Raw genomic sequence first — 57,000 nt, forward strand, 5'->3', positions numbered from 1 at the left:
TCTGCCGCACCGCGCGCGCCGTGCTGGACCAGGCCGACGACGCCGACGACGCCCCGACCGAGGACCTGCTGACCCAGCGCCTGCAGACCCACGAGAAGTACGCCTGGATGCTGCGCTCGCTGCTGCAGTAAGCGCTTAGGCCTTTGCTCCCTGTGGGAGCGACGTAAGTCGCGATCCGGACGCCCGCGCTGCAGCGGTCCCGGGGCGATCGCGGCTTACGCCGCTCCCACAGGGGTGGTTTTTGCGGGTCGGCTAGCCTCGTCGACCCTGTCCGGCTGCCGTCGCAGCGCGTCGCGCCGGAGAGCGCCCCGCCGCCGGCTGCGGCGACTTCCTACAGCGCGCCGCGCCTCCCGCTTAGCGGCCATAACGCCGGCGCTCGTTACACTAGCGCCATGCCAGACCACGCCCTCGACCTGCTGCGCCGGACTTTCGGCCATCCCGACTTCCGCGGCGAGCAGGCGCAGATCGTCCAGCACGTGAGCGACGGCGGCGACGCCCTGGTGCTGATGCCCACCGGCGGCGGCAAATCGCTGTGCTATCAGCTGCCCTCGCTGCTGCGCGACGGCTGCGGCATCGTGGTCTCGCCGCTGATCGCGCTGATGCAGGACCAGGTCGAAGCCCTGCGCCAGCTCGGCGTGCAGGCGGCCTTCCTCAATTCCACCCTGGACGCCGCGGCCGCGGCCGAAGTCGAGCGCCAGCTGCTGGCCGGCGAGCTCGACCTGCTCTACATCGCCCCCGAGCGCCTGCTGACCGGACGCTGCCTGGCCCTGCTCGACCGCGCCCCGATCGCCCTGTTCGCGATCGACGAGGCCCACTGCGTCTCGCAATGGGGCCACGACTTCCGGCCGGAGTACCGCGAACTCACGATCCTGCACGAGCGCTGGCCCGACATCCCGCGCATCGCCCTGACCGCGACCGCCGATGCCCCGACCCAGCGCGAGATCGCCGAGCGCCTGAAGCTGGAGGACGCGCGCCGCTTCGTCAGCTCCTTCGACCGCCCCAACCTGCGCTACCGCGTGGTCCACAAGGACAACGGCACCCGCCAGCTGCTGGACTTCCTGTCCGCCCACCGCGGCGACAGCGGCATCGTCTACGCCTTCTCGCGCCGGCGCGTGGACGCGGTGGCCGCGCAGCTGGTCGAAGCCGGCATCCGCGCCCTGCCCTATCACGCCGGCATGGACGCGGCCACGCGCGCCGCCAACCAGCGCCGCTTCCTGCAGGAGGACGGCGTGGTGATGGTCGCCACCATCGCCTTCGGCATGGGCATCGACAAACCCGACGTGCGCTTCGTCGCCCACATCGACCTGCCCAAGTCGATCGAGGGCTACTACCAGGAAACCGGCCGCGCCGGCCGCGACGGCGAACCCGCCGAGGCCTGGCTCTGCTACGGCCTGGGCGATGTGGTCAACCTGCGCCAGCTGATCCAGCAGGGCGAGGCCGGCGAGGAGCGCAAGCGTCTGGAGCTGCGCAAGCTCGACGCCCTGCTCGGCTACTGCGAATCCACCCAGTGCCGGCGCCAGTCGCTGCTGGGCTGGTTCGGCGAACCGCATCCGGGCGCCTGCGGCAATTGCGACAACTGCCTGGATCCGCCGCAAAGCTGGGACGGCACCCAGGCCGCGCGCAAGGCCCTGTCCTGCGTCTACCGCACCGGCCAGCGCTTCGGCGCCGGCCACGTGATCGACGTGCTGCGCGGCGTCGAAACCGAGAAGGCGCTCAAGTTCGGCCACGACCGCCTCAGCACCTGGGGCATCGGCGCCGACCTGGACGCGCGCCAGTGGAGCAGCGTGTTCCGGCAACTGGTCGCCGGCGGCCTGCTCGAAGCCGACATCGAACGCCATGGCGCACTGCGCCTGACCGCCGACAGCGGCCCGGTGCTGCGCGGCGAGCGCGATCTGCGTTTCCGCACCGAACAGCCCAAGACCGCGCGCAGCCGCAAGACCCGCGGCGGCGCCGCCGCGGCGCCGATGATCGATCTCGATCCGGCCTCGCTGGCGCGCTTCAATGCGCTGCGCGAATGGCGCTCGACGACCGCGCGCGAACAGAACGTGCCGGCCTACGTGATCTTCCACGACGCCACCCTGCGCGCGATCGCCGAAGCCGCCCCGGACGACCTCGACGACCTGTCGGGCATCCCCGGCATCGGCGCCAGCAAGCTCGACCGCTACGGCGAGGCGGTGCTGCAGCATCTGCTCGACCACGCCTGAACCGCGATCCTGCCTCAGGTGAGCGACACAATCCGCAACCCCGCTTCAGACAGGAACAACCCAAGCCCCGCCCCCGCTTTGGGGTAGGAGCGGCGTAAGCCGCGATAGCGCCAACTCGCGAACCAGCACAAGCCCACCTCAGTCGCTGCCGCCGAACAGCCGCAGGGCCGATGACACCCCAACCGACGCTGGCTAGGGATGCGGTCGCAGCGATACGAGGCAACGCGATCGCGGCTTACGCCGCTCCCACAGGAAGCCGGCCAGCGTCAGGTCGCCGCCCTGCGCCGCCATCGAACACGCTCGCGCGGCCATCGCCATCGCGATTACCGCCCCACCGCCTCCCTATCGTGCCCGCCATCGCCTCGCCGTATGCTTGCGCAAACCTCACGGAACGCGGCCCATGCGCGAGCTATACCCCGAGATCGAGCCCTACCGCACGCAACGCCTGGCGATCGACGATCTGCACGAACTGCATATCGAGGAATGCGGCAATCCCGACGGGCTGCCGGTGATCTTCCTGCACGGCGGTCCCGGCGCCGGCGTCTCGCCCTACCACCGCCGTTTCTTCGATCCGGCGCGTTATCGCATCGTGCTGTTCGACCAGCGCGGCGCCGGCAAGTCCACGCCGCATGCGGAACTGCGCGACAACACCACCTGGCACCTGGTCGCCGACATCGAGACGATCCGCGAGCATTTCGGCATCGATCGCTGGGTGGTGTTCGGCGGTTCCTGGGGCTCGACCCTGGCCCTGGCCTACGCCCAGACCCATCCCGAACGCGTGCTCGGCCTGGTGTTGCGCGGGATCTTCCTGGGCCGTCCGCACGAACTGCGCTGGTTCAACGAACTCGACGGCGGTGCGCGCTGGATCTTCCCCGAGCGCTGGGAGCGCTATCTCGACCACATCCCGCGCGACGAGCACGACAATCTGACCGAGGCCTACTGGCGCCGGCTCGACAGCGACGATCCGGCCGTGCGCCAGGCCGCGGCCGAGGCCTGGGGCTACTGGGAAGGCGGCAGCACCACCTTGATCCACGACCCCTACGAAGCCGGCAATTTCGACGAACCGCGGGTCGCGATCAGCGTCGCCCGCGCCGAGGCGCACTACTTCCGCAAGGACGTGTTCCTGGAGCCGGATCAGCTGCTGCGCGACATCGGCCGCATTCGCCATATCCCGGCGACCATCGTGCATGGGCGCTACGACATCATCTGCCCGGCCAAGAACGCCTACGACCTGTCCCAGGCTTGGCCGGAAGCCGAACTGCGCATCGTCCTGGCCGGCCACAGCGCGGCCGATCCGGCGATCGTCGACGTGCTGGTGTCGGCGACCGACGCGCTGGCCGACCGCTTCGGCTGAACGCGACAGCGCGGCCGCATTCCCCGGACCTTCGCTCGCAAGGAGCACGCATGCGCATTCCCCTGGCAACGCTGGTAACGCTGGACGAGGACGAACTGTCCGAGGCCTTGATCTGGATCGACTGGCGTTCGTTCGAGTCCGAGGTCGTCAGCGGTTTCTCGGACGAGCTAGACGAGGCCGATGCGATCGGCATGCTCGACGAGGACGATCCGCGGGAGCTGGTCCACCGCGGCCAGACCTACCTGATCCCGCTGACCGAAAGCGGCCGCGACCGCTACGTCATGATCGCCTCCATCGCCGAGATCCTCAAAGACCGCTACACCGTGTTCGTGCACAGCGATTCCTATGGCGGCGCGGACACCCACGGTTTCCTGGTGCTGACCAACGCGGAAGCCGCGCAGGCCCGGCAGCATCATTCCGATTGGCTGGAGCGGAGCTTCGAACCGCTGCCGCTGGCCATCGACGGCTTCAGCGGCAAGGCCATTCCCTACTTCGGCTTCGTGCCGCCGCCCGAGTCGAACGACGCACCCGCGGACAAGAAGCCGTTCTGGAAATTCTGGTGAATCGCCGGACGGGCCGCGTCGACGCCGCAGGCTCGTAACGGCCACATTCTCATAAGACCGACTGCGCACGAAGCGACGCGCCGGCGGCGCGCCGCGACGCATGCCTTCACTCCTGCGCGGGAGCGAACTTCACCGTTTCGTACAGCTTGGCCATGCCGGCGCTTGCGGCGCTTTCGTTCGCGGCCACGGTCTGTGCGTAAAGCAGGCAGACCCAGCCTTCGCCGCAGGGCTTGAGCGCGTACAGGTCGACGCGCTTCGCATACGGCGAGTCGGCGCCGAACACGTTGTGGTTGTAGCGCGAGACCAGCGCCGGGAAACGGCCGCCCAACTTGTAGTCGGCGTGCTTGGGCTGGCTGTAGTTCTTGGAGCCGTCGATCTGGCGCTCGACCAGGAATTCGGCCGCGCCCTGCAGCGAAGGCGCGATGTCCTCGGGATAGACCTGGAGCGTGATGTCCAGCCCCAGGGTCTCGAAGTCGGGCTTGTCGGCCTCGATCCCCAGCGCGCGCCCGCCGCCTTCGTCCATGGCGGTGTTCTCGGTGACCGTCCAGTTGCCCGGCAGCGAAACGCTGATGCCGTCCTGGGCGTACTTCTTGGCATGGGCGACATCCGGCGCGGCGATGGCGGGCGTGGCGATTTTCTCCGCGCGCACCGGCATGACGGTCGCGGCAGCGGCGAACAGCAGAAGACTGAGCGAAGTACGGAGCATGGGAATCCTTTCGACGGGGGATGAACGCCGTATTCGGCGCACGCCAAGATAGTGGCTGGCAAGACCGGCGACAATCCACCCAACGCGATTCGCGCGTATCGCGAGTTTCGGACGCACCCGCATCGGCATGCATGGCGACGGCGGCGTGGGCGCGAAAACCGGGCCCTGCCCGGCGCGCGTCCGCATCCGGTGCGCGGATCCCTACGCACTACCGAAGCATGCCGAACGGCCCAGGCCTTGCCGCCGCTGCCTGCGCCACAATGCCGCTCCCGCTTACCGGCGCCCGAACCGCATGACCGACATCGTCCTGCCCGTACTCGGACTGGCCGTCGTGGACAGCGTCAATCCTTCCGCCCTGGCCGTCGCGCTGTGGTGGATGGCGCGCCCCGGCGCGGCGCCGCGCCTGCTGGCCTACATCGCCGGCATCGCCCTGACTTACGCGGCCTTGGGCATCGCGCTGATGCTGGGCCTGGGCGTCGCGGTCGAGCGCTACGGCAAGGCCTTCGATCATCCGCTGGTGCTCGCGCTGCAACTCGCGCTCGGCCTGGGCATGCTCGGCTACGCCATCTTCGCCCCCAAGCAGTCGAAAACCGTGCCGGAACAGCCGCAGCCGCGCGTCGGCGGTCTGCTCGGCATGGCCCTGCTCGGGGCGACGGTCACCGCGATCGAGCTGGTCACCGCGCTGCCGTACTTCGCCGCCGTGGCGCTGATGACCTCGGCCAAGCTCGCGCTATGGCAATGGCTGCCGCTGCTGCTGGTCTACAACGCGATCTTCGTCGCACCGCCCTTGCTGCTGCTGGGCCTGTACCTGTTCGCGGGCCGGCGCCTGCAAGGCCGGTTCGAGCGTTGGCGCGAGTCGCTGCAACGCGGCGCGCGCGAAACCCTGCTGTGGATCGTGGCGATCGCCGGATTGGCCCTGGCCGGCGATGCGGCCGGGCGTTTCATGGGCAAGCGCGCCGACCTCGCGGACATCTTCGACGACCCGTCGTCGGCTGCGGCGCCTCATGCCGAGCGCGGCGACTAGCCGCTGCGACGCCTCTGCGGGCCTACGCGCAGTGAAATGCGCCTCTGCGCACGAAGTCTCCGTCGACAGCCCGAACCGATGGGCGAGGCCCTGGAAGCTCACGCCCGCTCAAGCGCAGCGTCGGACAGGCAATAAAAAACGCCTGGGAGCGATCCCAGGCGTCGTATTTGGTGGGCCGTGTAGGATTCGAACCTACGACCAAAAGATTAAAAGTCTTCTGCTCTACCGACTGAGCTAACGGCCCGGAACATCGCCGGCAGCGCGCCGGAGTCGGACATTCTAACAAGCCGTCCGCGCCGAGTCAGGCCCCCGCTGAGCGGGGCCGGACGCGGCGGTTCAGACGTAGCGCGTCGGATCGGCCACGCCGGCGGCGGCGAAGCCCTCGGCACGCAGGCGGCAGGCGTCGCAGTGGCGGCAGGCACGGCCTTCGTCGTCGGCCTGATAGCAGGACACGGTTTCGGCGAAATCCACGCCCAGGCGCATGCCCTCGCGCACGATGTCGGCCTTGCTCAGGTACTGCAGCGGCGCGCGCACCCGCAGGCCCGCGCCCTCGACGCCGGCCTTGGTGGCCAGGTTGGCCAGGCGCTCGAAGGCCTCGACGAACTCCGGGCGGCAGTCGGGATAGCCCGAATAGTCGACCGCGTTGACGCCGCAGTAGATGTCGGCGGCGCCCAGCACTTCGGCCCAGCCCAGCGCCACCGACAGCATGATGGTGTTGCGCGCCGGGACGTAGGTGACCGGGATGTCGTCCTTGGCCGCGTCCACGCCGACCGGATGATGGTCGGTGTCCAGCGGCACGGAGATCGTTTCGTCGGTCAGCGCCGAGCCGCCGATGCTGCGCAGGTCGACGTTGACGGTCTTGTGCGCGACCGCCCCCAGCGAGCGCGCCACGTGCGCGGCGGCATCGAGCTCGGAAGTATGGCGCTGGCCGTAACGCACGCTCAGCGCATGCACGGCATAGCCCTGCTCGCGCGCGATGGCGATGACGACGGCGGAGTCCATGCCACCGGAAACGAGGACGACGGCTTTTTTCATGGCGATTCGGGATTCGGGATTGGGAATGGGTTAGAGCGGGCGACGGGAAGCGCGCAGGATCCGGCGGGGTCGGAAGCCGCTGTCGCGAATCCCGAATTTCCGATCCCGAATCCCGGCCGTCAACGCCCGGGCTCGTCGTTCCAGAGGATCTTGTGCAACTGCAGCTGGAATCGCACCGGCAGGCGGTCGGCGACGATCCAGTCGGCCAGGTCGCTGGGTTTGATCTGGCCGAAGCTGGGCGAGAACAGCACGTCGCAGACCTCGGTCAGGCGGTGCTCGGCGACCACGGCCTTGGCCCAGTCGTAGTCCTCGCGGCTGCAGATCACCAGCTTGACTTGGTCGCGCGCGGTCAGCAGGGCCAGATTGCTCCACAGGTTGCGATGCGCTTCCTTGGAATCCGGAGTCTTGATGTCGAGCACGCGCGACACGCGCGGATCGACCTCGGCGATGTCGATCGCGCCGGAAGTTTCCAGCGAGACCTCGTAGCCGGCGTCGCACAGCCGGCTCAGCAAGCCGATGCAGCGCTTCTGCGCCAGCGGCTCGCCGCCGGTGACGCAGACGTGGCGCGCGCCGTGGCTGGCGACCTGCGCCAGGATGTCGTCGATCTGCCACCACTCGCCGCCGTGGAAGGCGTAGGCGGTGTCGCAGTACTGGCAGCGCAGCGGGCAGCCGGTCAGGCGCACGAACACGGTCGGCCAGCCGATGCTGCGGGCTTCGCCCTGCAGGGACAGGAAGATTTCGGTCAGCCGCAGGCGTTCGGGCGACGCCAGGGCCGCGTCGGTCGAGACGGCATTCATAGGCATAGTTTATCGGAGCCGGCCGGCATGGGCTGGAACGGGGCTGGAATGCAGCGGTGCGCGGGCCCGCCTGCGGGCAGGCCCGGGGTCGACGGGGATCGGGGCGACGAAAACCGGCTTGGCGTGGTCGCGGCTTGCGCCGGCCCTACGGGGAGCGGCTTAGCGCAGGCGGCCGAGCTGCAGCGCGTTGAGGCGGTCGGACGCGGCGCGGGCGGCGTCGGTGCCCGGAAAACGCGAGACCACTTCGCCCAGGGTGCGCTCGGCCGCGTCGACCTGGCGCAGGCCCTGCTGGGACAGGCCCATCTTGAGCAGCGCGCCCGGGGCCTTGTCGTGGGTCGGGTAACGCTCGTACAGGGCCTGGAACTGGACCAGGGCGAGCTGGTAGTTCTGGGTCACGTAATAGCTTTCGCCCAGCCAATACAGCGCGTTGGGGGTGTAGGTGCCGTTCGGGTAGGTCTCGATGAAGGCCTGGAACATGCGCGCCGAGTCGGCATACAGACCGGCCTTGAGCGCGTTGAAGGCGACATCGTAGGCGCTGCGCTCGTCGGCGCTCTGGGCCACGGTGCCGGCGTCGCCGTAGACCGTCGGGGGACGGTCCTGGGCGGCGGCATGCGGCGGCGGCGCGGCGGCGGGCTTGGGCGCAGCGGCGGCCGGAGCCGGCGCGGCGGCAGGCGCGCTGCCTTCGAGCTGGTTCAGGCGCCCGTCCAGATCCAAGTACTGGTTCTTGCTCGACTGCTGCAGCTGCTGATTCTGCTGCTGCAATTCCTCGACCTGCGAACGCAGCGCCTGGACTTCCGACTTGAGCTGGGTGACCTGGTTGAGCAGGTCGACGTTGGCCTGATTGTTGGCCGCGCGCTGCTCCAGCACCGCGACGCGGTCGGCCAGGCTGGCGCGCTGGGCGTACGCGGGGGCGGGGGCCGCGAGGGCCGCCGCTCCGCAGACGATCGAAGCCGCTAGGGTCTTTGCGAACGTGCGCATCGATCGTGGGTCCGATTACTTGGAGGTGTACACGATCTCGACGCGACGGTTCTTGGCCCAGCAGTCCTCGTTGGAGTCGGTGCAGACCGGGCGCTCTTCGCCGTAGGAGGTCACGGTGATCTGGCTGCCCGAACCGCCGTTGGCCTGGATCGCCGAGGACACCGCATTGCCGCGGCGCTCGCCGAGGCCGAGGTTGTACTCGCGGCTGCCGCGCTCATCGGCGTTGCCTTCCAGGGTCATGCGCGAGGACGGACGGTCGCGCAGGTACTTGGCGTGGCAGCCGACGATGGCCTGGAATTCCGGCTTCAGGCTGTCCTGGTCCAGATCGAAGTAGACCACGCGCTGACGCAGGCAGGCGTCGGTGTCCAGATCGTTCGGACCGTAGGCGCCCGAGGCGGTCGGACCCATGTCGGTCGACGGCTGAGTGGTGCCGACGTTGCTGCCGGTGTCGGTCGGCGGAACTTCCTTGACCTTCTTCGAGCAGGCGACGGCGACGGTGCAAAGCAGTGCGGCGAGCACGACCTTGCCGACGGTGGCAGGAGCGATCTTGTTCATGGTTTTTCCTCGTCAGTGGAACGTGGGGGCAGGACTAGCGGGACAGCCGGTGCCGGGGGATGCGGATACGTGATGCGGGATTGGCCTGGACGCGCGATCAACGCGGCGTGCGGTACGGACCCCATGCCGGTTCGCGTACGTCGCCGTCGTCCAGGACCACGCGCTCGCGCACGCGGGCGTCGGCGGAGACCGAATACAGCACGCCCCGGCGGCCTTCGCGCGCAGCATAAATGATCATCGCGCCGTTCGGAGCGAAGGTCGGGGACTCGTCCAGCGAACCCGGCGACAGGGTGCTCCAGCGCGGCGAACCCAGGCTGGAGTCCATCATGGCGATGCGATACGTGTTGCCGGCGCCCTGGGCGACCGCGATCTTCTTGCCGTCCGGGGACACGCTGGGGGTGGCGTTGTAGCTGCCCTGGAAGGTGACGCGGGTGGCGCCGCCGCCGCTGGAGGAGACCTGGTAGATCTGCGGGCGGCCGCCGCGGTCGGAGGTGAAGTAGATCTTGCTGCCGTCGGCGCTCCAGGTCGGCTCGGTGTCGATGCCGAAATGGTTGGTCAGCTGGGTCAGCGCGCGGCTGCCCAGGTCCATGGTGTAGATCTCGGGGTTGCCGCTGCGCGACAGGGTCAGGGCCAGGCGGCGGCCGTCCGGCGAGAACGAGGGCGCGCCGTTGATGCCGCGGAACTTGGCCACCAGCTCGCGGCTGCCGGAGCTGATGTTCTGGATGTAGATCGAGGAATTGCCGCCTTCGAAGCTGACGTAGGCCAGGCGGTTGCCGTCGGGGCTCCAGGACGGCGACAGCAGCGGCTCGGGCGAGCGCACCACCGGCTGCGGGTTGAAGCCGTCGGAGTCGGCGATCTTGAGCACATAGTCGGCGCTGCGGCCGGTGCCGTTGGCGGTGACGTAGGCGATACGGGTGAAGAACGCGCCGCGCACACCGAGGATGCGCTCGTAGATCTTGTCGGCGATCTGGTGGGCGGCGTCGCGCACGGCGTTGGTGCGCGCGGTGTAGGCGAAGCCGTCCAGACGCTGCTGCTTGGCGACGTCGAACAGTTCGTATTCGATGCGGTAGCTGCCGGCGCCGCCGTCGAGGACGCGGCCGACCACGATGTAGTCCTGGTTGATCGCGCGCCAGGTCGGGTAGTTGATCTCGCTGCCGCGGCTGGGCTTGTCGGCGATCTGCTCGACCGGCAGGCCGCGGAACTGGCCGGAGCGGTTGAGGTCGTCGCGGATCACCTTGGCGATGTCGGTCTGCGGCGCCGAGCCGGAGCCCTGGTACGGCATCGGCACCACCACGATCGGCAGGGCTGCGGCCTTGCCGCCGACGATATCGACTTCCAGCCCCTGGGCGGCGGCGGAGAACGGAAGCAGCAGCGCGAGCAGCGCGGCCAGCCAGGACAGGGGTCGGTTCATCGGCACTCCATTACGGGTGAAAACGGGCACAGGTACGGCACGGACACTGTTCAGCTTGCGATTCTTAACAGTTTGGAGGTGAACGCCGCCTCAAAGCTGAACGAATTCAGGCTGAAGCGGCATTCCTGCACCCGGTCACTGATCCTGGGCGGTGAAATTGAAGTTGAGCTGGCGGTTGAAGACCTTCTCGAAGCCGGCGTAGGGCAAGGGCTGGGCCTTGAGCACGGCGGCCTCGATCGAGCGCCGCGCCTGCTCGTCGTAGGAGCACGGCGACGATACCTGTACGTCGATGACGGTGCCGCCTTGGAGCTGGCGGATGACCAGTCGGCATTTGGCGCCCAGCGGCACGCTCTCGGGCCGGGTCCACTTGGCCAGGATCGCGGCCTGCAACGCGGCCTGGTAGGCCGCCATCAGGCCTGGATCGCCCTGGCCGCCGGCGCCCGGGGTCGGTTGGGCGGCGTTGGCGTCGGCCTGGCTGCTCGAGGCGCTGCGGGCCTGGGCGTCGGCCAGCTGCTTGAGCTTCTGTTCGGCCAGGCTGGCCTCGCGCGCCGCGGCGGCGCGCTTGCGGCGGATGTCTTCGAGTTGCTTCTGGCGCTCCAGTTCCATCGCGGTCAGGCGCTGCTGGCGCTGGGCCTCGTCCTGGCGCTCCTGCTCGGTCAGGTCGACCTGTTCCTGGCGCTGCTTGGCTTCCTGCAGCTTCTTTTCGTCGGCGGGGTTCGGGGTCGGCGTATCGACCACCTGCTCCTGGCTGCGGTCGTCCGGGACCGGGATGAAATCCTGCGGCGCCTGCTGCACCGGCGTCGGCGAATCCTGCGGCCGCGGCTCGGGCTCGGGCTGCGGCAATGGCAGGCTGTCCTCTATTTCCGGCTCGGGCTGAGGCAGCGGTTCGGAGATCGGCTCGGGCCGGTTGCGCAGCGTGCGCTGCATCGCCGCCGACAGGTCGGACACGTCGGTCAATTCCGACGCCATCGGCGAACCGCCGCCGGCCGGCGCGCCTTCGAACTTCCACAGCGCGCCGAGCAGGATCGCCAGGATCAGCAGCCCGTGCAGCAGCAGGGCCAGACCGACGGCTTGCGCGGTGTCGGCGCTGGTTTCCCTCATCGGGCCGCGCCCTTCTGCGGCTGGCTCATCAGACCGACCTTCTCGACCCCGGCGCCCTGCAGGATCTCCATCGCCTCCATCACCGGCTGATAGTTGGAGCGGCCGTCGCCGGCGATGTAGACCTGCAGTTTTTCCTTGCCGTTCTGCGCGACCAGGGCGGTCATGCGGGCGCGCAGCATGTCGCGGGTCACCGCTTCGTTGCTGCCGGCCTTGACCGCGAGGAAGTAGTTGCCCTTGGCGTCGATCTGGACCACGACCGGATCGTTCTTGGTCTCGATCGACTTGGCGTTGGACCTGGGCAGGTCGACGTCGACGCCCAGGGTCAGCAGGGGCGCCGTGACCATGAAGATGATCAGCAGCACCAGCATCACGTCGATGTAGGGCACGACGTTGATCTCGGCCTTGAGTTTGCGCTTGCGATGGCGGCGCGCGGTTATGCCGGACATGGCCTTCCTCTCAATTCTTTACGACGCCTTCCGCCGCGGCGGAAGGCATAGGAGCGCGCTGGCGCTCGGATGCGGACGCGTGCGAGTGGCTCGCATCAGCCTTCGTCGAGGTGGGACTGCCGCTGCAGGATCGAGGAGAACTCCTCGGAGAACGCGTCGTAGCGCACCGACAGGCGCTCCACGCCGGTGGCGAAACGGTTGTAGGCCCAGACCGCCGGGATCGCCACGAACAGGCCCATCGCGGTCGCCAGCAGCGCTTCGGAAATGCCCGGCGCGACATCGGCGATGCCGACCTGCTTGGTGGTCGAGATCAGCGAATGCATGGTGACCATGATGCCGAACACGGTGCCGACCAGGCCGATGTAGGGCGAGGTCGAGCCGATGTTGGCGAGCAGTTCGAGGTTGTGCTCCAGGCCGTCGAGTTCGCGCGAACCGGTCGCGCGCATCGCGCGCTGGGCGCCTTCGAGCTGGGCGCGGGCATCGACGCCGCGACGCTGGCGGATGCGGTTGAACTCGCGGAAGCCGGCTTCGAAGATCGCCTCCAGGCCGCCGACGCCGCGGCCGCGTTCGGTGGTGCCGGCGTAGAGCTTGCTCAGCTCGGCGCCGGACCAGAAGCGTTCCTCGAAGTGGTCGGCCTCGTTCCTGGCGCGCCGGATCACCTTCCATTTGCGGAAGATGATGATCCAGGACGTGACCGACGCCAGTACCAGCAGGGCCATGATCAACTGCACCGGGATACTGGCCTTGAGCACCAGGTCCAGCAGGCTGAAGTCGGCGCTCGCGGCGGCCTGCGTCACCGCGCTGGCGGCCTCTTCCGGCAGGGCTTCCACGGTCGTGGCCAGAAGCGCGATCAACGATGACGTCATGCTTGTTTCTCCGTAGCCCGCAGCACGGGCCTGATGGTTACGTTGGTTCTTGCGGCGCCGGGGTCACCAGCGCTTTCAGCGGCTCGTACAGCGCCGCCGGAATCGGGCGCGGGCGGAAGTCCTGCGGGTCCAGCGCGGCCAAGCGCACCGTCGCCGTGAACAGACGCTCGTCGCCACGGTGGATGGCCTGCGCGAACACCAGGCTGGCGCGGCGGCACTCGCGCAGCTCCGCCGACACCGACAAGGCGTCGTCGAGGCGCGCGGGCTTGAGGAAGTCGATCTGCATCGCGCGGACCGCGAACACCAGCTCGAACTCCAGCCGCAGCCGCTCCTGGCCGTAACCCTGGGCACGCACCCATTCGCTGCGCGCGCGTTCCAGGAACGCCAGGTATTGCGCGTGGTAGACCACGCCACCGGCGTCGGTATCTTCCCAATAGACGCGTGTCGGCCAACTGAACGCCGGTGCAATCACTCGTTCAACCCTCTTCGAAAAGCCCGCTGGCATTGGCTTTCGGCTTCAGGCCGATGTGCCGGTAGGCCTTGGCGGTGGCCATGCGGCCACGCGCGCTGCGGACCAGGTAGCCCTGCTGGATCAGGAAGGGCTCGATCACGTCCTCGAGCGTGCCGCGCTCCTCGCTGAGCGCGGCGGCCAGCGATTCGACCCCGACCGGGCCGCCGTCGAAGGACTCGATGATGGTCTGCAGCAGGCGCCGGTCGAGCTCGTCGAAGCCCTGCGGATCGACCTTGAGCATGGCCATGGCCGCGTCCGCGGTCTGGCTGTCGATGCGGCCGCCGGCGCGGACCTGAGCGTAGTCGCGCACCCGGCGCAGCAGGCGATTGGCGATGCGTGGGGTGCCGCGCGAGCGCTTGGCGATCTCGGCCGCGCCCTCGGGCACGCAATCGATTCCCAGGATCTGGGCCGAGCGGCGCACGATCTTGGTCAGTTCCTCGGCGCTGTAGAACTCCAGGCGCTGGACGATGCCGAAGCGATCGCGCAGCGGTGCGGTCAGCAGGCCGGCGCGGGTGGTGGCGCCGATCAGGGTGAACGGCGGCAGGTCGAGCTTGATCGAGCGCGCCGCGGGGCCCTCGCCGATCATGATGTCGATCTGGTAGTCCTCCATCGCCGGGTACAGCACTTCCTCGACCACGGGCGAGAGGCGGTGGATCTCGTCGACGAACAGCACGTCGTGCGGTTGCAGGTTGGTCAGCAGCGCGGCCAGGTCGCCGGCCTTCTCGATCACCGGGCCGGAGGTCTGGCGCAGGTTGACGCCCAGCTCGTTGGCGATCACGTGGCTCAGGGTGGTCTTGCCCAGGCCGGGCGGCCCGAAGATCAGGACGTGATCCAGTGCCTCGCCGCGGCCCTTGGCGGCCTCGATGTAGATCTTGAGCTGCTCGCGAACCGGCTGCTGGCCCAGGTATTCGTCCAGGCGCTTGGGCCGGATCGAAGCCTCCAGGGCCTCGTCCTCGCGGTTCGCGCCGGGGGCGATGATGCGGTTTTCGGTCATGCGGCTATGTTCGCATGGGCGGGGGCGGCTCTGGGGCGACACCGGTGGCGGTTGGCGCCGGGAAGGCGGCTGGCTGCGGCGGATGGATGCGGCTGGGTCCTCTTCTTCTCGCGCTTGCGGCGCCCGAAGGGTGCGCAAGGCTGAGAAGGTGCCCGCAGGGCGGATGAGGGCGTACGGAACGCGGCTGACGGCGCGAGACCGTGACCTCGTGTGCCCTCACCCCAGCCCTCTCCCGCTTGCGGGAGAGGGACTGAAGCCGGATCAGATTTCGACCTGCGCGCCCAGCTCGACCAAGCGGTTGCCGGGGATGCGGAAGAAGCCGGTCGCCGGCGCGGCGTTGCGGTGCATGAAGGCGAACAGGCGATCGCGCCAGATCGGCATGCCGCGGTGGCGGCTGGCGACCACGGTCTCGCGGCTGGCGAAATAAGTGGTGTCCATCGGATCGAAATAGATGCCGCCGGCGTCGCAGGAACGCATCAGCGCCAGCGGCACGTCGGGCATTTCCATGAAGCCGAAGCGGATCAGCACGCGGTAGAAATCGTCGCCGATGGCTTCGATCTTGAGCCGCTTCTCGCGCGGCGCATGCGGCACGTTCAGGGTTTCCACGGTCAGGAACACGTTGCGCTCGTGCAGCACTTTGTTGTGCTTGAGGTTGTGCAGCAGCGCATGCGGGACCACGCCCTTGTCGGCGGTCATGAACACCGCGGTGCCCGGCACCCGGATCGGCGGCGCCAGCATCAGGCCGGGCAGGAAGCTGTCGAGCTGGATGCCCTCCTTGCGCACCTCGTCGTGCAGCAGCTCGCGGCCGCGGCGCCAGGTGCGCATCACCGTGAACACGGTCAGGCCCAGCACCACCGGGAACCAGGCGCCGTCGAAGAACTTGGCGCCGTTGGCGACCACGAAACCGACGTCGACGATGAAGAACACCACGCACAGCGGCAGCACCCAGGTGCGCCAGCGCGGCCACAGCGCGCGCGCGACCAGCGCCAGCAGCAGGGTGTCGATCAGCATCGTCGCCGACACCGAGATGCCGTAGGCCGTGGCCAGTGCGGTCGAGCTGCGGAAGGCCAGCACCACCGTGATCACCGCGATCGCCAGGATCCAGTTGATATAGGGCACGTAGATCTGGCCGATGGTGTCGTGCGAGGTGTGCTTGATCTGCATGCGCGGGATGTAGCCCAGCTGCATGGCCTGGCGCGCGATCGAATAGGCGCCGGTGATGACCGCCTGCGAGGCGATCACCGCGGCCATCGTAGCCAGCACGATCATCGGGTACAGCGCCCACGCCGGCACCGCCTCGAAGAACGGGTTGCGCACCGCGGCCGGGTGTTCGAGCACGAGCGCGCCCTGGCCCAGGTAATTCAGCATCAGGCAGGGCAGCACCATGATGTACCAGGCGTAGCGGATCGGGCGGGCGCCGAAGTGGCCCATGTCGGCGTACAAGGCTTCGCCGCCGGTCACCGCCAGCACCACCACGCCCAGGATCAGCACCGAGTGCAGGCCGTGGTCGATGAAGAAGCGCGCGCCCCACATCGGGTTCAACGCCTTGAGCACTTCCGGGGCGTCGACGATGTTGTGCACGCCGATCGCGGCCAGGGCCAGGAACCACAGCACGGTGATCGGGCCGAACACGCGGCCGACCTTCTCGGTGCCGAAGCGCTGGGCCAGGAACACCATCACCAGGATCACCACCGTGATCGGGACGATGAACCGGTGCAGGCCGGGCGCGGCCACTTCCAGGCCCTCGACCGCGCCGAGCACCGAGATCGCCGGGGTGATCACGCTGTCGCCGAAGAACAACGAAGCGCCGAAGATGCCGAGGATGCCGACGACGTACGCCGAGCGCCCGCCCTTGGCCAGGGTGCGCTGGGCCAGGGTCATGAGCGCCATGATGCCGCCCTCGCCTTCGTTGTCGGCGCGCATGATGATGGTCACGTACTTGATGGTGACCACGATCATCAGCGCCCAGAACACCAGCGACAGGATGCCCAGCACGGTGTCGTGGAACGCCGCCGGAGTGATGTGCGGCCCGATCAGTCCGAAGTGCGGCGAAAACGCCTCTTTCAGCGTGTACAGCGGGCTGGTGCCGATGTCGCCGAAGACGACGCCGATCGCACCGACGACCAGCCCGGCCAGGCCCTTGCCGCCATGGCCGTGACCATGGCCCTGGGCGTCGTGGGCGTTCTTGCGCGGCTGCGCGTCGACAGAAGGAACGGTGGAAGCCATGGTGCGTGTGCTCCGGGCGGGTACGCCGCCGTGGGCTCAGCGAAGCGCGGACTTTAGCGCTTTGCGGATGATGGCGGCGGCGTCGTCGCCGGCGGCGGTGGCATCGCGCGCCATGCGCGCGGCCTCGACGGGTTTGTAACCCAGTTGCTGCAGGGCGACGGTGGCCTCGCTCTGCGGATCGGCGGGCACGCCGTTGCCGCCGAGGACGGCGCCGGAGCCGACGAAATCCGCGGCGCGGTCGCGCAGCTCGACCACCATGCGTTCGGCGGTCTTCTTGCCGATGCCGGGGATGCGGGTCAGCGCGGTCACGTCGCCGGCCTGGACCAGGCGCGCGAACTCTTCGACCGGCACGCCCGACAGCACCGCCAGGGCGATCTTGGCGCCGATGCCGCTGACTTTCTGGACGTCGCGGAACAGGCGCCGCTCGGTCTCGCGCAGGAAGCCGTACAGCGAAACGCTGTCTTCCTTCTGCGCGTAATGGGTGAACAGCGCGACCTCGCGCCCCAGTTCGGGCAGGTCGTAGAAGGTGCTCATCGGCGCCTCCAGCTCGTAGCCGACGCCGTTGACGTCCACTACCAGCCAGGGAGGCTGCTTGTGCACGATGATGCCTTTGAGACGTCCGATCACGGACCCGCTCCCTTGGGATGACGAAGCGGCGCGCTCATGCGCCGCGCCTGCGCAATTGCGCCGTGGTCAGGCCGATGCGCGCGCTGGTCGCACTCATATGCGCATGCGTCAGGGCGACCGCAAGGGCATCGGCGGCGTCGGCCTGCAGCTTCATTTCCGGCAGATTCAGCAACAGCCGCACCATGTGCTGGACCTGCTGCTTGTCGGCCGCACCGCGGCCCACCAGCGATTGCTTGATCACCCGCGGCGCGTACTCGCTGATCGGAATGCGCCGCCGCACGACGGTCGCCAGCGCGGCGCCGCGGGCGTGGCCCAGCTTCAGCGCCGAGGTCGCGGACTTGTCCATGAACACGGTCTCGATCGCGACCTGCTGCGGCTGCCATTGGTCCAGCGCCGCTTCCAGGCCTTCGCACAGCAGCCCGAGCCGCGACGGGAAATCCTCGGCGTCGAGCAGCTTGAGCGCCTGCGCGTGCACATAGGTGCAACGGCCGTCGGCCGCAACGTCGATGACGCCCAGGCCGGTCCGTTGCGAACCGGGGTCGATGCCGAGGATGCGGATCACGCAGGCAGTCTACGCGTAGGCGTCGGCGCCGAGATCGGCGTTGGAGTAGACGTTCTGGACGTCGTCCAGGTCTTCGAGCCAGTTGAGCATCTTCACCACCTGCTGCGCGGTCTCGCCGCTGACGGCGATTTCGTTCTCGGCGCGGTAGGTGATCTCGGCCTGGCTCGGGGCCAGACCGGCCGCTTCCATCGCGGCCTTGACCGACGCGAACGCGTCCGGCGCGGTCAGCACGTCGATCGAGCCGTCGTCCGGGTAGACCACGACATCGTCGGCGCCGGCTTCGATGGCGGCTTCGGTGACCTGGTCTTCGTCGGTGCCGGCGGGAAACCACAGCACGCCGCGCTTCTGGAACAGGAATGCGACCGAACCGTCGGTGCCGAGGTTGCCGCCGAACTTGCCGAAGGCATGACGCACGTCGGCGACGGTGCGGACCTTGTTGTCGGTCAGGCAGTCGACGATCACCGCGACTCCGCCCGGGGCGTAACCCTCGTAGCGGATTTCCTCGTATTCCACGCCTTCCAGCGCGCCGGTGGCCTTCTTGACCGCGCGTTCGATCACGTCCTTGGACATGTTGGCCGAAAGCCCTTTGTCGATCGCCGTGCGCAGGCTGGGATTGCCGCCAGGATCGCCGCCGCCGCGGCGCGCGGCCACGCTGATCTCGCGGATGATCTTGGTGAAGATCTTGCCGCGACGCGCATCTTCGGCGTTCTTGCGCGCTTCGATCGACGGACCTCTACCCATGGCGTTACCGGCTCAATCTGTGAACAAGCCGGCGATTTTACTCGATCGGGCGCCGCCGCCGGGGCCGGACCGTCACAACCCGGCCCTCACCGCCCGCCCGGCCTGGTCTCAGGCGCGCAGGCGCCCGTGGCGGAAGAAGGCGGCGGCCATCTGGGCCGCCTGCGCCGAAAACAGCAGGCCGCTGTGACTGGCGGGGATCACCGCATGGTCGCGCAGGCCGTCCAGGCGGGTCTCGGCGACCGCCACGGTGCCGTCGCTGTCCTGGCCGAGATCGCCGAAATAGCGCCCCAGCCCGTGCGGGGTCGAACCGGCGATCACCGCCACCTCGGCCCGGCCACGCCAGGGTGGGCAGCCGTGCAGCAGCAGCTCGGCGCTGCGGCCCAGCGCGGCCGCGGTCCAGGCGTGCCGGGCCAGCCCACCGGCGGCGGCGCTGCCGCACAGCGGCGAGCCCAGGCAGACCACCCGGGACACCGGCAGTTCGGGCTGGGCGGCCAAGGCGCTCAGGGCGATCAGGCCGCCCAGGCTGTGGGCCAGGATGTGGGTCGGTTCGGCCAGGCGTTCGAGCAGCCCCGGCAGGGCCGCGTCCGGCCCGCCGCCGGCGCCGGCGTAGGCATAGGTGCTGCTTTCGTAGCCGGCCTCGGCCAGGCGCGCGCCCAGCCAGCGCATCGACAGCGCCGGCATCCAGATGCCGTGGACCATCAGGACTCTGCGCGTCGCATCCGCCGTCGTCGCTCGCTCCATCGCCGCTCCGTCGTTCGCCATGAATGCGATATCGGGCCTGGGGCGATGCTAACCAAGTCTCCGTCCGGTATAGGGGCGGGCCTGAGCCGCGACCGCGCCACTCGGGCCTGCACAGGTTCGTGAGCAGAGCGTTCGCGGCTCACGGCGCGCCCTAAGCCGAAAGACACACGAAAGATGCAAAGCGCGTGGAACAAGCGTGACCCCGCTAGCGGAACCGTTGTCCCACCCACGGGACACGCCGGATTGTGATGCCGCGCCCCTCCCGGCCCTGCGCGCAGCGTCCACCATCGCCGCGCCCCCACTCACGGAGTTCACATGGACCTGCGACCCGTAGCACCCGCCGCCCTCGCCGTCGCGATCGCGCTGACCGCTCTGCTCGCGCCCGCGCGCGCCGGCGAACTGCTCCCCGCCCAAAGCAACGACGACCTGTCCAACCCGCACCGCGGCTTCCTGCTCTGGGGCACCACGGTCGGCGCCGACGGCGGCCTGCCCGACAACTATTACGGCGCCTCGATCTACCAGATCTACCTGCCCTGGCGCGAAGTCGAGACCGCCGACGAGCAGTACGACTGGGCCGGCTTCGAACAACGCCACCTCGCGCCGATCCTGGCCGAGGATCCGAACGCGACCTTCGTGCTGCGCCCGGTCGCCGACTACCCCGACAGCGTCGGCAACAACATTCATTACTACTACGACGGCGAGCAGCCCGAGCGCGACTATCCCAAGTTCCTCGGCCAGGCCCCACTCAACATCCCCGGCCATGCCTACAGCAACTGCGGCGGCGACGGCCCCGGCGTGGCGCCGGACTACAACACGCCGGCGATGCGCGAGCAGTTGCAGCAGTTCGTGCGCGCGTTCGCGCGCCGCTACGACGGCGACCCGCGCATCACCGCCGTGCATGTCGGCCTGCTCGGCTTCTGGGGCGAGTGGCACACCTCCGGCTGCCCCAGTTACGAGCCCGATGCGACCACCCGCGCCTTGGTGCGCGACGCCTACACCAACAACTTCGCGCAGACGCCGGTGCACACGCGCTACGCGCGCGCCAGCGATGTCGGCGGTGCCGGCTTCGGCTTCAGCGAAGACTTCTTCCCGTCCTACACCGCGATGTGCAACGCCTATTCGCCCATGCTCAAGCGCTGCGACGACACCGGTTGGTGGAACCTGGAATGGGGCTATCGCAACGAAGTGCCGGCCGCGCGCCAGAACTGGCAGCTCAATCCGATCGGCGGCGAAAGCCCGTACGCGGACCAGAAGAAGTTGTGGACCGACCGCCCCGCCGACATCGTCAAGCTGGTGCGCGACTACCACTTCACCTGGCTGGGCCCGGCCGGCCAGCACGAGAACACCGGCACCGCGGCGTTTCGGGCCAAGGTGCTGAGCATCAAGCGCGCGCTGGGCTACGAGTTCACCGTGCGGCGCGCGGCCTGGGCCGATCAGGTCGCGGCCGGTGCGAGCCTGCCGCTGAGCCTGAGCATCGAGAACACCGGCGTAGCGCCGCTGTACCAGGTCTATCAGGCCGAACTGCATTGGCTGGACGCGGGCGGCGTGGTGCGGGCCAAGTCGGCGCTCGACTATCCGCTCACCGGCCTGCTGCCGGGATCGCCGCAGAGCCGCGAGCTACAGGCCAGCGTACCGGCAGCGCTGGCTCCGGGGCGCTACACGCTCAAGCTCGCGCTCGCCGACAGCTGGCCGGGCCGCCGCGGCATCGCGCCGCAGAATGCCGGGCGCGACGGCACGGGGCGCCTGACCTTGGGTGCGGTGGACGTGGTAGCGGCGCGCTGAGCCACGGACCGCGGCGTATCTACTGTGGGAGCGGCGTAAGCCGCGATGGGCGAGGTTCGGCTACCGGCGCAAGCCCCGACTCACGCGATCGCGACTCACGTCGCTCCCACAGAAAGCGGCAACGCGGCAAGCCTCGCAGCACCCGCCTCGGGGTAGGAGCGGCGTGAGCCGCGACCGCACCGCCACCGCCACCGGCGCAACAACCCTCGCGCGTGGCACAACACGGCGTTGTGGGAGCGGCGTAAGCCGCGATGCGCCATGCGAGCAGCGACGCAAGCCCCGACTCACGCGATCGCGACTCACGTCGCTCCCACAGAAAGCGGCAAGCTTCGCAGCACCCGCCTTGGGGTAGGAGCGGCGTGAGCCGCGACCGCACCGCCACCGCCACCACCACCGGCGCAACAAACCCTCGCGCGTGCCACAACACGGCGTTGTGGGAGCGGCGTAAGCCGCGATGCGCCATGCGAGCAGCGACGCAAGCCCCGGCTCACGCGATCGCGACTCACGTCGCTCCCACAGAAAGCGGCAGCGCGGCAAGCCTCGCAGCACCCGCCTTGGGGTAGGAGCGGCGTGAGCCGCGACCGCACCGCCACCGCCACCGGCGCAACAACCCTCGCGCGTGCCACAACACGGTGTTGTGGAAGCGGCGTAAGCCGCGATGCGCCATGCGAGCAGCGACGCAAGCCCCGACTCACGCGATCGCGACTCACGTCGCTCCCACAGGAAGCGGCAACGCGGCAAGCCTCGCAGCACCCGCCTCGGGGTAGGAGCGGCGTGAGCCGCGACCGCACGGTGGGAGCGGCGCCTACCTGGCTCAGGCCGCCGCGCGGCGCAGGATGTATTCGTGGTCGCGGGTCTGGCCCACGACGAACTCGTAATCGCCGACGTGGACGAAGCCATGGCGCGCGTAGAAGCGCTGCGCCCCGTGGTTTTCCGACCACACCCCGATCCACAGCGTGCGCGGGCCGTCGCGCAGCAGCCAGTCCATCACCGTCTGAAACAAACGGCCGCCCCAGCCGCCGTTCTGCGCCTCGCGCAGCACGTACAAACGCTTGAGCTCGCCATCGCCCGAGGCCACCTCCGCATGCGGCAGACCGCAAGGCCCAGCGGCCGCGTGGCCAATCGCCGTGCCGTCGCGTTCGAGCAGCCAGACCGCATAGTCCGGATGGGCGAGGATGACGGCTTGCTTCTCGACCGCGTAAGCGTCGGCCAGGAAGGCCTGTAGATCGTCCGGCGGATACAGGTGCCCGAAGGTCTCGATGAAGGTGCGCGCGGCCAGATCGGACAACAACGCCGCGTCGGCGACGGTGGCGCGGCGGATGCGGTAGTCGTCGCTCATGGTCCAGCCTGCCCTCTCGCTTTCTGCTTCGTGTAGGAGCGGCGTCAGCCGCGACCGCGCCACCGCGCTTGCCGGCGTTCAACGATCACCAGGCGCAAAACGTCCGCCCGCGCGATCGCTGCGGCGCCGCCGGCCGCTGGAGCGTTCGCGGCTTGCGCCGCGCCTACCCCAGCCCCGGATCCAACGCTCAGGCCGGATCCTTCGGCCGCACCATCACGTGCACTTCGGCCAGCTGCGCGTCCGGAATCGGCGACGGCGCACCGGTCATCAGGCACTGCGCGGTGGTGGTCTTGGGGAAGGCGATCACGTCGCGGATCGACTCGGTGCCGGCCATCAGAGCGGCGATGCGGTCGATGCCGAAGGCGATGCCGCCGTGCGGCGGCGCGCCGTACTTGAGCGCGTCGAGCAGGAAGCCGAACTTGGCTTCGGCCTCTTCCGCACCGATGCCGAGCAGATCGAACACCGCCGACTGCATCTGCGGGCGATGGATGCGGATCGAACCGCCGCCGATTTCGTTGCCGTTGAGGACCATGTCGTAGCCGCGCGACACCGCGGTCTTGGCGTTGGCGCGCAGATCGGCGATGTCGTCCACCGCGGGAGCGGTGAAGGGGTGATGCAGGGCGACGTAGCGCTGCGCTTCCTCGTCCCACTCGAACATCGGGAAATCGGTGACCCACAGCGGCTTCCAGCCTTCGCCGACCAGGCCCAGGTCCTTGCCCAGCTTCAGGCGCAGCGCGCCCATGAAGTCGCTGGCGGTCTTGTAATCGGCGGCGCCGAAGAAGATTGCGTCGCCGCTGGTAGCGCCCGAGGCTTCGATAATCTTGGCCAGGGTCGCGTCGTCGAAGAACTTGGCGATCGGCGAGTTGATGCCTTCGCGGCCCTTGGACGCGTCCTCGACCTTCATCCAGGCCAGGCCCTTGGCGCCGTACTTGGCCGCGTGGGCACCGGCCTCGTCGATCTGCTTGCGCGACCAGCCCGCGGCGCCCGGCGCGCGCAGCGCGATCACGCGGCCGTCGGCGTGGTTGGCCCAATCGGTGAATACCTTGAATTCGCAGTGCTTGACCAGCTCGGCGATGTCGACGAATTCCAGGTCGATGCGCAGGTCGGGCTTGTCCGAACCGTAGCGGCGCATCGCCTCGGCGTAGGTCATGCGCGGGAACTGCGCGTCCAGCTCGACGTCGATGGACTCCTTGAACACGACGCGGATCATGTCCTCGACCGTGTCCTGCACGTCGCGCTCGGAGACCCAGGCGAACTCCATGTCGAGCTGGGTGAACTCGAGCTGGCGGTCCGCGCGCAGGGCTTCGTCGCGGAAGCAGCGCGCGATCTGGTAGTAGCGGTCGAAGCCGGCCACCATCAGGATCTGCTTGAACAGCTGCGGCGACTGCGGCAATGCGTAGAACTCGCCCGGGTGCATGCGCGCCGGGACCAGGAAGTCGCGCGCGCCTTCGGGCGTGGCCTTGGTCAGGATCGGGGTTTCGATGTCCTGGAAGCCGCGCGCGTCCAGCCAGCGGCGCAGCGACTGCACCAGGCGGATGCGAGTGCGCATCATCTTCTGCATCTCGGGACGGCGCAGGTCGAGGTAACGATAGGTCAGGCGGGTTTCCTCGCCGGCGTTCTCGTGGGCGTGAAACGGCAGCGGCTCGGCCTTGTTCAGCACCTCGATGGTCGCGGCCAGGATCTCGACCTTGCCGCTGCGGATCTTGTCGTTGGCGGCCTGGCGCGCGCGCACCGTGCCGGTCACGCGCACGCAGCTCTCCACGCTCAGGTCGCCGGCGGTCTTGAACAGCTCGACCATGTCGGAATCGACCACGATCTGGACCACGCCCTCGTGATCGCGCAAATCGGTGAACACCACGTGGCTCTGGACGCGGTTGGTGTTGACCCAGCCGCACAAGGTGACGGTCTGGCCGATCAGCGCCTCGTCGACGAGGCCGCAGAAGTGGGTACGCATGGAAACTCCGGGATCGAAACGGCGGCCGGCGGCAGGGCCGGCACGGTGGGGGCGCCGGGCGGGCCGGCGCGCGTCCGGGCCTGGGCCAGGAACACGCTATCTTAACGGCTCCGGCCGGTTACTTGTCCGGCCGCGCAGCCTGCGGCTGGATTTCATCTACCTCCGATCCACATCCGCTCCACCCGGATTGCCCTGCACCACCGGCCGCGGCCCGGTCTGCCGCGTGTCCCACCCGGCTAGGGGAATGGCCATGCTGAAACTGCTCAAACCGCTGTCGCTGGCGCTGTGCCTGGCGGCCCTGGCCGCTCCCGTCCTGGTCCAGGCCCAGCCGCAGACGCGCGCCTACGCGCCTGAAAACCTGCGCAGCCTGTCCTACAACGACCAGGTACGGGTGATCAGCCTGGAATACTCCGAGCAGTCCAACGGCCGGCGCATCCCGGACGACCAGCTGCGCTTCTATATCGACCAGGTCAACCGCTCCAACTGGACCTTCAGCCGGATCAAGGCCGACATCTCCCAGTCCCTGGCCGGCGGCGGCGGAGTCGGTCCGCAACCCGGCGGCACGATCCGCTGCGAAAGCAACGACGGCCGCGTGCGCACCTGCCGCACCGGCTGGCCCGGCTATTCGCGCCTGATCAAGCAACTGTCCAAGACGCCCTGCACCGAAGGCAGCACCTGGCAGTCCCGCGACGGCAATATCTACGTCAGCGGCGGCTGCCGCGGCGAGTTCGGCCCCGGCCCGGGCCCGCAGCCCCCGGTCGGCCAGACCGTGCGCTGCGAAAGCACCGACAATCGTCCGCAGACCTGTTCGGTGCCCTGGTACGGGCGCACCCGGCTGTCGCGCCAGCTGTCCAGCTCGGCCTGCATCGAGGGCCGCACCTGGCAATCGCAGAACGGCCAGGTCTGGGTCACCCAGGGCTGCCGCGCCGATTTCATCGGCGACGCCCAGGTGCAGCCGCCGCCGCAGCCGGGCCGTCGGGTCACTTGCTCCAGCGTCGACAACCGGACCACGACCTGCGCCCTGCCGGTCGGCAACGCCATGCCGCGCCTGCTGCGGCAGATCTCCAAGCAGCCCTGCATCCAGGGCCGCACCTGGGGCATCGAGTCGCGCAATGCGATCTGGGTCAACCAGGGCTGCCGCGGCGAGTTCGGCAACTGACCGCCGTCGCGACGGGCGCCGCTACGGCGCTCGTCGCGAGGCGCCCGTCTAGATCGGCCCTGCGATCGCAGGTCCGGCGCCCAGGATCGGGCGCCCGGGATCAATCGCCGGAAGCGGCGGTTTTGGCGGCCGGCTTGGGCTCGCTCTTGGCCGGCTCGGCCTTGGGCGCGGCCGGCTTGGCCGCCCCCGAATCGCCGGCCCCGCTCGAACCGCCGGCATCGGCCAGGTTGCGCTTCTTGTCGCCGTCCTTCTTGAAGTCGGTCTCGTACCAGCCGCCGCCGGCCAGGCGGAACTGCGGCGCGGTGAGCTGACGGCTCACCGCCTCCGCGCCGCAGGACGGGCAGACGCTGGGATCGGCGTCGGACAGCTTTTGCAAACGGTCGAAGGTATGCCCGCAGGCGCTGCACTGGAAGGCGTAGATAGGCATGGAAATGCAGGGTTCTTGACGACGTAGGCAGACAGTGTGGGGCCGGACGCCGCCGATGCAAGCGCCGGACCGGCAGGCCCGATACCGCCGGCGCGGCTGGACCGAGTTGGCTAGAATCGGGCTCGCCCCAAGGCCCCGCTGCGCGCGCGGCCGTCGCAACCAGGAACCGCATGACCCGAAATCTCTGGCTGGGGCTGGTTGTCGCCCTCACCGCCGCCGCCTTGGCCGCCACTTTCGTGTTCGAACCCGGCATCCCGCGCAAACCCGCCGGGCCGCAGGCCACGCCGCTGGGCTGGGCTGGGCAATTGCAGCTGCGCGCCGGCGACGGCGTGCTCGGCTTGCGCGACGGCCTTGCGGCGCAGGCGCGTTTCGCCGACCCCTACGGCCTGGCCCTGGGCCGCGACGGCACCCTGTACGTGGCCGACGCTGGCGACAGCAACCGCATCCGCGCGATCCGCGCCGACGGCCGCGTGGTCAGCCTGGCCGGATCGAGCGAGGGCTTCCGCGACGGCATCGGCGCCGCCGCGGCCTTCAATACGCCCTCGGGCGTGGCCCTGGACGCGGCGGGCAATCTCTACATCGCCGACACCGGCAATCACGCGATCCGCAAGCTCAGCCCACAGGGCGTGGTCAGCACCCTGGCCGGCGACGGCAGCGCCGGCTACCTCGACGGTCCCGCCGCGCAGGCCCGCTTCAACGGCCCCACTGGCGTGGCCGTGGATGCGCAGGGTCGGGTCTACGTCGCCGACACCTACAACGACCGCATCCGCGTGATCGGCAACGACGGCCAGGTGCGCACGCTCGCCGGCGGCGAGCGGCCCGGTTACCAGGACGGTCCCGCCGCGCTGGCGCGCTTCGACACGCCGACCGCGCTGGCGCTGGACCGGCACGGCCGCGTGCTGGTCGCCGACTTGCGCAACAACGCGATCCGCCGGATCGGGCTCGACGGCGCGGTCAGCACCGTGCTGCGGGGCTTGCAGGAGGACCCGCCGGACGCGATGCGGCGGCCGCTGAGCCTGGCAGTCACCCACGACGGCGTGATCTACGTCGGCGAGATGGCGCGCGGCCGCGTGCTCCAGATCGGCCTGGATCGCAGTCTGCGCACCATCACCGGCGCGACCACCGAACAGCGCCTCGCGCGCCCGTCCGCGCTGGCACTGGCGCCCGACGGCGCGCTCTACGTCGCCGATGCGCAGGGCTATCGCGTGCACCGGATCGCGCCGGTCGCGGCCGGCAGCGCGGCGACGCTCGCCGCGGTCGGACCCTCGCCGCAGAATCCGCTGCCGCGCAGCGAAGGCCGTTGGCCGCTGGCGCCGCAGGACGGCTGGCACGAAGTGGTCGGCACAATGGCCGAAGTGCGCGGCGACGGCAACGGCGAGGCCCGCCACCATCTGCACGACGGCCTCGACATCGCCGGCGACGTCGGCCAGCGCGTGCTCGCGATCGCCGACGCCAAGCTCAGCAGCCCCAACGGAACCTGGGGCATGGGCGCGCTCGGCGAAGGCATGTCCCTCGACACGCTGAGCTACATCCACATGCGCGTCGGCCGCGATCCGCAAGGCAATTCGCTCGACCCCAGCCGCTTCCATCCGGTCCTCGGCGACGACGGCAAACCCGAGCGCATCCGCGTTCTGCGCGGCACCCGCTTCCGCGTCGGCGACGCGCTGGGCACGATCAATCCGATGGCGCACGTGCACCTGGTGGTCGGCGCCAGCGGCTACCAGCGCAACGCGATCACCCTGGGCTTCGTCGGCTACACCGACAAGCACGCGCCGCAGATCGAGCGCGTGGCCCTGCTCGACGACGCGGCCCAGCCGCTGGAGCAGCGCGAGCAGAACCGCGTGCTGGTGTCGCGCGGATTGCCGGGGGTGCAGATCGTGGTCGATGCCTGGGACCAGGTCGATCGCAATCAGGCGCGACGCCGGCTCGGCCTGTATTCGCTGGGCTACCAATGGCTGGACGCGGCCGGCGCCCCGCTGCCGGGCTACGAAAGCCCACGCACCAACCTGCAGTTCGACCGCATGCCGTCGGAAGACGAAGCGGTCCAGGTCGTCTACGCCGACGGCAGCGGCGTCACCGTGCACGGCAGCGCGATCACGCGCTTCCGCTATGTGCTGACCAACACCGCGCGCGACGGCAGGCTCGTGCCCGGCCTGTGGACGCCGACCGACCTGCCGCCGGGCGACTACACCTTGCGCATTACCGCGAAGGATTACAGCGGCAATGTCGCGGCGGCGAAGCGCGATCTGGATGTGCGGCTGCAGTGATGGAGCCGGTCGAGGCCGGCTGCTCGCTGCTCGCTGCTCGCTGCTCGCTGCTCGCTGCTCGCTGCTCGCTGCTCGCTGCTCGCTGCTCGCGCCGATTGTTGAGTAGCGCATCGCGGCTTACGCCGCTCCTACAGGAAGCGGCGGCGCTGAGGCTGTCTGTGGGAGCGGCGTGAGCCGCGATCGGACTGGCGCGCGCTGGCGAAACTCAAGCCGCGTCGTACAGCGCCAGCCACTCCGCCTCAGCCTGGGCCAGTTCCGCCGCCACCGCGTCGCGCTTGCGCGCTAGTTCGGCCGCGTTGTCGCCGCCGCCGGCGTACTTGGTCGGGTCGGCCAGATCCATGTCCAGGGTATGCAGCTTGGATTCCAACTCGGCCACGCGCGCTTCGGCCTGGGCCAGCTTGTGCGGATTGACCTTGGCGCGCGGCTTGGTCGGCGCCGCGGCCGGCACCACGGTCGATGCGGCGGCGGCGATGGCCTTGGCCGCGGCCTTGCCGTCGTTGCTGCTGTCGCGGGTGCGCAGCCATACCGCATAGGCGTCGAGGTCGCCGTCGAAAGGCTGGGCGACCCCGTCGGCGACACGCCAGAAGGTTTCGCAGACCAGGCCGATCAGGTGGCGGTCGTGCGAGACCAGCACGATCGCGCCGGCGAAGTCGCTGAGCGCCTCGGCCAGGGCCTCGCGCATGTCCAGGTCCAAGTGGTTGGTCGGTTCGTCCAGCAACAGCACGTTCGGCCGGCGCCAGGCGATCATCGCCAGGGCCAGGCGCGCGCGTTCGCCGCCGGAGAACGAATCGACCTTTTCGAACGCGCGGTCGCCGGGGAAATTCCACTTGCCGAGGAAATCGCGCAGCTGCTGGGTGGCGACGCCGGGCGCGATATCGGCCAAGTGGTCGATCGCGGTGGTGCCCTCGCGCAGCGATTCGACCGTGTGCTGGGCGAAGTAGCCGATGCGCAGGTCCGGGTGGCCGCCGCGCTCGCCGCTGAGCAGCTCCAGTTCGCCGACCAGGGACTTGACCAGGGTCGACTTGCCGGCGCCGTTCGGGCCCAGCAACGCGACCCGGTCGCCGGCTTCGAGGATGAAGCCGACCTGGTTGAGCACGGTATGCGAGCCGTAGCCGCAGTCGGCGTGCATCAGGCGCAGCAGCGCGTGCGGCAGCTTCACCGGCTCGGGGAAATCGATGCGCAGCGCGCGTTCGGCGCGCACCGCCTCGGTGCCGGCCATCTTGGCCAGACGCTTGACCCGCGACTGCGCCTGCTTGGCCTTGGCCGCGCTGGCGCTGAAGCGGTCGATGAAGCTCTGCAGGTGGGCGCGCTCGGCCTGGGCCTTCTCGTGGGTGATCTGCTGCAGGCGCAGGTGCTCGGCGCGCTGGCGCTCGAACGCGGTGTAGTCGCCGGTGTAGAGCTTGGCCTTGCCGTCGTGCAGATGCAGGGTGTGGGTGGTGACCTCGTCCAGGAACTCGCGGTCGTGCGAGATCAGCATCAAGGTGCCCGGGTACTTGAGCAGCCACTGTTCCAGCCACAGCACCGCGTCGAGATCGAGATGGTTGGTAGGTTCGTCCAGCAGCAGCAGGTCCGACGGCGTCATCAGCGCGCGCGCCAGGTTCAGGCGCACGCGCCAGCCGCCGGAGAATTCCTTGACCGCGCGTTCGTGGGTGTCGGGCGAAAAGCCCAGGCCGTGCAGCAGCTTGCCGGCGCGCGCGGTGGCGTCGTAGCCGTTGAGCTCTTCCAGGCGATGGTGGGCCTCGGCCACGGCTTCCCAGTCCTCGCGCTCGACCGCGGCGCGCTCGGCCATCAGCACCGAATACACGGTGGCGTCGCCGGACAGGACGAAGTCCAGCGCCGGGTCGTCCAGGGCCGGGGTTTCCTGGGCCACGCTGGCCATGCGCACGCGGCTGGGCATGTCGAGGTTGCCCAGGTCGGACTCCAACTCGCCCTGGATCGCCGCGAACAGCGAGGACTTGCCGGTGCCGTTACGGCCGATCACGCCGATCCGCCACGCCGCTTGCAGGGTCAGGTCGACTTTGGACAGGAGCAGGCGTTCGCCGCGCCGAAGGGCGAAATCACGGAAGGCAATCATGCGCATAGTGTAGCGGGCCGAAGGCCGGAGCCGCCCGCGCGATCTGCGTCGATGCCGCCACGGGCGCCAATTCCGACCGATTCGGGCCGCTCCGGGCAGCGGATTCGGCGACCGCCCACCGCCTCCGCCAGGGCCGCAGCGCGGCATGCGCCCCGGTTCCGGCGCCTTGACGACGGCCGGCCGGATCGGCGCCGCAGCCGGAAATCGGCCGTTTTCATCGGCTTCGCGGCCACATTCGGCAGGATTGCGGCGACCCGCGCGGCTTGCATCCGGGGGTAGCGGCCCACATCCTTAAAAGCCGACACGACAGGAGACCCGATGCATCACACCTCCCTGATCGCGATCCTCGTAGCCGGTTTCGTCCTGGCTTTCATCTTCGGCGCGCTGGCGCAACGCCTGCGTTTGTCGCCGCTGGTGGGCTATCTGATCGCAGGCATCGTCGCCGGCCCCTTCACACCCGGCTTCGTCGGCGACCAGACCCTGGCGCCGCAGCTGGCCGAGATCGGCGTGATCCTGCTGATGTTCGGCGTCGGCCTGCACTTCTCGATGCGCGACCTGCTCGCGGTGAAGGCGATCGCCCTGCCCGGCGCGGTGGTCCAGATCGCGGTCGCCGCCGCGATGGGCTGGGGCCTGGCGCGGTTCCTGGGCTGGTCGCACGGCGCCGGCATCGTGTTCGGCCTGGCCCTGTCGGTCGCCAGTACCGTGGTGCTGCTGCGCGCGCTGGAAGAACGGCGCCTGGTCGAGACCGTCAAGGGCCGGATCGCGGTCGGCTGGCTGATCGTCGAGGACCTGGCGATGGTGCTGGCGCTGGTGCTGCTGCCGGCCCTGGCCGGGGTGATCAAGGGCGAGGCCGGCGACGCCGTCGAAGTCTGGACCGCGCTGTTCAAGACCTTCGCCAAGGTCGGCGCCTTCGTCGCGGTGATGCTGATCGTCGGCCGCCGCGTCATCCCCTGGATCCTGGAACGCGTCGCCGGCACCGGCTCGCGCGAACTGTTCACGCTGTGCGTACTGGCGATCGCGCTCGGCGTCGCGTTCGGTTCGGCCGAACTGTTCGGGGTCTCGTTCGCGCTGGGCGCGTTCTTCGCCGGCATGCTGCTCAACGAATCCGAGTTCAGCCACCAGGCCGCCAACGAGACGCTGCCGATGCGCGACGCGTTCGCGGTGCTGTTCTTCGTCTCGGTCGGCATGCTGTTCAACCCGATGATCCTGGTCGAAAAGCCGCTGCCGGTGCTGGCAACCTTCGCCATCATCGTGCTCGGCAAGTCGATCGCCGCCTATGCGATCGTGCGCGCATTCGGCAAAACCGCTCCCACCGCCTTGATGATCTCGGCCAGCCTGGCCCAGATCGGCGAGTTCTCCTTCATCCTCGCCGGCCTCGGCCTGCAATTGGGGATCCTGCCGCAGGAAGGCCAGGACCTGATCCTGGCCGGCGCCCTGCTGTCGATCGTGGTCAACCCGCTGCTGTTCGCCTGGCTGGATCGCAAGCAGGCGCGCGAAGCCGCGGCGCTGCAGGAGGCCGCGGTCGACCCGGTGGTGCCGCCGGTGCCGCCGGACATCGCCGACCACGTGATCCTGATCGGCTACGGCCGGGTCGGCAGCGAACTGGCGCGACTGCTGACCGAGCACGGCATCCCGCTGGTGGTCATCGACGGCGAGGACAGCCACATCGCCAAGGCCCGCGCCGCCGGGCTGGCGGCGATCCTGGGCAACGCGGTCAACGAGCGCGTGCTGCGCGAAGCGGTGCCCGAGCGCGCGACCACGGTGATGCTGGCGATTCCGCAAGCCCTGGAAGCCGGCGAAATCATCGCCAAGCTGCGCGCGATCAAGCCCGACCTGACCATCGTCGCCCGCGCCCACAGCGACAACGAAGTCCGGCACCTGATCGAACACGGCGCCGACGGCGCGGTGATGGCCGAACGCGAACTCGCCCACAGCCTGGCCGAGATGGTGATGGCCGCGCCGATCTACCGCGGCGCGCGCCATCTGCCGCCGTCCTCCACGCTCGTCTGAGCGCATTCCCGAAACCACAGCGAGCGACCATGAGCGAGATCGACAGCTCCACCCCTACCGCGGAAGCCGGCGCCGCCGACGATGCGCCCGCGCCGCTGCTCAACTCGGTCGAGGCGCGCATCATCGGCTGCCTGATCGAGAAGGAAGCCACCACGCCCGACGTCTACCCGCTCACGCTCAACGCCGTGGTCGTCGCCTGCAACCAGAAGACCGCCCGCGAGCCGACGATGCAGTTGGAACAGGGCGAAGTCGGCAACGTGCTGCGCCGGCTGGAACCGCGCGGCTGGGTGAAGTCGCAGCACACCGGCCGCTCCGAGCGCTACTCGCATCGCGCCGGCACCCTGCTCGACCTGACCCGGCCGCAGACTGCGCTGTTGGCGCTGCTGATGCTGCGCGGCCCGCAGACCCTGAACGAACTGCTGACGCGCAGCGAGCGCATGGCCAAGTTCGAATCGACCGGCGACGTGCAGTACGCGCTGGAACGGCTGGCGCAGCATGCGCCGCCGCTGGTGCGCCTGCTCGGCCGCCAGAGCGGCCAGCGCGAAGACCGCTACGGTCACCTGCTCAGCGGCGAACCGGTCTGGAACGCCGTCGACTCGGGCGGCGACGAAGGCGGCCGCGACGGCGGCGGATCGGCGCTGGCCGAACGCGTGGCCGCCCTGGAAGCGCGGATCGCCGAACTCGAAGCGCGCCTGGACGCCGCAGGCGCCTGAACCTTGACCGCGCCCAGGCCCTGGGCGCGGCTTGCGGCGGCAAGTTGCGGTGCGCGCAGCTCAGTACGACAGCGCCAACGCGACCAGCACCCCTGCCTCCGTGATCTCGGCCAGGGCGCCGCAGGTGTCGCCGGTCATGCCCTGCAGACGCCGCAGGCAGGCCTGGCGCCACAGCAAGAAGATCAACGCCGCCACCGCCAACGCCAGTGCGCCGCGCCAGTCCGCGAGCGCGCACGCGGCGGCGCCGGCGAGCAAGGCGACGATCGCGGCCGCGCGCGGCGCATCGACCAGGGCGCGCCCGATGCCGCCGCTGCGCGCGTACGGCGTGCTCAGGAACGCCAGCGTCAGCGCCGCGCGCGCCAGCAGCGGCGCCAGCAGCAGCGCGATCCAGGCCGGCGCCGGCAAGCTGGCGAGCGCGGCGAACTTCAACAGCAGCACCAACACCAGCGCGACCACACCGGCCGGGCCGCTGCGCGGGTCCTTCATGATCGTGAGCGTGCGCTCGCGGTCGCCCAGACCGCCGATCCAGGCGTCGGCGCTGTCGGCCAGGCCGTCCAGGTGCAGCGCTCCGGTGAGGCACACCCAGGCCACCAGCAGCAGCACCGCCGACAACAGCGGCGGCGCGTGCTGCAGCGGCCATGCGAGCAGGCACAGCAGGCCGCCGACGATCGCGCCGACCAGCGGATACCAGGCCAGCGAACGCGACTGCGCGCGCGCGTCGTCGAACACCGACGCCGGCACCGGCAGCCGGGTCAGGAAACCGATCGCGACCAGCAAGGCGCGCATCAGCCCTGCGCCACGCGGTCGGCGTCGCGGCGCCAGCTCATCGCATGCAGGGAAGCGTGGGCCACGTCGATGCCGGCCATGTCGGCGAAATCGCGGTCTTCGTATACGCAGCGCAGCAAGCGGATCGCGCCGCCGTGGGTCAGCACCAGCACGCGGCGCGCGGGCCAGGCCGCGGCCGCGTCGTCGAGCGCGGCGACCAGGCGCGCACGGAACGCGTCGAAGGCTTCGGCGCCCGGCGGCGGATACGCGGCCGGGTTCGACCAGAACCGTCCCAGCGCCTCGCCCTGCTCTGCGGCCAGGGTTTCGATCGGCACGCCCTGCCAGTCGCCGAAGTCGTACTCGGCCAGGCGCGCGTCGAGCCGCAAAGGCAGGCCGCGTGCCTGCGCCAACTCCCGCGCGAACGCCGCGCAGCGCTGCAGCGGCGACGACACCACCGCATCCCAATCGCGGCCGAGCACGGCCGCGCGCAGCTGACTCCAGCCGATTTCCAGCAACGGATCGTCGAGCCGGCCGCGGTAGCTGCGCTGACCGGTGTCGCCGTGACGCAGCAGTTCGATGGATGCGGCCGGCATCAGCGTTCCGACACGCCCGCCTGAGCGAACGTGGCCATGCCGTTGTGCAGCGCGCAGGCCAGGCGCAGCACCGGCACCGCGACCGCGGCGCCGCTGGCCTCGCCCAGGCGCATGCCCAGGTCGAGCAGCGGCTGTGCGTCCAGCGCCTGCAGCAACAGGCCGTGCCCGCGCTCGTGCGAGCGATGCGCGAACAGCAGCCAATCGCGCACGCCCGGATTGATCCGGGTCGCGGCCAACGCGGCGACGGTCGCGATATATCCATCGACCAGCACCGGCAGGCCGGCCTGGGCCGCGGCGACGAAGGCGCCGCTCAGGGCCGCGATCTCGAAGCCGCCGAGACGCCGCAACTGCTCGCGCGCCTCGGTCGCGTCGGCATGCAGCGCGAGCGCGCGTGCGACCACCGCGGCTTTATGGGCGATACCTGCCGCGTCCAGACCGGTGCCGGCACCCGCCAGTTCTGCCGGCGCGACGCCGAGCAGCGCGCAGGCCAGTGCGGTCGCGGCGGTGGTGTTGGCGATGCCCATCTCGCCGCCGATATAGAGCTGGGCGCCGTCGGCGCGCGCCAGGCGCACGCTGTCCGCGCCGGCATCCAGGGCGGCCTGCAATTGCGCCGCGCTCATCGCCGGCTGCTCGCAGAAATTTGCGCTGCTGGCGGCGACGATCGCGCGGCGCACTCCGGCGATCTCGCCGGGATCGTTGACCGTGCCTAGGTTGACCACGTCCAAGGTCGCGCCCAGCTCGCGCGCGAGCACGCTGATCGCGGCGCCGCCGCCGGCGAAGTTGCGCACCATCTCGCCCGTCACCGCCTGCGGAAACGCCGACACGCCCTCGGCGGCGACGCCATGGTCGGCCGCGAACACGCTGATCCAGACCCGGTCCAGCGCCGGTTGCGGCATGTGCTGCAAGGCGGCCAGCCGCACCGCGGCCGCTTCCAGCGTGCCTAGCGAACCCGGCGGCTTGGTCAGTTGCGCCTGCCGCGCCAGGGCCTGCGCTTCGCAGTCGCGGTCGGTGGCGGCACAGGCATCGAGGGTCCAGTCGCGCACAGCCGACGGGGTCGCAAGCTCGTTCAAGGTAGATCTCCTTTGAGCGCCAGCGGCAGGCCCGCGGCGACGAACAGCACGCGCTCGCAGCGCGTGCCCAGGGTTTGATGCAGACGGCCGGCTTCGTCGACGAAGCGCCGGGTGAGCTCGCCCATCGGCACCACGCCCAGACCGACTTCGTTGCTGACCAGCACGATCTCGCCCGGCAGCGACGGCAGCGTTTGCAGCAGCGCCTCGCGTTCGATGTCGTAGCGCGCCGGATCGCGTTCATCGCCGAGCAGATTGCTCAGCCACAGGGTCAGGCAATCGACCAGCACGCAGCGGCCATCGCGCGCGTGCTCGCGCAGGGCGGTCGCCAGGGCCAGGGGTTCTTCGTGGGTGCGCCAATGCGCGGGGCGACGTTCGCGGTGATGGGCGACGCGCTCGGCCATCTCGCCGTCGCGCGCCTGCGCGGTGGCGATGTAGACCACGTCGGCGCTGCGTGCCGCCAGGCGTTCGGCCAGCGCGCTCTTGCCCGAGCGCGCGCCGCCGAGTATCAGGGTGCGCATGCGGCGGCTTCCGTATCGGTTTTCAGGCCCAGCAATGCAGTCAGGCGTTCGGTGTCCAGATGCGCTTCCACCGCATCGGCCAGGCGCTCGATGGCGGTTTCGCGCAAGGCCTGCATGTCGACGGTCGCGGCGTCGCGCAGCCCGGCCCAACGCAGCAAGGCGGCCAACGCGGCGGGTTCGTCGAACAGGCCGTGCAAGTAGCTCGCGAACACCTGCCCGTCTTCCGAGCAGGCGCCGTCAAGGCGGCCGTCGTCGAGACGCGAGGTCGCACGCGCCAGCGCCGGACCGCTGCTGAGACCGCAATGGATCTCGTAGCCGCGCACCGGCGCATCGTCGAGCACGAGCCTGCCGGCGACGTTGCGCAGCTGCTTGTGCGGCTCCAGGGTGGTGTCCAGCTCCAACCAGCCCAGGCCCAGGCTGCTGCCGGGCGCGCCTTCGATGCCCAGCGGATCGTGCACCGCGCGCCCGAGCATCTGCAGCCCGCCGCAGATGCCGATCAGCTTGCCGCCATAGCGCAGGTGGCGGGCGATGGCTTCCTCCCAGCCGTTCGCGCGCAACCAGGCCAGGTCGGCGCGCGTGGACTTGGAACCCGGCAGCACGATCAGGTCGCAGGCCGGCGGCGTCTCGCCGGGGCCGACATAGTGCAGTTCGACTTGCGGATGCGCGCGCAGCGGATCGAAATCGGTGTGGTTGCTGATCCGCGGCAGCGCCGGCACCGCGACCCGCAAGGCGGCCTGCGCCTTGTGCGTGCGCTCGCGCGGCAACGCGTCCTCGGCGTCCAGGTGCAGACCCTGCAGGTACGGCAGCACGCCCAGCACAGGCTTGCCGGTCTCGCGTTCCAGCCAGTCCAGGCCGGGCTGCAGCAAGGCGATGTCGCCGCGAAAGCGGTTGATCACGAAGCCGGCCACGCGTGCGCGCTCGCTGTCCGACAGCAGCGCCAGGGTGCCGACCAGGTGCGCGAAAACGCCGCCGCGATCGATATCGGCGATCAGCAGGACCGGGCAGTCCACGGCCTCGGCGTAGCCCATGTTGGCGACGTCGCCGGCGCGCAGGTTGATCTCGGCCGGGCTGCCCGCGCCTTCGACGATCACCGCCTCGAAGCCGGCGACCAGACGCGCGTGCGAGGCCAGCACCGCCTGCATCGCGGTGCGCTTGTAGTCGTGGTAGCCGCGCGCATCCATGTTGGCGACCGCGCGGCCGTGCAGGATCACCTGCGCGCCGGTGTCGCTGTTGGGCTTGAGCAGCACCGGGTTGAAATCGGTGTGCGGGGCCAGACCGGCGGCCTGGGCCTGCACGGCCTGGGCGCGGCCGATTTCGCCGCCATCGGCGGTGACCGCGGAGTTCAGCGCCATGTTCTGCGGCTTGAACGGCGCCACCCGCACGCCGCGCCGGTGCAACCAGCGGCACAGTGCGGTGACCAGAGCGCTCTTGCCGGCATCGGAGGTGCAGCCCTGCACCATCAGCACACGTCCGCTCATGCCGGGCTCCGTGCCGGTACGACTTCGGCCAAGGCCGCGCTCAGTCGCGCGTACGCCGCATCGTCGCCGGGCAGGCCGAAACGCAGGCTGTGCGGCGCGTCGAACAAACGGGTGAGGATGCCGCGCTGGGCCAGCGCGTCGTGCAGTTCGGCCGCGTCCTCGCAACGCCGCCACTGGAAAAAAGCGCAGCCGCCGCTGGGGGCGAGTCCGTGCGCGCCCAGCACGTCGGCCAGGCGTGCGCCCTGCGACCGTAGCCGGGCGCGCATGCGCGTCTGCCAGTCGCGGTCGGCCAGGGCCAGTTGCACGACGTGTCGGCTCGGGCCGCTCAGGGTCCACGGACCCAGGCGTTCGCGCAGCGCGCGCAGCAACGCCGGCGCGGCGCAGACGAAACCGACGCGCGCGCCGGCCAGACCGAAAAACTTGCCGACCGAACGCAGCACGATCAGGCCCTCGCGCTCGCTGTCGGCGCAGACGCTGGCCTCGGGAGTCGCGTCCATGAAGGCCTCGTCGATCAGCAGCCAGCCGCCGCGCGCGGCCAGCTGCGCGTGCAGATCCAGCAACGCCGCTCGCGAGTAGCGGTCGCCGCCGGGATTGTTGGGGTGGATCAGCACGATCACGTCGTAGCGCTCGGCCTGCTCGAACAAGGCTGCGCCCGAGCACAACTCGACCGCATGCCCGGCCTGACGCCAGGCGTGCGCATGTTCGGCATAACCGGGCGCGAGCACGCCGACCCGCGAACGCGCGCGCAGCCACGGCAGGGCCTGGATCGCGGCCTGCGAACCGGCGACCGCGAGCAGCTCCGCTGCGCCGTAGTACTCGCGCGCGGCCGCGGCAAGGCCATCGTCGTCCTCGGGCAGCCGATGCCAGGCGCGCGCCGGAATCGCCGGCACCGGCCAGGCCTCGGGATTGATCCCGGTCGACAGGTCCAACCAGTCCGCGGGCGCTATGCCGTAGCGCTGCGCCGCGCGCAACAGACGGCCGCCGTGTTCAAGCATGCTTGCGAACTCCTGCAGGCGGAAACCGCGACATGGCGTCGCGCTCAGAAAATGGAGACATGGCGCACCAGGATCGCAATGACAGTGAGCGCCGCCAGCCACAACCACACGCCGCAACGGACCAGAGCCTGCGCACGCGCGATCGCGTGGGCATCGGGCGCATCGCCCTCGCCCAGCAAGGGACGCTCCTCCCAGATGCCGTGATACGGCGCCGCACCGCCCAGGCGCACGCGCAGCGCCCCGGCACCGGCCGCCATCACCGGGCCGGCGTTGGGACTGTCCCAGGCCGGCGCTTGAAGACGCCAGCAGCGCAGCGCGCTCGCGGCATTGCCGAGCAGGGCGTAGGTCAACGCGGTCAATCGCGCCGGCAGATAGTTGAGCGCATCGTCGATGCGCGCGGCGGCCCAGCCATAGTGTTCGTAACGCGCGGTGCGGTAGCCCCACATCGCATCCAGCGTGTTCGCGAGCCGGTACAGCACCGCGCCGGCCGGACCGAGCACGGCGAACCAGAACAGCGCGCCGAACACCGCGTCGTTGCCGTTCTCCAGCACCGATTCGGTCGCCGCCGCGGCGATGCGTTCGGCGTCCAGGGCCTGGGTGTCGCGGCTGACGATGCGGCCGACCGCGGTGCGTGCAGCGTCGAGGTCGTGCCTGCGCAAGGCCTGCGCGACCGGCGTGGCGTGTTCGTCCAGGCTGCGCAGACCGACGCACAGGTAGAGCACGCCGGCCGCGTAGGCCGTCGCCAGCCAGGGCGAGTACCGCGCGGCAGCGAGCTGCAGGGCCACGGCGAGCGCGGTCAACGGCAGCACCGCAAGCGACCAAGCCAGCACGCCACGGGCGCGGCCGTCGCGGTACAGCGCCCGTTCGATCGCCTGGGCGATGCGGCCGAAGCCGACCAGCGGATGCGCGCGCCGCGGCTCGCCCAGCGCACGATCCATCAGCAGCGCGGCCCACATCGCAGCGACGGCGTGCACGGCGCTCACGGCAGCAACAGGCGCAGCGCCGCCGTCGGGTTCGACGGGAAATAGAAGTGGACGAAGCTCGCGCTCAGACGGCGATCGCGGTACACCGCTTCGCGGCTGGGGCCGCCGTTGGGATTGAACGAATGCGCGATCGGTTGCGCCGCGATCTCGGCGCGCGCGTAGTGGAAGGTATGGCCGCGCAGCTCGCCTTCGGGCAGCGCCACCGATTGCAGGCCCAGCGCGGCCAGGCGCGGCTGCAGTGCCGCGTCGCCGGCCAACAGGCCGGCCATCGGCCGACGGTCGCCGTCCTTGTCGGCGAGCGTGTCGAGCAGGTACAGCAGGCCGCCGCATTCGGCCAGCAGCGGCTTGCCGGCGTCGCGGTGCGCATGCAGGTCGCGGCGTAAACCGTCGCTGCCCGACAAGGCCGGCAGATGCAGTTCCGGATAGCCGCCAGGCAACCAGGCCGCATCGCAGTCGGGCAGGCGCTCGCCGGCCAGCGGCGAGAAGTACACGAGTTCGGCGCCGGCTTCGCTCAACAGCTCGAGGTTGGCCGGATACAGGAAGCAGAACGCGGCATCGCGCGCGATCGCGATGCGGCGGCCGCGCAGCAGCGGCGGCACCGATGCGCGCGCGGCCGGCGCGAACGCGACCGGCGGCGGCAGCGAGGCGTCGGCATGTGCGGCCCAGGCGTCGGCGAGCGCATCCAGGCGCGCATCGAGATCGCCCAGTTCGCCTGCGGACACGAGACCGAGATGACGTTCGGGCAAGGCCAATGCGGGATCGCGCGGCAAGGCGCCCAGCCATTGCAGCGGCGCCGGCAGGCTCTCGCGCAGCAATTGCGCGTGATAGGCGCTGCCGACCCGGTTGGCGGCGACGCCGTGCACCTGCAGCCCGTCGCGGTAGCGCGCCAACCCGAGGGCGAGCGCGCCGAAGGTCTGCGCCATCGCCGAGCCGTCGATGGTCGCCAGCACCGGCAGGCCCAGGGCGAGCGCGAGATCGGCGCTGGACGGCTGGCCGTCGAACAGGCCCATCACGCCCTCGACCAGGATCAGGTCGGCCTCGCCCGCGGCCTGGTACAGGCGCGCGCGCACGTCGTCTTCGCCGCACATCCACAGGTCGAGCTGGTAGGCCGGCGCGCCGCTGGCGCGTTCGTGCACCATGGGATCGAGGAAGTCCGGTCCGGTCTTGAACACGCGCACGCGCCGGCCCTGGCGCGTATGCCAGCGCGCGAGCGCGGCGGTGACGCTGGTCTTGCCCTGGCCGGATGCCGGCGCGGACACCAGCAGCGCCGGGCAGTGACGCAGATCGTCGCTGGAATGGCTGGCGCTCATGCGTTTACAGCTCGACGCCTTTCTGGGCCTTGATGCCGGCCTGGAACGCATGTTTGACCACGCGCATCTCGGTCACGGTGTCGGCGGCGTCGATCAGGCGGTCTGGCGCGCCGCGGCCGGTGATCACCACGTGCTGCAGCGGCGGACGCGCGGCGACCGCCGCCAGCACCGCGTCGAGTTCGACGTAGCGGTGCGCGAGGGCGATGTTGAGCTCGTCCAGCAGCACGAAGTCGTAGCGCTCGTCGGCCAGCATCGCCGCGGCCTTGGCCCAGGCCGCCTGCGCGGCGGCGATGTCGCGGGCCTTGTCCTGGGTTTCCCAGGTGAAACCCTCGCCCATCACGTGGTAGTCGAGTTGCTCGCCTTCGAAACGGCGGAAGAAAGCTTCCTCGCCGGTCGAGAAGCTGCCCTTGATGAATTGCACCACGCCGCAGCGGAAGCCATGGCCCAGCGAGCGCGCGAGCATGCCGAAGCCGGACGAGCTTTTGCCCTTGCCGTTGCCGGTGTTGACCACCAGCACGCCGCGCTCGATGGTGGCGCGGGCGATCTTGCGGTCGACCAGCTCTTTCTTGCGCTGCATGCGCTCGCGATGGCGGTCTTCCTGGCTGAGAGTCGGATCGTTCATGCGCGGGCTCCGTGTTGGGTGGCGCGGACCGCGCCCAGTGCGCGCAGGCCCGCCCACAGAGCGAACGCGGCGCCGATGTAGCCGGCCAGAGTGCCGAGACTACGTGGATAGTACCGAGCGATGCGGCCGGCGAATCCGGCCAGGGTCGGTTCCGGATAGCGGCCGGAGAAGAAATAGAAGCCGCCGCCTGAGCACGCATAAGCCACGAACGCGGCCAGCGCCAGCACCAGCGCCAGGCGCGGCAGCGTCGACCAGCGATCGAGATGGATGCGGGCGTAGAAATTGCCGGCCAACCACAGCGTCGCGTACGCCGGTGCCAAGGCCCAGTACGCGGGCGACAGGCACCAGTCGCCGATCGTGCCCGAGGCCAGGCTGACGATGTCCAGCAGCGATGCCAGTACGAACAGCAGCGGCAGCATCCACATCGGCCGCAGCATCGCGCCGGCGATGAAGAAGACCGCCCAGGATGCGCTGGGCAACCGGTCGATGCTGGCGAAATGCTGGCCGCGGGTGGCGATCATCAGCGCCGCGAGCGCGACGCCGACGACGATCTGGGCGCGCGGCGAAACCAGCGGCAGGGAATGGGTGGTGCTGGCGGTCATCGGCAGGCTCCCTCGATCAGACTTCGGCGACGCGCGGCGAGGTGCGCGCGCCGGCGGCGCGCGCGATCAATGCGTAGGCGACCAGGCCTACGGCGATGTAGCTCAGGGTGGTGCGCACGAACAGCGGACCCCATTGCCACAACCGCGACAGGTACTGGCCCACATTGGGGTCTTCGTAGCGACCGCCGAGCCAGTAGAAGGCGCCGTTGGAGATCAGAAACGACAGCGAGGCCGCGGCCAGGCCGACGCCGAACGCGCCCGACAGCGCGCGCGGCGTGGCCCGCAGTCGTTCGGCGTACCAGCGGCCGCCGTACCACAGCGCCGCGTACGCCAGCAGCAGGCAGGCGTAGGCCGGGGTCACGCAGTAGTGCTCGAAGAAGCTCTTGCCCTGGGCCTGGATCGCGATCCAGTCGATCGCCACGGCCAGGACCAGGAAGGCGGCGAAGCCCAGGTGCCGGCGCAACCACAGGCCGCCGAGGAAGAACACCGCCATCGATGCATCGGGCAGATGCAAGGCGTCGCCGAAATGATGGAAGCGGGTCGCGACCATCGATGCGGCGAGCGCGGTGAACAGACTGTAGTAGACGGGTCGGGCAGGAACGTTCATCGGCGGCCTCGGTGGCGTGGAGGTGGCGATCAGTTCGCCGGGCGGTAGCGCAGGGTCAGCAGGTAGTTGCGGCCCGGCTGGTTGTAGTAGGACGCGGTTTCGTAGCGCTGGTTGAACGCATTGTTGGCCGCCAACTGCAGGCTCCAGGACTCGTCGAAGCGGAAGCCCATGCGCAGGTCGGTGGTGGCGTAGCTGTCCAGGCGGCGGGTATTGGCCAGGTCGTCGTAACGGCTGCCGGCGACATAGACGCTGCCGCCGAAACTGAAGCGGCCGTAGCGGCGGTCGGCATCGAAACGGGCGCTTTCGCGCGCCCGCCGCGGCAGGATCTTGTCGCGACTGCTGCTCCGGCTGTCGTTGCGCGGATCCAGCCAGGTCGCGCTGGCGCGCAGGTCCCAACCGGCGAGCGTGGTGTCGACGCTAGCCTCGACGCCGCGGATGCGGGCGCGATCGATATTGCCCGGCAAGCCGATCGAAGCGTCGAACGCGATCAGGTCGTCGACCCGGGTCTGGTAGCCGTTGAGCGACCAGCCGCCCCAGGCATGCTCGCCGCGCAGGCCGAGCTCGAAGCTGCGCGATTCCTCGGGCTTGAGATCGGCGTTGCCGAAGCCGGGGAAGTACAGCTCGTTGAAGGTCGGCGCCTTGAACGCGGTGCCGTAGCTCGCGGTCAGGCGCAGCTGTTCGCTGAAGTTCCAGCCCCACAGCGCGCTGCCGATGGTCTGGCCGCCGAACTGGCTGTCGTCGTCGCGGCGCAGGCTGGCCTGCAGCGAATGCACGCCGAAGCCGTACTGGTACTGGCCGAACAGGCCGCGGTTGATGCGGCGGTCGTGGGCGTAGACGGTGCTGCTTTCGACTTCGTCCTGCTGCCAGTCGTAGCCCAGGCTGAGCAGGCCGCCGCCGAGGCCGAAGTCGCCCTGCAGCGAGCCGAGCTTGCGGCGGGTGTTGAAGGTGCTGGAGTAGACGCCGTTCCTGTAGTTGTCGCTGAGGTCGGCGCTGCGGCCCAGGCTCAGGCCCAGCGTCGCGCGCTCGGACGGCGCGTAGCGCAGGCGCGCGCCGGCGACCTGCTGCACGGTGTCGGATTGATTGTTGCTGCTGCCGTCGTACTCGTTGCGGCCCTCGGCGCGGAACAGACGCGCTTCGGCGTCCCAGGCCTCGCTGAAGCGGTAACCGCCTTGGGCGGTCAGCGACAGGTTGCGGTAGCCGTCGCGATCGGGCGAGTTGGTGAAGCAGCCGGCGCCGCCCGGCGAGGGCTTGCCGCGGCAGGCGTTGATGCCGTCGGTGTCTTCGCTGGCGGCGTTGATCGAATACCAGCCGTTCTCGCCCTTGCCGCCCACGCCCAGGCTGCCGCGGCGCGTCCGCCAGCTGCCGATCGAGGCGCTGGCGTGCGGCGCGAACGCGCCCTGCGGACGTCGGGTGAAGATCTGGATCACGCCGCCCAGCGCTTCGGAGCCGTACAGGCTGGAGAACGGGCCGCGCACGATCTCGATGCGTTCGATCTGCTCGACCGGAATGTCCTGCAGCGAGGCGCCGCCGCTGGTCGCCGAGCCGATCTTGATGCCGTCGATCAGGACCAGCACGTGGTCGGATTCGGTGCCGCGCAGGAACAGCGAGGTCGACTTGCCGGGACCGCCGTTGTTGGCTATCGACAGGCCGGGCGTGCCGCGCAGCAGGTCCGGCAGGTCGGCCGGTTGCAGGCGTTCGATGTCCTCGCGGTCGATCACGGTGACCGAGGCCAGGGTCGCGTCCTGGGTCTGCGCGGTGCGGGTGGCGGTGACGACGACCTGGTCGAGGTCGGTGGCGGCATCGGCGGCCACGGCCGGGGCGACGGCGGATAGCAGCGCCGTCGCCAGCGCAGTGCGGCGAAGGACGGAATGACGGAAATTCAAAGCATGCTCCTGGTCCGCGCCTACCCGCGCGGAATCGATGGATCGGAGACACGCAGGAGGGAACGACGAGGCGACGAAGCGCGGACGCAAGGCGGCCCCATGACAGCGCCCACCGCGTGTCGGGTCAGCCTCAGGCCGGTCTCCGGGCTCGCAAGCGAGGGCCTCCAGCCCTCCGATCCGCGCCTTCCCATGCATGCGCACAGTGGCTTCGTTGCGGATCGTTCGTCTTGCTTACCGTTGCGGGGGCAGCTCCGGAATAGCCGTCGCTTCGTTGGAAGGACTGGCGCACCGGATTCCCGTTTCAATCGCCGGCGGGGCCGGCAATCACCTCAAGCCCGCGCATGTTAACAGCCCGGCCGCGGCCGGCCGGCATGACGAAACGGCATGAGCGGGGGGCGACCGCGGAGTTCCAGGCTGCAGGCACCGCTGCGCCCCACTCGTTTGCGGGCCGATCCGGATCCGAACCAGCGCCCGATCCGGACGCCGACGCGGCCCCGACCTTCGATTTGGCAACCGCCGTCACAAACCGCCCGAACCCTATACCAATTGGCTATCGCTTCATGCGGATATCGGTTTGACCGGGTTGTTAGAACCGTGTTAAACCAAAATGACATCGCTACCAATCCCTCCGCCGCAAGGAGCCGCGCACCATGTCCGTTGCTTTCCGCGCCGTCCGTCGTCCGCTCGCACTCGCCCTGCTCGCCGCCCTCGCCGCTCCTGGCTACGCCCAGCAAGCACCCGCTCCGGGCGAACCCGCCTCCGAGGCCCACACCCTGGACCAGGTGATCGTCACCGGCACCCGGGTCAGCGATCGCACCGTCGCCGAGTCCAGCGCGCCGATCGACATCATCACCCCCGAGGCGCTGGAGGCCACCGGCACGGTCGAACTCGCGACCGCGCTGGCGCGCGCCCTGCCCTCGCTGAATTTCCCGCGCCCGGCGATCACCGACGGCACCGACGCCGTGCGCCCCGCGCAGCTGCGCGGCCTGGCGCCGGACCAGGTGCTGGTGCTGGTCAACGGCAAGCGCCGCCACACCACCGCGCTGATCAACCTCAACGGCAGCCAGGGCCGCGGCTCCTCGCCTGTCGACCTCAACGCGATCCCGATCGCCTCGATCGAGCGCGTGGAAGTGCTGCGCGACGGCGCCTCGGCGCAGTACGGTTCCGACGCGATCGCCGGCGTGGTCAACGTGGTGCTCAAGGGCAGCGACCACGGCGGCAGCATCGCCGCGCGCTACGGCCAGTACAGCGCCGGCGACGGCGAGCAGTACCAGCTGTCCGGCGACGCCGGCTTCAAGCTCGGCGAGAACGGCAAGCTGCACCTGGCCGCGCAGGGCGGCCATCAGGACCAGACCAACCGCGCGCGCCCGTTCCAGGGCGTGGTCGAACAGCGCTACGGCGATCCCGACATCGACAGCGGCGCGGTCTCGTACAACGGCGAGTACAGCCCCACCGACTATCTGACCTTCTATTCCTTCGGCAGTTACAGCAAGCGCGACGTGCTCTCCAACGGCTATTTCCGCTTCGCCGGCGACCCGCGCAACATCCCCTCGATCTACCCCAACGGCTTCCTGCCGCAGATCCACAACGTCAGCAAGGACCGCGCCGCGGTGGTCGGCCTGCGCGGCGAAACCGCCGGCGGCACCCAGATCGACTTCAGCTACAACTACGGCCACAACGAGCTCAGCTTCGACATCGAGCACACCCTCAACCGCAGCCTCGGCCCGACTTCGCCGACGGAGTTCTACGCCGGCGCGCTCGAAGTCACCCAGCACGTGCTGAACCTGGACTTCGCCCGCCCGGTGGACTTCGGCTGGCAGTACCCTGTGACCTTCGCCTGGGGCGCGGAGTGGCGCGGCGAGGAATTCTCCCAGCTCGCCGGCGAGCCGCTGTCCTACGCCAACGGCGGCGTGCCGGCCTCGAACGGCCAGATCATCCCGGGCGCGCAGGTGTTCTCCGGCTTCCGCGCCAGCGACGCCGGCGATTTCGACCGCCACAGCTATTCGCTGTACGCCGACGTCGAGGCCGACCTGACCGACAAGTTCTCCGCCGGCATCGCCGCGCGCTTCGAGAGCTACAGCGACTTCGGCGACACCACCTCGGGCAAGCTGTCGGCGCGCTACGCCTTCACCGACAAGGTCGCCCTGCGCGCCACCGCCTCGACCGGCTTCCGCGCGCCGTCCCTGCAGCAGCAGTTCTTCCAGTCGATCGCGACCAACTTCATCAGCGGCGTCCCGTACGAGATCGGCACCTTCCGCGTCGACAACCCCGCCGCGGTCGCGCTGGGTTCGGAGTCGCTGAAGGCCGAAGAGTCCACCAACTACAGCCTGGGCCTGGTGCTGCAGCCCAGCGACGGCCTGTACATCACCATCGATGCGTACCACATCAAGGTCGACGACCGCATCCTGCTGTCGGAAAACCTGACCAGCACCGCGGTGCGCAACTACCTGCAGGCCAATGGCTATCCGGGCATCGGCGGCGGCCGCTACTTCACCAACGCGGTCGACACCAAGACCCAGGGCGTGGACATCGTCGCGACCCAGGCCTTGGATCTGGCATCGGGCAAGTTCAACCTGACCCTGGGCTACAACTACTCCAAGACCGAGATCGAGAAGATCGCGCCCAACCCGGCGCGCCTGGCCGCGATCGATCCGGCCGCGGTACGCATCGGCCGCACCGAGATCGGCCGCATCACCAAGGGCGCGCCCAAGGACAAGTTCTTCCTGGCCGGCGATTGGGACACCGGCAACTGGAGCTTCAACGCCACCGCCACCCGCTACGGCGAATTCACCGAACTGCACGCCACCAATCCGTTGCTGGACCAGACCTTCGGCGCGAAGTGGACGCTGGACCTGGCCGCGACCTACCACCTGGACAGCTGGGACTTCACCGTCGGCGGCGACAACGTGCTCGACGAGTACCCCGACGAGTCCAAGCTGGTGTTGGGCACGCGCAACTACCTGCCCTACAACACCGCCTCGCCGTTCGGCTTCAACGGCGCCTTCGCCTACCTGAAGGTCGGCTACAAGTGGTGATCTGAGCCGCGGATCGCGGCCGCATGCGCTCGCCGACGGCCCGGACTTCCGGGCCGTCGCTTTTGGCGCACCGCCGACGCGACGCATCGCCGCCGGCCCCGGGCTTCGATCTCCGTCGCGCGCGGCACATGCGTCGCGGTGTGGATTCGTTATAAGGAAGACCGACGCCGCGCCCCGCGGCGGCCATGCCCAAGGAGGGCGCCATGCGCTTCGCCGGTCCGTTGCTGTTGTCGCTGGTACTGTCCACCGCCATCGGCGATGCCCTCGCCGCACGCCGCGAACAAGTGGTGCTGATGCAGGGCAACGTCGCCGGCAAGCAGATCGTCGAGACCGCCACCGACGGCTCGATCCAGGTGGAATACCACTTCAGCGACCGCGGTCGCGGCGACCGCAGCAAGACCCGCTGGCGCCTCAATCCCGACGGCACCCTGGCCGACTACTCGGGCAGCGGCAACGACTACCTGCTCAACCCCTTCGAAGAGCGCTACCAGGTCAGCGGCGGCCGCGCGAGCTGGAAGAACCCCAGCGAACAAGGCGAAAAGACCCTGGCCGCGCCCGCGTTCTTCCTGCCGCTGCAGGCCCCGCCGGAAGTCAGCGGCGCCCTCGCTCGCGCGCTGCTGCAGGCGCCCGATCGCAAGCTCGCGATCCTGCCCGCGGGCGAGGCGCGCCTCGAAACCCTGGGCGAGCACGAGGTGATCGGCAAGAACGGCCCGGTCAAACTGAGCCTGCAGCGCATCGTCGGCCTGGATTTCACCCCAGGCTCGCTGTGGCTGCGCAGCGACGGCTCGACCGCCGCCGCGATCTACGCGTCGGGCTGGTTCGTGGTCATCGACACCGAGTTGCAGGACGCGCTGCCCAAATTGCTGGAACTGCAGGAGCGCGCCGATGCGAGCTGGGGCGCCGAGTTCGCGCAGCGGCTCACCCATGCGCCCAAGGGACCGCTGCTGATCCGCAATGCCCGCCTGTACGATCCGCGCGACCTGAGAGCGACGGCGGGCACCAGCGTGCTGATCGAGGGCGAGCGCATCGTACGCGTCGCCCCCGACGCCCAGCTCAAGGCGCCGGCCGGCGCCGAGGTGATCGACGCGAACGGCCGCTTCCTGATGCCGGGCCTGTGGGACGTGCACAAGCATTACGCGTCGATCCAGGACGGCGCGCTCGACATCGCCGCCGGCGTCACCAGCGCGCGCGACGTCGCCAACAACTTCGACACCTTCCCCGAACGCGTGAAGCGCTTCGAGGCCGGCACCGAGATCGGCCCGCGCGTGATAATGGCCGGCTTCATCGACGGCCCCGGTCCCTATGCCGGCCCGACCAAGATGCTGGTCGACACGCCGGAGGAAGCGCTCAAGGCCGTGGACTTCTACGCCGACCGCGGCTACATGCAGATCAAGACCTATTCGTCGCTGAAGCCGGAACTGTTCCCGATCATCGCCGACCGCGCCCACGCGCGCGGCCTGCGCGTGAGCGGGCACGTGCCGGCCTTCATGTCGGCGCGCCAGTTCATCGAGGCCGGCGCCGACGAACTGCAGCACTTCCTGTTCGTCGAACTCAACTTCATGTACCCGCGCGTGCAGGACACCCGCACCAAGGCGCGCCTGACCGAGGTCGGCGAGCACGCCCACGAGTTCCCGCCGGAGAAGGCCGAGGTGCGCGAGTTCGTCGACTTCCTCAAGCGCCACCACACCGTGCTCGACCCGACCATGGCCCTGGCCGAGGATCTGTACGCCGGCGATCCCGACAGCAAGACCCCGCCGGGCTTGCGCGGCGTCGCCGAACGTTTCCCGCCGCAGGCCCAGCGCGGCCTGAGCTGGGGCGCGCTGAAGCCGCCGCACGGCAAGGAAGAGGCCTACAGGCAGGCGTTTCCGACCATGCTGCGCCTGCTCAAGACCGTGCACGACGCCGGCGTGACCATCCTGCCCGGCACCGACGCGCTGGCCGGTTACATGCTGCACGCGGAACTGGAGGTTTATTCGCGCGCCGGCATCGCCAATGCCGAAGTGCTGCGCCTGGCGACACTGACCCCGGCACAGGTGCTGGGCGTGGACAAGGACCGCGGCGTGATCGCGCCGGGCAAGCTCGCCGACCTGGTGCTGATCGACGGCGATCCGCTGCGCGACATGAGCGACATCCGCAAGGTCGACCTGGTGTTCAAGGGCGGCAAGCGCTACGACCCGGCCGAGATCGAGCAGGCGCTGGGCATCGTGCCGCGCAAAGCAGCGGTGGCTGCGAACTGAGACAGCGGCCGCGGGGCGGTACGTCGCGATCGGAGTTCAATCGCGGCTCACGCCGCTCCCACAGTACCGGCGACGCGCCCCTCGCATTCGGACGCCGTTTTCTGTGGGAGCGGCGTAAGCCGCGATTTCCCCAACACTCATGTATTTTCCGCAAACGAAACGGCCCGCATCGCGCGGGCCGTTTCGTAATCCAAGTGTGCAGCGTCGCCCGCATCGCATCCGGACGCCGCCGCCTTCTGTGGGAGCGGCGTGAGCCGCGATCGCCTCAACGCGCACCCAGTTTCCAAATCAGGCTTTGCGGAACACCAGGTGCCCTGCCTCGGCTTCGACCTGGATGGTGTCGCCGCTGACGAACTCGCCGCCCAGGATCTTCTGCGCGAGCGGGTTCTCCAGTTGTTGCTGGACCGCACGCTTGAGCGGACGCGCGCCGTAGACCGGGTCGAAACCGACGTTGCCGATCAGGGCCAAGGCCGCATCCGACAGCGACAGCTTGAGGCCGCGCTCGCCCAGGCGCTTCTCCAGGCCGTGCATCTGGATCTTGGCAATCTCGCGGATCTGGACCTTGTCGAGCGGATGGAACACGACGATGTCGTCGAGACGGTTGATGAACTCCGGCCGGAAGTGCGCCTGGACCACGCCCATCACCGCGGCCTTCATCTGGGTGTAGCTCTCGGCGCTGTCGTCCGAGGCCAGCTCCTGGATCATCTGCGAGCCCAGGTTGCTGGTCATCACGATCACGGTGTTGCGGAAATCCACGGTGCGGCCCTGGCCGTCGGTGAGGCGGCCGTCATCGAGCACCTGCAGCAGGATGTTGAACACGTCCGGGTGCGCCTTCTCGACCTCATCGAGCAGGATCACGCTGTAGGGACGGCGGCGCACGGCCTCGGTCAGGTAACCGCCTTCTTCGTAGCCGACGTAGCCCGGAGGCGCGCCGACCAGGCGGCTGACCGCGTGCTTCTCCATGAACTCGCTCATGTCGATGCGGACCATGGCATCGCTGGAATCGAACAGGAACTCGGCCAGGGCCTTGCACAGCTCGGTCTTGCCGACGCCGGTCGGGCCCAGGAACAGGAACGAACCACTGGGGCGGTCGGGATCGGACAGGCCCGCGCGCGAACGGCGCACGGCATCGGAGACCACGCGGATCGCCTCGTCCTGACCGACCACGCGCTGGTGCAGCGCCTGCTCCATCTTGAGCAGCTTCTCGCGCTCGCCTTCGAGCATCTTCGACACCGGGATGCCGGTCCAGCGCGCGACCACCTCGGCGATCTCCTCGGCGGTGACCTTGTCCTGCAGCAGCCTGAAGCCCTGGGTTTCGGCTTCCTGCGCGGCCTTGAGCTGCTTCTCCAGCTCCGGCAACGCGCCGTACTGGATCTCGCTCATGCGCGCGTAGTCCTGGGTGCGCTGCGCGGCTTCCAGTTCGAGCTTGGCCTGCTCGATCTGCTCCTTGATCTTGGTCGCGCCCTGCAAAGTCGCCTTCTCGGCCTTCCAGATTTCTTCCAGATCGTTGAAGTCGCGCTCCAGGGTCGCGATCTCGGCTTCCAGATCGGCCAGGCGCTGCTTGGACTCGGCGTCCTTCTCCTTCTTCAGCGCCTCGCGCTGGATCTTGAGCTGGATCAGGCGGCGTTCCTTGCGGTCGAGCTCTTCAGGCTTGGAGTCGATCTCCATGCGGATGCGCGAAGCGGCCTCGTCCATCAGGTCGATGGCCTTGTCGGGCAGCTGGCGGTCGGCGATGTAGCGGTGCGACAGGGTCGCGGCGGCGACGATCGCCGGGTCGGTGATCTCGACGCCGTGGTGGACCGCGTAGCGCTCCTTGAGGCCGCGCAGGATCGCGATGGTGTCTTCGACCGAAGGCTCGCCCACGAACACCTTCTGGAAGCGGCGTTCCAATGCGGCGTCCTTCTCGACGTACTTGCGGTACTCGTCCAGCGTGGTCGCGCCGATGCAGTGCAGCTCGCCGCGGGCGAGCGCCGGCTTGAGCATGTTGCCCGCGTCCATAGAACCCTCGGCCTTGCCGGCGCCGACCATGGTGTGCAGTTCGTCGATGAACAGGATCACCTGGCCTTCGTTCTTGGACAGGTCGCTGAGCACGGCCTTCAGGCGCTCCTCGAACTCGCCGCGGAATTTCGCGCCGGCGATCAGGGCCCCCATGTCCAGCGACAGCACGCGCTTGCCGCGCAGGCCTTCGGGCACTTCGTTGTTGATGATGCGCTGGGCCAGGCCTTCGACGATCGCGGTCTTGCCGACGCCGGGTTCGCCGATCAGCACCGGGTTGTTCTTGGTCCGGCGCTGCAGCACCTGAATGGTGCGGCGGATTTCCTCGTCGCGGCCGACCACCGGATCGAGCTTGCCCGATTCGGCGCGCGCGGTGAGGTCGATGCAGTACTTCTCCAGCGCCTGGCGCTGTTCTTCCGCGTTCTCGGATTGCACGCTCTCGCCTCCGCGCAGTTTGTCGATCGCCGGTTCCAGCTTGGCCTTGCTCGCGCCCGCGGCCTTGAGCGCGCGGCCCACGTCGCCGCCGTCTTCGAGCGCGGCCAGCAGGAACAGTTCGCTGGCGATGAAGGCGTCGCCGCGCTGCTGGGCCAGCTTGTCGGTGACATTGAGCAGGCGCGCCAGATCGTTGCCGAGCGAGACGTTGCCGGCCTGGCCGCTGACCTTGGGCAGTTTTTCCAGGGTTTCGCCGAGGCGCTCGCGCAACAGCGGCACGTTGACGCCGGCCTGCGCCAGCAAGGGCCGAGTGCTGCCGCCGCTCTGATCCAGCAACGCGCTGAGCAGGTGCGCGGGTTCGATCACGCTGTGGTCGCGACCGACCGCCAGCGATTGCGCGTCCGCCAGCGCCTGCTGGAAACGCGAGGTGAGCTTGTCCATCCGCATGGAAGGTTCTCCGAAAGGTGTGGCGGCCCGGCGCGAGTGTCGCGCGTAAGCCGCGAATGTCCTGTTAATGCGGGCTTTGGCGGATGATTCAAGACTGGCCGAGACGCAGGGACCGGCCGGTCTTCAGCCTGCGGAAGGCCGGCCTGCGCGGGTAGCGGTCGCCGCAATCCGCGAGCGCGAACCGCGGACCCCTTTGCAAAAAGAGGGCGGGCGCCCGGCGTCGTGCGAGGCCGGGGGAACGGGGATTTTCCCAGGGCGGAGGGCAATAGCCCCCCTCCGGCCCCCATTCAAAGAGAAGTACGGATTCCAGGCTCGCGAAGCATCAAACCCGGCTGGTCGGCTGCAGGATTTCGACCCAGTAGCCGTCCGGGTCCTTGATGAAGGCGATGTCCTTCATGCGGCCGTCGCTCAGGCGCTTCTGGAACTCGACGCCGAGCTGCTCGAAACGCGCGCAGGCGGCCTCGACATCGGGCACCGACACGCAGATGTGGCCGAAGCCGCGCGGTTCGCTGTTGCCGTGGTGATAGGCGAAGCCGGCATCGTCTTCGGTGCCGTGGTTGTGGGTGAGTTCGAGCACGCCGCGCTGGCTCAGCAGCCATTCGCCGCGCGCGGGTTCCTCGGCCGGGATCTGCGCCGGTTCCGGCACCAGCACCAGGAAATACAGACTGAACCTGGCCTCGGCGAAATCGCGCTTGCGCACCAGGGTGAAGCCGAGCACGCGGGTGTAGAAGTCCAGCGACCTGGCCGGATCCTTGATCCGCAGCATGGTGTGGTTGAACACGAAGTCGCGGGTGGCGACTTCGGGCCGCGCGGTCACGCCGGGCACGGCGTCGAGTTGCGTCTGCAGGGACATGGCGGGGCCGGATTCGAAGGGGAACGTACGATATAAGGACGCGCGGCGTCCGCCTCAAGCCGCCGCGGCGTCCGGACGCGGCTGGCGCTGCAGGGACAGCAATGCCATCAGCGCCGCCAGGGCGAGATAGGCGCCGATGAACTGCCAGGCGATGATGCGCGGCAAACCCTCCAGCGCCCAGGGCAGATAGATGCCGCCGCGCGGGTCGACCGAGTGGATGATGCCGAACAGCGACAACGCCGCGCCTGCGAGCAGGAACGCCGAAGCGCGCAGCAGCCGCCCGTCGACCATGGCCGCGACCGCGGAGGTCCAGATCATCGAAGTCATGATGAAACCGTTGCCCAGGGTCACGATCACCGCCAGTTCCGGCAGGCCGTGGCCGTCGAGCGCGCTCATCAGCTGGGCGTGGTGCTCGGGCGCGATCCAGCCCGGGTTGCCGGTCTTGATCGCGAGCATGTAGGCCACCGACGGCAGGAAGCCGAACACCATCGCGGTGGCGTGCTTGCTCGGCGTGGCCTGGAACGCCTGGGTGGTGATGTCGAGCGCGACGTAGACGATGATCGGCGCCAGTACCGCCAGCGGCAGCCATTGCACCAGCCCGGAGACGATGCCGAGCATGCCGCCCAGGCCGACGAACAAGCCGGTCAGCAGGGTATAGCCGCTGCGCGCACCCATGTGCTTGTACGCGGGCTGGCCGATGTAGGGCGTGGTCTGGGCGACGCCGCCGCAGAAGCCCGCGACCAGGGTCGAGAACGCTTCGGCGAGCAGGATGTCGCGGGTGCGGTAGTCGTCGCCCGCGGCGCGCGCGCTCTCGCTGACGTTGATGCCGCCGACCACCATCAGCAGGCCGAACGGCAGCAGCAGCGGCAGGTAGGGCACGGTCGCCGGAAGACCGTCGAGGAAGCCCAGGGTCGGCCACGGCAACACGATCTGCAGCGGCACGGCTTCGGGCCAATGGAAGCCGGGCGCGCCCAGGCCGAGCGCCCCCAGGCCGTAGTAAAGAACGGTGCCGAACACGAAGGCGACGAACACGCCGGGCAGCTTGACCGGCAGGCGGCCCTTGGCGATCAGCACGTACAGCAGCAGGCCGAGAGTGACGAAGCCGACCATCGGCGAGCGCAGGGTTTCGACCAGCGGCAGGAAGCCCATCAGCACCAGCGCCACGCCGGCGATCGAACCCAGCAGGCCGGCGCGCGGGATCAGGCGGGTGACCGCGTCGCCGGCGAAGGACAGCACGAACTTGAGCAGGCCCATCACGATCAGCGAGGCCATGCCCAGCTGCCAAGTCGCGATCGCCGCGGCCTGCTCGTCCAGACCGGACTGCTTGTAGGCGACGAAGGCCGGGCCCAGCACCAGCAAGGCCATGCCGATGCTGGTCGGCGCGTCCAGGCCCAGCGGCATCGCGGTCACGTCGTCGCGACCGGTCCTGGCGGCCAGGCGCCGCGCCATCACCGTGTAGATCAGGTTGCCGACCAGCACGCCGAAGGCGGTGCCGGGGAACATGCGCGTGTACACGATCTCGGCCGGGAAACCGAAGATGCCGATCAGCGCCGCAGCGATGAAGCCCAGGATGGACAAATTGTCCACCACCAGGCCGAAGAAGCCGTTGAGGTCGCCGGCGACGAACCAGCGGCGTGAGGAGGTGGCGGTCATCGGCGTGTCCTGGGTGCTGCGGTGGGCGACCTGGGATTGTGCAGGCTGGACGGGCCGCGCGAACAGCGTCGGCGCTAGAACGAAACGTCCGCCCGCTGTCGCGACCACAGCACCGACTGGTGGCCGCTGGCGCGTTTCCAGGCCACGCGGATCGCCTCGATGTCGGCGCTGCGCGCGGGCGTGTCCTCGTGCAGCACCACCAGCACCTTCGCGCGCTGGCGCTCGGGGCCGGCGGCGCCGCGGAACAGCCACTGGCCGTAGCCGTCGAACACCGTCAGGCCGTCGGGAAAGCGCGGCGTGACTTCGCGGTCGAGAAAGGCGAGCCATTGCGCCTCGTCGACCTGGGTCTGCGGCTGGCCCTCGGTGCCGACGCTGAAGTAGAGCTCGCTGCGGATCCAGCCCGCCGCATCGGCGGGGCGCGCGGCATCGCCGTGCATGGCGGCGTCGACGCGGGGTGCTGGCGTTGTGGTCGCACAGGCGCTCAGGGCGATGCACAGCGACAGCAGCAGGGCTCGGCGCAGCATCGTCGTTCCTCGTTCGGCGGCAGGACCGGCGCAGAGTGCCACGAACTTGGGGCGACACGTGGGGTCGCGGCCGTTTCGCCACGGGGGCGAACCGGCCGGGCGATTATCGAGCGATACGTCCGGCTGCGCGGGGCGGCCGGACGTATCGCCGGGTTTCGCTCTCAGTCCGCGCCGACGCGCACCACGAGCTTGCCGAAGTTGCTCCCTTCGAGCAGTCCGATGAACGCCGTCGGGGCGCTCTCCAGCCCTTCGACCCGATCCTCGCGCAGCTTCACCCGGCCGTTCTCGACCCATTCGCCCATGTCGCGACGGAAGGCTGCGAAGCGATCGGCGTAGTGATCGAGGATGATGAAGCCCTGCATGCGGATGCGCTTTTGCAGCAGCGTCGTCATCACTAGCGGCAGCCGGTCCGGGCCCTGCGGCGGGACTTCTTCGTTGTAGTGCGCGATCACGCCGCACACCGGCACCCGCGCGTTGTGGTTGAGCAAGGGCAGCACCGCGTCGAACACCTCGCCGCCGACGTTCTCGAAATAGACGTCGATGCCGTCCGCGCAGGCGGCAGCGAGGCGTTCGGCCAACCGCGGGTCGCGGCGGTCCAGGCAGACGTCGAAGCCGAGTTCCTCGACCGCGTAGCGGCATTTGTCGGCGCCGCCGGCAATGCCGACCACGCGCGCGCCCTTGAGCTTGGCGATCTGCCCGACCACCGCGCCGACCGCGCCGGTCGCCGCGGCCACGACCACGGTCTCGCCCGGCTTGGGCTGACCGATATCGAGCAGGCCGACATAGGCGGTGAACGCGGGCATGCCCAGACCGCCCAACGCCAGCGAGGGCTGGGCCATGTCGCCCAGCGCGAGCAGATCGCTCCCGTCCGACAGCGCGTAGTCCTGCCAGCCCGCGCTGCCCAGCACCAAGTCGCCGACTCGGTATTGCGGATGTCTGGAGGCGACGACGCGGCTGACCGTGCCGCCGACCATCGGCTCGCCCAGGCGCACGCCCGGCGCGTAGCTGGTGCCGGCTTCGTCCATCAGGTTGCGCATGTAGGGATCGAGCGACAGGAACAGCGTGCGCAGCAGCACCTGTCCTTCGTCCGGCGTCGGCACGGCGTCCTCGTGAATCCTGAAGTCTTGCGGCGTCGGCACGCCGCGCGGGCGCGCTGCCAGGAGGATGCGGCGATTGAGGGTGTCGGTCTGCGGCATGGGGCAATCCTGTGGGGTGGAAGCTTCGGGGCCGC

48 protein-coding genes, 1 tRNA gene, 1 pseudogene and 1 riboswitch (1 of these 51 only partly in view) are annotated in these 57,000 nt (G+C 69.5%); of the genes and pseudogenes, 12 read left to right on the forward strand and 38 right to left on the reverse strand.

The features are described from left to right. The 4 genes and pseudogenes from ASD78_RS18205 to ASD78_RS18220 all read left to right on the forward strand — a co-directional run. Positions 1 to 131 (forward strand): annotated as a pseudogene (locus ASD78_RS18205) (Dps family protein) (its annotated part extends 349 nt beyond the left edge of the window); the annotation flags it as partial. A gap of 261 nt (positions 132 to 392) precedes the next feature. Continuing rightward, positions 393 to 2,204, forward strand: a complete 1,812-nt coding sequence (gene recQ / locus ASD78_RS18210) for a DNA helicase RecQ (RefSeq protein ID WP_055900484.1) — start codon at positions 393 to 395, stop codon at positions 2,202 to 2,204. A gap of 400 nt (positions 2,205 to 2,604) precedes the next feature. Then, positions 2,605 to 3,558, forward strand: coding sequence for a prolyl aminopeptidase (pip, locus tag ASD78_RS18215; protein WP_056104070.1), 954 nt, complete (start codon positions 2,605 to 2,607; stop codon positions 3,556 to 3,558). 50 nt (positions 3,559 to 3,608) lie between these two features. Next, positions 3,609 to 4,121, forward strand: coding sequence for a hypothetical protein (locus ASD78_RS18220; protein WP_056104076.1), 513 nt, complete (start codon positions 3,609 to 3,611; stop codon positions 4,119 to 4,121). Positions 4,122 to 4,227: 106 nt separating this feature from the next. Here ASD78_RS18220 and ASD78_RS18225 read toward each other — a convergent pair whose 3' ends face one another. Further along, positions 4,228 to 4,827: a hypothetical protein gene (locus ASD78_RS18225; protein WP_056104079.1), complete on the reverse strand. Its 600-nt coding sequence runs from the start codon at positions 4,825 to 4,827 to the stop codon at positions 4,228 to 4,230. Positions 4,828 to 5,119: 292 nt separating this feature from the next. On the opposite strand from ASD78_RS18225, the gene ASD78_RS18230 reads away from it, so the two are divergent. Further along, entirely contained in the window at positions 5,120 to 5,851 is a 732-nt protein-coding gene (locus ASD78_RS18230) for a GAP family protein (protein ID WP_056104083.1), read from the forward strand. A 168-nt stretch (positions 5,852 to 6,019) separates the two neighbouring features. Here ASD78_RS18230 and ASD78_RS18235 read toward each other — a convergent pair. The 16 genes from ASD78_RS18235 to ASD78_RS18310 form a co-directional block, all read right to left on the reverse strand. After that, positions 6,020 to 6,095: transfer RNA gene (locus ASD78_RS18235), tRNA-Lys, on the reverse strand. A 92-nt stretch (positions 6,096 to 6,187) separates the two neighbouring features. Then, positions 6,188 to 6,886, reverse strand: coding sequence for a 7-cyano-7-deazaguanine synthase QueC (queC, locus tag ASD78_RS18240; protein ID WP_056104086.1), 699 nt, complete (start codon positions 6,884 to 6,886; stop codon positions 6,188 to 6,190). A gap of 119 nt (positions 6,887 to 7,005) precedes the next feature. Then, positions 7,006 to 7,683 carry a 7-carboxy-7-deazaguanine synthase QueE gene (queE, locus tag ASD78_RS18245; RefSeq protein WP_055900468.1) on the reverse strand — a complete coding sequence of 226 codons (678 nt, stop codon included), beginning with the start codon at positions 7,681 to 7,683 and terminating at the stop codon, positions 7,006 to 7,008. 159 nt (positions 7,684 to 7,842) lie between these two features. Continuing rightward, on the reverse strand, positions 7,843 to 8,661 hold the full coding sequence (gene ybgF, locus ASD78_RS18250) for a tol-pal system protein YbgF (protein ID WP_056104088.1): 819 nt from the start codon (positions 8,659 to 8,661) through the stop codon (positions 7,843 to 7,845). A 15-nt stretch (positions 8,662 to 8,676) separates the two neighbouring features. Continuing rightward, positions 8,677 to 9,216, reverse strand: a complete 540-nt coding sequence (gene pal, locus ASD78_RS18255) for a peptidoglycan-associated lipoprotein Pal (protein ID WP_055900461.1) — start codon at positions 9,214 to 9,216, stop codon at positions 8,677 to 8,679. A 97-nt stretch (positions 9,217 to 9,313) separates the two neighbouring features. After that, positions 9,314 to 10,627, reverse strand: a complete 1,314-nt coding sequence (gene tolB, locus ASD78_RS18260) for a Tol-Pal system beta propeller repeat protein TolB (protein WP_055900457.1) — start codon at positions 10,625 to 10,627, stop codon at positions 9,314 to 9,316. Positions 10,628 to 10,762: 135 nt separating this feature from the next. Continuing rightward, entirely contained in the window at positions 10,763 to 11,728 is a 966-nt protein-coding gene (gene tolA, locus ASD78_RS18265) for a cell envelope integrity protein TolA (protein WP_056104091.1), read from the reverse strand. Beyond that, the gene (gene tolR / locus ASD78_RS18270; protein ID WP_055900451.1) at positions 11,725 to 12,174 is read right to left on the reverse strand and encodes a protein TolR; all 450 of its coding nucleotides are present in this window, start codon (positions 12,172 to 12,174) and stop codon (positions 11,725 to 11,727) included. Before tolR ends, tolA begins: the two co-directional genes overlap by 4 nt. A gap of 95 nt (positions 12,175 to 12,269) precedes the next feature. Next, a complete protein-coding gene (tolQ, locus tag ASD78_RS18275) occupies positions 12,270 to 13,040 on the reverse strand; it encodes a protein TolQ (RefSeq protein ID WP_056104093.1) in 771 nt (256 codons plus the stop codon). Between the two features lie 37 nt (positions 13,041 to 13,077). Then, positions 13,078 to 13,512 carry a tol-pal system-associated acyl-CoA thioesterase gene (ybgC, locus tag ASD78_RS18280; RefSeq protein ID WP_235565770.1) on the reverse strand — a complete coding sequence of 145 codons (435 nt, stop codon included), beginning with the start codon at positions 13,510 to 13,512 and terminating at the stop codon, positions 13,078 to 13,080. 4 nt (positions 13,513 to 13,516) lie between these two features. Next, the gene (gene ruvB, locus ASD78_RS18285; protein WP_055900443.1) at positions 13,517 to 14,545 is read right to left on the reverse strand and encodes a Holliday junction branch migration DNA helicase RuvB; all 1,029 of its coding nucleotides are present in this window, start codon (positions 14,543 to 14,545) and stop codon (positions 13,517 to 13,519) included. A gap of 261 nt (positions 14,546 to 14,806) precedes the next feature. Beyond that, entirely contained in the window at positions 14,807 to 16,771 is a 1,965-nt protein-coding gene (locus tag ASD78_RS18290; RefSeq protein ID WP_055900439.1) for a potassium transporter Kup, read from the reverse strand. A gap of 36 nt (positions 16,772 to 16,807) precedes the next feature. Beyond that, entirely contained in the window at positions 16,808 to 17,398 is a 591-nt protein-coding gene (gene ruvA / locus ASD78_RS18295) for a Holliday junction branch migration protein RuvA (protein ID WP_056104095.1), read from the reverse strand. Positions 17,399 to 17,432: 34 nt separating this feature from the next. After that, positions 17,433 to 17,960 (reverse strand): crossover junction endodeoxyribonuclease RuvC, encoded by a 528-nt coding sequence (gene ruvC / locus ASD78_RS18300; protein WP_055900433.1) that lies wholly within the window; start codon positions 17,958 to 17,960, stop codon positions 17,433 to 17,435. Positions 17,961 to 17,969: 9 nt separating this feature from the next. Beyond that, complete coding sequence (locus ASD78_RS18305) at positions 17,970 to 18,701, reverse strand: YebC/PmpR family DNA-binding transcriptional regulator (protein ID WP_056104099.1); 732 nt, start codon at positions 18,699 to 18,701, stop codon at positions 17,970 to 17,972. Positions 18,702 to 18,809: 108 nt separating this feature from the next. Next, positions 18,810 to 19,463: an alpha/beta hydrolase gene (locus ASD78_RS18310; RefSeq protein ID WP_156087869.1), complete on the reverse strand. Its 654-nt coding sequence runs from the start codon at positions 19,461 to 19,463 to the stop codon at positions 18,810 to 18,812. 294 nt (positions 19,464 to 19,757) lie between these two features. On the opposite strand from ASD78_RS18310, the gene ASD78_RS18315 reads away from it, so the two are divergent. Next, positions 19,758 to 21,224, forward strand: a complete 1,467-nt coding sequence (locus tag ASD78_RS18315) for a DUF4832 domain-containing protein (protein WP_056104102.1) — start codon at positions 19,758 to 19,760, stop codon at positions 21,222 to 21,224. An 814-nt stretch (positions 21,225 to 22,038) separates the two neighbouring features. Here ASD78_RS18315 and ASD78_RS18320 read toward each other — a convergent pair. Beyond that, complete coding sequence (locus tag ASD78_RS18320) at positions 22,039 to 22,563, reverse strand: GNAT family N-acetyltransferase (protein ID WP_055900424.1); 525 nt, start codon at positions 22,561 to 22,563, stop codon at positions 22,039 to 22,041. A 187-nt stretch (positions 22,564 to 22,750) separates the two neighbouring features. Next, entirely contained in the window at positions 22,751 to 24,517 is a 1,767-nt protein-coding gene (aspS, locus tag ASD78_RS18325) for an aspartate--tRNA ligase (RefSeq protein ID WP_056104105.1), read from the reverse strand. Between the two features lie 250 nt (positions 24,518 to 24,767). Between aspS and ASD78_RS18330 the strand changes: the two genes are divergently transcribed. Further along, positions 24,768 to 25,676 carry a DUF3011 domain-containing protein gene (locus ASD78_RS18330; protein WP_082575709.1) on the forward strand — a complete coding sequence of 303 codons (909 nt, stop codon included), beginning with the start codon at positions 24,768 to 24,770 and terminating at the stop codon, positions 25,674 to 25,676. A gap of 100 nt (positions 25,677 to 25,776) precedes the next feature. On the opposite strand, the gene ASD78_RS18335 is transcribed toward ASD78_RS18330, so the two are convergent. After that, entirely contained in the window at positions 25,777 to 26,103 is a 327-nt protein-coding gene (locus tag ASD78_RS18335) for a zinc ribbon domain-containing protein (protein WP_055900414.1), read from the reverse strand. Between the two features lie 170 nt (positions 26,104 to 26,273). On the opposite strand from ASD78_RS18335, the gene ASD78_RS18340 reads away from it, so the two are divergent. Continuing rightward, entirely contained in the window at positions 26,274 to 28,370 is a 2,097-nt protein-coding gene (locus ASD78_RS18340; RefSeq protein WP_056104108.1) for an NHL repeat-containing protein, read from the forward strand. Between the two features lie 205 nt (positions 28,371 to 28,575). Here ASD78_RS18340 and ASD78_RS18345 read toward each other — a convergent pair whose 3' ends face one another. Beyond that, complete coding sequence (locus ASD78_RS18345; protein WP_056104281.1) at positions 28,576 to 30,444, reverse strand: ABC-F family ATP-binding cassette domain-containing protein; 1,869 nt, start codon at positions 30,442 to 30,444, stop codon at positions 28,576 to 28,578. 318 nt (positions 30,445 to 30,762) lie between these two features. Here ASD78_RS18345 and ybaL point away from each other — a divergent pair, with 318 nt between their 5' ends. Further along, positions 30,763 to 32,454, forward strand: a complete 1,692-nt coding sequence (gene ybaL, locus ASD78_RS18350; protein ID WP_056104111.1) for a YbaL family putative K(+) efflux transporter — start codon at positions 30,763 to 30,765, stop codon at positions 32,452 to 32,454. 29 nt (positions 32,455 to 32,483) lie between these two features. Further along, positions 32,484 to 33,167: a YceH family protein gene (locus ASD78_RS18355; RefSeq protein WP_056104113.1), complete on the forward strand. Its 684-nt coding sequence runs from the start codon at positions 32,484 to 32,486 to the stop codon at positions 33,165 to 33,167. Between the two features lie 60 nt (positions 33,168 to 33,227). On the opposite strand, the gene ASD78_RS18360 is transcribed toward ASD78_RS18355, so the two are convergent. The 12 genes from ASD78_RS18360 to btuB are packed head-to-tail and all read right to left on the reverse strand — an operon-like array spanning position 33,228 to position 44,557. Continuing rightward, the gene (locus tag ASD78_RS18360; protein WP_056104284.1) at positions 33,228 to 33,956 is read right to left on the reverse strand and encodes an adenosylcobinamide-GDP ribazoletransferase; all 729 of its coding nucleotides are present in this window, start codon (positions 33,954 to 33,956) and stop codon (positions 33,228 to 33,230) included. Beyond that, positions 33,953 to 34,525, reverse strand: coding sequence for a histidine phosphatase family protein (locus ASD78_RS18365; RefSeq protein WP_056104116.1), 573 nt, complete (start codon positions 34,523 to 34,525; stop codon positions 33,953 to 33,955). The genes ASD78_RS18360 and ASD78_RS18365 overlap by 4 nt, the downstream gene beginning before the upstream one ends. After that, complete coding sequence (gene cobT, locus ASD78_RS18370; protein WP_056104118.1) at positions 34,525 to 35,568, reverse strand: nicotinate-nucleotide--dimethylbenzimidazole phosphoribosyltransferase; 1,044 nt, start codon at positions 35,566 to 35,568, stop codon at positions 34,525 to 34,527. The genes ASD78_RS18365 and cobT overlap by 1 nt, the downstream gene beginning before the upstream one ends. A gap of 23 nt (positions 35,569 to 35,591) precedes the next feature. Next, on the reverse strand, positions 35,592 to 36,113 hold the full coding sequence (cobU, locus tag ASD78_RS18375; RefSeq protein WP_056104120.1) for a bifunctional adenosylcobinamide kinase/adenosylcobinamide-phosphate guanylyltransferase: 522 nt from the start codon (positions 36,111 to 36,113) through the stop codon (positions 35,592 to 35,594). After that, the gene (locus ASD78_RS18380) at positions 36,101 to 37,591 is read right to left on the reverse strand and encodes a cobyric acid synthase (RefSeq protein ID WP_056104123.1); all 1,491 of its coding nucleotides are present in this window, start codon (positions 37,589 to 37,591) and stop codon (positions 36,101 to 36,103) included. Before ASD78_RS18380 ends, cobU begins: the two co-directional genes overlap by 13 nt. Then, entirely contained in the window at positions 37,588 to 38,586 is a 999-nt protein-coding gene (gene cobD, locus ASD78_RS18385) for a threonine-phosphate decarboxylase CobD (RefSeq protein ID WP_056104128.1), read from the reverse strand. The genes ASD78_RS18380 and cobD overlap by 4 nt, the downstream gene beginning before the upstream one ends. Positions 38,587 to 38,630: 44 nt before the next feature. Next, the gene (cbiB, locus tag ASD78_RS18390; protein ID WP_056104287.1) at positions 38,631 to 39,542 is read right to left on the reverse strand and encodes an adenosylcobinamide-phosphate synthase CbiB; all 912 of its coding nucleotides are present in this window, start codon (positions 39,540 to 39,542) and stop codon (positions 38,631 to 38,633) included. A 23-nt stretch (positions 39,543 to 39,565) separates the two neighbouring features. After that, on the reverse strand, positions 39,566 to 40,879 hold the full coding sequence (locus tag ASD78_RS18395; RefSeq protein WP_056104131.1) for a cobyrinate a,c-diamide synthase: 1,314 nt from the start codon (positions 40,877 to 40,879) through the stop codon (positions 39,566 to 39,568). Positions 40,880 to 40,883: 4 nt separating this feature from the next. Next, a complete protein-coding gene (gene cobO / locus ASD78_RS18400) occupies positions 40,884 to 41,501 on the reverse strand; it encodes a cob(I)yrinic acid a,c-diamide adenosyltransferase (protein WP_056104134.1) in 618 nt (205 codons plus the stop codon). Then, positions 41,498 to 42,103 carry a hypothetical protein gene (locus ASD78_RS18405; protein WP_056104137.1) on the reverse strand — a complete coding sequence of 202 codons (606 nt, stop codon included), beginning with the start codon at positions 42,101 to 42,103 and terminating at the stop codon, positions 41,498 to 41,500. The genes cobO and ASD78_RS18405 overlap by 4 nt, the downstream gene beginning before the upstream one ends. A gap of 16 nt (positions 42,104 to 42,119) precedes the next feature. Then, positions 42,120 to 42,710: a hypothetical protein gene (locus ASD78_RS18410; RefSeq protein ID WP_055900379.1), complete on the reverse strand. Its 591-nt coding sequence runs from the start codon at positions 42,708 to 42,710 to the stop codon at positions 42,120 to 42,122. Between the two features lie 29 nt (positions 42,711 to 42,739). After that, on the reverse strand, positions 42,740 to 44,557 hold the full coding sequence (btuB, locus tag ASD78_RS18415; RefSeq protein ID WP_235566546.1) for a TonB-dependent vitamin B12 receptor: 1,818 nt from the start codon (positions 44,555 to 44,557) through the stop codon (positions 42,740 to 42,742). A gap of 151 nt (positions 44,558 to 44,708) precedes the next feature. Beyond that, positions 44,709 to 44,940, reverse strand: a riboswitch (cobalamin riboswitch). 303 nt (positions 44,941 to 45,243) lie between these two features. Here btuB and ASD78_RS18420 point away from each other — a divergent pair. Together ASD78_RS18420 and ASD78_RS18425 are read left to right on the forward strand one after the other, a co-directional pair. Next, the gene (locus tag ASD78_RS18420) at positions 45,244 to 47,628 is read left to right on the forward strand and encodes a TonB-dependent receptor (protein ID WP_056104145.1); all 2,385 of its coding nucleotides are present in this window, start codon (positions 45,244 to 45,246) and stop codon (positions 47,626 to 47,628) included. A gap of 203 nt (positions 47,629 to 47,831) precedes the next feature. Then, positions 47,832 to 49,865 carry an amidohydrolase family protein gene (locus ASD78_RS18425; RefSeq protein ID WP_162250185.1) on the forward strand — a complete coding sequence of 678 codons (2,034 nt, stop codon included), beginning with the start codon at positions 47,832 to 47,834 and terminating at the stop codon, positions 49,863 to 49,865. A gap of 288 nt (positions 49,866 to 50,153) precedes the next feature. Here ASD78_RS18425 and clpB read toward each other — a convergent pair whose 3' ends face one another. The 5 genes from clpB to ASD78_RS18450 all read right to left on the reverse strand — a co-directional run bounded on the left by clpB (position 50,154) and on the right by ASD78_RS18450 (position 56,965). Further along, entirely contained in the window at positions 50,154 to 52,739 is a 2,586-nt protein-coding gene (gene clpB, locus ASD78_RS18430; RefSeq protein ID WP_056104149.1) for an ATP-dependent chaperone ClpB, read from the reverse strand. Positions 52,740 to 53,061: 322 nt separating this feature from the next. Beyond that, a complete protein-coding gene (gloA, locus tag ASD78_RS18435) occupies positions 53,062 to 53,592 on the reverse strand; it encodes a lactoylglutathione lyase (protein WP_055900364.1) in 531 nt (176 codons plus the stop codon). A gap of 54 nt (positions 53,593 to 53,646) precedes the next feature. Continuing rightward, positions 53,647 to 55,245 carry a hypothetical protein gene (locus tag ASD78_RS18440; RefSeq protein ID WP_055900361.1) on the reverse strand — a complete coding sequence of 533 codons (1,599 nt, stop codon included), beginning with the start codon at positions 55,243 to 55,245 and terminating at the stop codon, positions 53,647 to 53,649. Positions 55,246 to 55,319: 74 nt separating this feature from the next. Next, a complete protein-coding gene (locus tag ASD78_RS18445) occupies positions 55,320 to 55,769 on the reverse strand; it encodes a DUF3574 domain-containing protein (RefSeq protein WP_055900359.1) in 450 nt (149 codons plus the stop codon). A gap of 161 nt (positions 55,770 to 55,930) precedes the next feature. Then, positions 55,931 to 56,965 (reverse strand): NADP-dependent oxidoreductase, encoded by a 1,035-nt coding sequence (locus ASD78_RS18450; protein ID WP_056104151.1) that lies wholly within the window; start codon positions 56,963 to 56,965, stop codon positions 55,931 to 55,933. Positions 56,966 to 57,000: the final 35 nt, after the last annotated feature.

The organism is Lysobacter sp. Root667, assembly GCF_001427715.1.
Taxonomy (GTDB): domain Bacteria; phylum Pseudomonadota; class Gammaproteobacteria; order Xanthomonadales; family Xanthomonadaceae; genus Lysobacter.

Coding starts and splice junctions, on each gene's coding strand:
- recQ (WP_055900484.1), top strand. CDS start 393: ATGCCAGACCACGCCCTCGACCTGCTGCGCCGGACTTTCGGCCATCCC.
- pip (WP_056104070.1), top strand. CDS start 2,605: ATGCGCGAGCTATACCCCGAGATCGAGCCCTACCGCACGCAACGCCTG.
- ASD78_RS18220 (WP_056104076.1), top strand. CDS start 3,609: ATGCGCATTCCCCTGGCAACGCTGGTAACGCTGGACGAGGACGAACTG.
- ASD78_RS18225 (WP_056104079.1), bottom strand. CDS start 4,827: ATGCTCCGTACTTCGCTCAGTCTTCTGCTGTTCGCCGCTGCCGCGACC.
- ASD78_RS18230 (WP_056104083.1), top strand. CDS start 5,120: ATGACCGACATCGTCCTGCCCGTACTCGGACTGGCCGTCGTGGACAGC.
- queC (WP_056104086.1), bottom strand. CDS start 6,886: ATGAAAAAAGCCGTCGTCCTCGTTTCCGGTGGCATGGACTCCGCCGTC.
- queE (WP_055900468.1), bottom strand. CDS start 7,683: ATGAATGCCGTCTCGACCGACGCGGCCCTGGCGTCGCCCGAACGCCTG.
- ybgF (WP_056104088.1), bottom strand. CDS start 8,661: ATGCGCACGTTCGCAAAGACCCTAGCGGCTTCGATCGTCTGCGGAGCG.
- pal (WP_055900461.1), bottom strand. CDS start 9,216: ATGAACAAGATCGCTCCTGCCACCGTCGGCAAGGTCGTGCTCGCCGCA.
- tolB (WP_055900457.1), bottom strand. CDS start 10,627: ATGAACCGACCCCTGTCCTGGCTGGCCGCGCTGCTCGCGCTGCTGCTT.
- tolA (WP_056104091.1), bottom strand. CDS start 11,728: ATGAGGGAAACCAGCGCCGACACCGCGCAAGCCGTCGGTCTGGCCCTG.
- tolR (WP_055900451.1), bottom strand. CDS start 12,174: ATGTCCGGCATAACCGCGCGCCGCCATCGCAAGCGCAAACTCAAGGCC.
- tolQ (WP_056104093.1), bottom strand. CDS start 13,040: ATGACGTCATCGTTGATCGCGCTTCTGGCCACGACCGTGGAAGCCCTG.
- ruvB (WP_055900443.1), bottom strand. CDS start 14,545: ATGACCGAAAACCGCATCATCGCCCCCGGCGCGAACCGCGAGGACGAG.
- ASD78_RS18290 (WP_055900439.1), bottom strand. CDS start 16,771: ATGGCTTCCACCGTTCCTTCTGTCGACGCGCAGCCGCGCAAGAACGCC.
- ASD78_RS18305 (WP_056104099.1), bottom strand. CDS start 18,701: ATGGGTAGAGGTCCGTCGATCGAAGCGCGCAAGAACGCCGAAGATGCG.
- ASD78_RS18310 (WP_156087869.1), bottom strand. CDS start 19,463: ATGGCGAACGACGGAGCGGCGATGGAGCGAGCGACGACGGCGGATGCG.
- ASD78_RS18315 (WP_056104102.1), top strand. CDS start 19,758: ATGGACCTGCGACCCGTAGCACCCGCCGCCCTCGCCGTCGCGATCGCG.
- ASD78_RS18320 (WP_055900424.1), bottom strand. CDS start 22,563: ATGAGCGACGACTACCGCATCCGCCGCGCCACCGTCGCCGACGCGGCG.
- aspS (WP_056104105.1), bottom strand. CDS start 24,517: ATGCGTACCCACTTCTGCGGCCTCGTCGACGAGGCGCTGATCGGCCAG.
- ASD78_RS18330 (WP_082575709.1), top strand. CDS start 24,768: ATGCTGAAACTGCTCAAACCGCTGTCGCTGGCGCTGTGCCTGGCGGCC.
- ASD78_RS18335 (WP_055900414.1), bottom strand. CDS start 26,103: ATGCCTATCTACGCCTTCCAGTGCAGCGCCTGCGGGCATACCTTCGAC.
- ASD78_RS18340 (WP_056104108.1), top strand. CDS start 26,274: ATGACCCGAAATCTCTGGCTGGGGCTGGTTGTCGCCCTCACCGCCGCC.
- ASD78_RS18345 (WP_056104281.1), bottom strand. CDS start 30,444: ATGATTGCCTTCCGTGATTTCGCCCTTCGGCGCGGCGAACGCCTGCTC.
- ybaL (WP_056104111.1), top strand. CDS start 30,763: ATGCATCACACCTCCCTGATCGCGATCCTCGTAGCCGGTTTCGTCCTG.
- ASD78_RS18355 (WP_056104113.1), top strand. CDS start 32,484: ATGAGCGAGATCGACAGCTCCACCCCTACCGCGGAAGCCGGCGCCGCC.
- ASD78_RS18365 (WP_056104116.1), bottom strand. CDS start 34,525: ATGCCGGCCGCATCCATCGAACTGCTGCGTCACGGCGACACCGGTCAG.
- cobU (WP_056104120.1), bottom strand. CDS start 36,113: ATGCGCACCCTGATACTCGGCGGCGCGCGCTCGGGCAAGAGCGCGCTG.
- ASD78_RS18380 (WP_056104123.1), bottom strand. CDS start 37,591: ATGAGCGGACGTGTGCTGATGGTGCAGGGCTGCACCTCCGATGCCGGC.
- cobD (WP_056104128.1), bottom strand. CDS start 38,586: ATGCTTGAACACGGCGGCCGTCTGTTGCGCGCGGCGCAGCGCTACGGC.
- cbiB (WP_056104287.1), bottom strand. CDS start 39,542: ATGTGGGCCGCGCTGCTGATGGATCGTGCGCTGGGCGAGCCGCGGCGC.
- ASD78_RS18395 (WP_056104131.1), bottom strand. CDS start 40,879: ATGAGCGCCAGCCATTCCAGCGACGATCTGCGTCACTGCCCGGCGCTG.
- cobO (WP_056104134.1), bottom strand. CDS start 41,501: ATGAACGATCCGACTCTCAGCCAGGAAGACCGCCATCGCGAGCGCATG.
- ASD78_RS18405 (WP_056104137.1), bottom strand. CDS start 42,103: ATGACCGCCAGCACCACCCATTCCCTGCCGCTGGTTTCGCCGCGCGCC.
- ASD78_RS18410 (WP_055900379.1), bottom strand. CDS start 42,710: ATGAACGTTCCTGCCCGACCCGTCTACTACAGTCTGTTCACCGCGCTC.
- ASD78_RS18420 (WP_056104145.1), top strand. CDS start 45,244: ATGTCCGTTGCTTTCCGCGCCGTCCGTCGTCCGCTCGCACTCGCCCTG.
- ASD78_RS18425 (WP_162250185.1), top strand. CDS start 47,832: ATGCGCTTCGCCGGTCCGTTGCTGTTGTCGCTGGTACTGTCCACCGCC.
- clpB (WP_056104149.1), bottom strand. CDS start 52,739: ATGCGGATGGACAAGCTCACCTCGCGTTTCCAGCAGGCGCTGGCGGAC.
- gloA (WP_055900364.1), bottom strand. CDS start 53,592: ATGTCCCTGCAGACGCAACTCGACGCCGTGCCCGGCGTGACCGCGCGG.
- ASD78_RS18440 (WP_055900361.1), bottom strand. CDS start 55,245: ATGACCGCCACCTCCTCACGCCGCTGGTTCGTCGCCGGCGACCTCAAC.
- ASD78_RS18445 (WP_055900359.1), bottom strand. CDS start 55,769: ATGCTGCGCCGAGCCCTGCTGCTGTCGCTGTGCATCGCCCTGAGCGCC.
- ASD78_RS18450 (WP_056104151.1), bottom strand. CDS start 56,965: ATGCCGCAGACCGACACCCTCAATCGCCGCATCCTCCTGGCAGCGCGC.